Origin of the sequence: Thauera sp. (assembly GCF_047601425.1) — a bacterium.
Lineage (GTDB): Bacteria > Pseudomonadota > Gammaproteobacteria > Burkholderiales > Rhodocyclaceae > Thauera.
In genome coordinates, this window is sequence record NZ_JASGJL010000001.1 from 1,240,054 (window position 1) to 1,296,077 (window position 56,024).

A 56,024-nucleotide genomic window follows, 5' to 3' on the forward strand; every position below is an offset into this window, starting at 1 on the left:
CTTCAAGCCGTCGAGCGCGATCAGCACATCGCCTGCCGACAGCCCGGCCGCCTGTGCCGCACCGCCGTCATGGACGGTGGCGAGCCTGCATTCGCCATTGCCGGCCGCCAGCTTGATACCGAGCGACGGCGCCGCAGCCGTCGGCTCTGCCTGCCAGTCGATGCCGAAACCCCTCAGCAGCTTGGCCAGTGGCAGGTCGTCGGTGCCTTCGACCGTAGTCTTCAACCAGCGCGCCAGCTTTGGCCCCAATGTTTTGCCGCCGACTTCGCGCACAGCTTCGAAAATGCCTTCTTCCTCCACCCCCAAGCCGGTCTGGCCGTGGCGCTGCCACAGCAGGCGCATCACGTCGTCCAGGCTGATGCGACCGTCGCTGCCGGCGCGCAGTTGCAGGTCGAGCGCGAGCGCGATCAACGCGCCCTTGGTGTAATAGCTGACGATGGCGTTGGGCGCGTTCTCGTCCTGGCGGTAGTACTTGGTCCATGCATCGAAGGACGACTCCGCCACGCTCTGCTTGGTCCGCCCGTTGCCGCGCAGCACGGCGGAAACGGTCTTGCCGAGCAGGCCGAGATAGTCCTCGGGCGTGATCACGCCGCTGCGCACCAGCGCGAGGTCGTCGTAATACGAGGTGAAGCCTTCGAAGGCCCACAGCAGGCGGGTGTAGTTCTCCTGTGTGAGGTCGTAAGGTGTGAAGGCTGCCGGCTTGATGCGCTTGACGTTCCAGGTATGGAAATACTCGTGGCTGCACAGGCCGAGAAAGCTCTTGTAGCCGTCGGGCAGGCCTTCCATGCCCTTCCACGGCAGGTCGGCGCGGCTGCACAGCAGCGCGGTCGAAGCGCGATGCTCCAGCCCGCCATAACCGTCGCCCACCACCATGGTCAGGAAAGCGTAGTAATCCATCGGCGGCGGCGCGCCGAACAGCTTGATCTGCCATTCGCAGATCCGCTGCAGGTCCTTGCACAGGCGCTCGAGGTCGCAATCGTGACGGCCGGTCAGCACCACGTCGTGGGTGGTGCCGGCGGCCTCGAAATGGCCTAGGGCGAAGCTGCCCATCTCGACCGGGTGATCGATCAGCTCGTCGTAGTCTGCGGCGCGATACCAGCCGAAACCGTAGGGCCGCGCCGCACCGACGACGCCGTGTGCAAGCGGCAAGGCGGTGGCGACTTTCCAGTCGCGGTATTCGGCGCCATCCGGCCGCTCGATGTCGACCAGGCAAGGACGATCGGTGCGCCCTTCCACCGCCAGGAACACGCTGGTGCCGTTGAAGAAGCCGTGGGTGCCGTCCAGATGGGCGGCGCGTACCGACAGATCCCAAGCATAGACCTCGTAGTGCAGGCAAAGCACGCCGCCGTCCGCCAGGGGCGCGGCACGCCAGCTGTGCTTGTCGAGCTTGTCGACCGGCCAGGGTTCGCCATCCAGCTCGGCGCGCAGTGTGACGATGTTGCGCGCGAACTCGCGGATCATGTAGCTGCCCGGAATCCACGCCGGCAGGCGGAAGACCTGGCCGGCCGGATCGGGATCGCGGACGGTGCAGCTCACATGGAAAAGATGGGCGCCGGGATTGGCCGGGCGGATACGGTATTCGACGGCGGGCAAGGCGGAAGGCATCGTGTCGCGGGTCCGGTTGTCAGCGGGATTGGCACGGGGCTCGAACCTTCGTGCGGAAAGCCCTGTATTTACCATCCTGCATCGCCCACGTCGACCCGGGCTGCCGCCGCGCGCGCCTCGCCTCGCAGCCCTCCTGTCCGCTGCTCCGGCTCCGTCGCCGCTCAGCCGCCAGCCGGACGCCGCTTCAGCAGCAGGCCGCTTTCGAGATGATGGGTATAGGGAAACTGGTCGAACACCGCGGCGGCAGCGATCCCGTGCGTATCGTGCAGCGCGGCGACGTTGTCGCGCAGCGTGGCCGGGTTGCAGGACACGTACAGGATGCGCTCGAAGCCGCGGGCAAGCGCGACCGTGGCCGCGTCCAGGCCGCTGCGCGGCGGATCGACGAACAGCGTCGAGAAGCGGTAGCCGCCGAGGTCGATTTCCTTCATGCGGCGGTATTCCCGCCCGCCCGCCAGCGCGTCGCTGATCTCGTCGCTCGACATCCGCACCATGGCGACGTTGCCGATGCCGTTGGCGTCCAGGTTGTAATTGGCCGCGCGCACCGAGGACTTGCTGACCTCGGTCGCCAGCACCTTGCCGAAGGCCGGCGCCAGCGCCACGGTGAAGTTGCCGTTGCCGCAATACAGTTCCAGCAGGTCGCCGCCGGCATCCGCCACCTGGCGGGAGGCCCAGCCCAGCATCTGCCGGTTAACGCCGGCATTGGGCTGGGTGAAGCTACCTTCGATCTGCTGGTAGCGCAGCGTGCGGCCGTCGAGCTCGAAGGATTCCAGCAGCCAGTCGCGGCCGAGCACGATCTTCTGCTTGCGGCTGCGGCCGATGAGCTGCACGCCGAAGCGGTCCGCCAGCGCCTGCGCCGCTTCCACCCAGTCGTCGCCGAGCGGGCGGTGGTAGATCAGGCTCGCCATCAGCTCGCCGCTGTGGGTGGCGAGGAACTCCACCTGGAACAGCTTGCGCTTGAGCACTTCGCTGTCCTGCAAGGCATCGCGCAGGCGCGGCATCAGTTCGCGGATCGGCTGCGCCGCGGCGGGGAAATCCTCGATCAGCACGACTTTCTTGTCGTCGCCGGCGGTCTCGAACATCGCATAGTCGATGCGCCCGCCGTGGTGCCACAGGCGGAACTCCGCGCGCATGCGGTAGTTCAGCGGCGCCGAGCGGAAGACTTCCGGCTCGGGCAGGCCGAAATCGGCGAAATCCCGCTTGAAGGCGGCGAGCTTGGCGGCCAGTTGAGATTCGTACTGGGCGGGGTCGATGCGGTCGGACGGCATGGCAGGCAGGGCGGTGGTGAGGGCGGAAGCCGAAGGGCGCAAGAGTATACGACGGCGGGCGATGCCCGGCCATGAACGGGAAAGGCGGATGAGAAAAGCCCCCACGCTCATCCGCTGCGCGGACTCGCTGCCCCCCAAGGGGGGTTTTTCGTCCTGGGGCGGCCCAAGACGAAAAAAAGCCCCGGAACGGGTTCCGGGGCGCAAGTGCCGACGACCGAGGAGACGGGAGAAGCCATCAGCATGAAAAAAGACGGGGCTGCGACCGGACCCTTGAGCGGTCCCGGCGCTTTATTCACCGGTGCCATCGGCCGCGCCCGCCGCGCGCCCCGCGCATACGCACTTCTGCATCCGGCCCAGCACCTCGAGCACGAGATCGCTTTCCGGCATGACCCGGCACGCCAGCACCACGCCCGCCGCGAGGTCTTCGGCGCCGACGTGCTGGCAGCTCATCGCCCGGCAGCGGTAGCGCCCCGCGGTGATGCGGATCTTGCACACGCCGCAGCCGCCGCCCCGGCAGCCCAGCGGAATGCCGCGCCGGCCGAGCCGCGCCATGCCGTCGAGCACCGATTCGTCGCTGCCGCAGGCATAGTGCTCGCCGGTGCCGGCGATCTCGACGTCGTGCCTCACGCGCCCCGGCCCCGCCGCGCTCACGCCGCGCCGTCCGCCGCCCGCAGCGCCCGCGCGCGCACTTCGTCGGCGCGCAGCTCGCTCGCCGGGCGGCCGCCGATCGCCCAGTCCTCCGGATGCACGCGGGTGCAGCTGCCCCTGACCAGCGCCCGCTCCACGCCCAGGATGTCGACGAGCAGCGTGGTGAAGCCGGCGAGCAGGCGCTGGCGCTCTTCCAGCGGCCGGCCTTCGAGGACGATGAAGTCGAACACCGGCGCATGCGGCCCGCCATCGCCGACCAACTCGCCGGCGACCAGAACGTGCGCCGGCGCGTGCCGCGTGATGAAGGCCCGCACCCGCTCCAGCGGCGCGCGCAGCACCTCGCAGTAGAGCGCGCAGGCGGCCTTCAGCAGCGCCGCTTCCTGCTGCGGCGTCGCCCGTCCTTCGACCAGATGGAAATTGACGACCGGCATGTGAGTCTCCTTGTCAGGCAAGCCCTGGCCCCGGGGCTCAAGGCAGCCCGCGCCGCCTTCCGGCGTCGAGCATGAAGGTGCTGCCGGTCATCGCGTCGGCTTCGGGGTCGAGCAGCAGGGCCACCGCCCAGGCCACCTGCGCCGGCGTCGTGAACGCGCCGATCGAGGATTCGGCGCGCATCTGCGCCATCACGTCCTCGACCGTGATGCCGCGCAGCACGGCGCGGTCGGCGGCGACGCGGTGCAGGCGTTCGGTGTCGGCCGGCCCGGGCGCGATCAGGTGGGCGGTGACGCCGGCCGCGCCGTGGGCGAGGCTCAATTGCCGCATCAGGTTGCCCAGCGCCGCGTTGGCGATGCCCGCGGCGGCGGCGTAGGCGGTCGGCTCCAGCCCGTAATGCCCGCCGATCGCGACCAGCCGCGAACCGCGCACCAGCCGCAGCTCGACCGCGCGCACCAGCCGCAGCATGCCGCCCACCTTGATGTTGACCGCATCCACGACCGCCGCCGCCGGCGCCGAGGCGATGCCGCCGGCCACGGCGACGCCGGGGCCATGCACCACCATCCGCACCGGGCGGTCGACGCTGGCGGCGATCTGCGCGACGGCTTCGTCGGCGGCGATGTCGGCGACGCAGGCGCGCACCTGCGGATGGCGCACAAGCAGCGCGTCGAGCACGGCCGCGGTGCGCGACACTGCCACCACGCCCAGCCCGCGATCGCACAGGCGCGCGACGATGTGCTGGCCGAAGGCGCCGGTCGCGCCGACCACCACGGCGAGTTCGGACGGTTCGCCGGACATCAGGCCGCACCCTCCAGCCCGCGCGCCTTGGCCATGGTCATGGCGGTATCCATGATCATGTCCTCCTGGCCGCCGATCATCTTCTTGCGCCCGAGCTCGACGAGGATGTCGCGCGCGGAGACCCCGGTGCGCTTGGCCGCGCGCCTGGCGTGCAGCAGGAAGGTGGAATACACGCCGGCGAAGCCCAGCGTCAGCGATTCGCGGTCGACCCGCACGAGGTGGTCCATCATCGGCACGATGATGTCCTCGGCGACATCCATCAGCTTGAACAGATCCACGCCGGTGTCCATGCCCATGCGCTCGCAGACCGCGGCGAACACCTCCAGCGGGGTGTTGCCTGCACCCGCGCCCAGCCCGGCCACCGAGCCGTCGATGCGGGTGGCGCCGGCCTCGATCGCGGCGATCGAGTTGGCGATGCCCATGCCCAGGTTGTGGTGGCCGTGGAAGCCGATCGCGGTCGCCGGGTCGAGCGCCTCGCGCAGCGCGGCGACGCGCGCGCGCACGTCCTCCGGCAGCATGTAGCCGGCCGAGTCGGTGACATACACCGTGTGGGCGCCGTAGGACTCCATCAGCTTGCCCTGCTCGGCGATGCCGGCCGGGTCGTTGAGGTGGGCCATCATCAGGAAGCCGGTGGTATCCATGCCGAGCTTGCGCGCGAAGGCGATGTGCTGCGGCGAGGTGTCGGCCTCGGTGCAGTGCGTCGCCACATGCACGCTGCGCGCGCCGGCGTCGAAGGCCGCCTGCAGTTCCTTCATCGTCCCCAGGCCGGGAATCAGCAGCACCGAGACCTTGGCCTGCTTCATCCGCGACGCCACCGCGGCGATGTATTCCTCGTTGCTCGCCAGCGCGAAGCCGTGCTGCAGCGAGTTGCCGCCCAGGCCCGCGCCGTGCGTCACCTGAATGTAGGGGATGCCGGCATCGTCGAGCGCGCAGGCGACCTTCACCATCTGCTCGACGCCGATCTGTTCGCGCTTGGCATGCATGCCGTCGCGCAGGCACATGTCGTGCAGGACGACCTTGCGGCCCTTCAGGGATTGCGTTGCGCTCATCACGCCACCTCCGTCGCTTTCAGCTTGATCTTTCCGGCCAGGATTTCCTCGGCGAACATCTCGGCGGTGCGGGTCGCAGCCGCAGTCATGATGTCGAGGTTGCCGGCGTACCGGGGCAGGTAGTCGCCCAGGCCCGCGACCTCCATGAACACCGAAACCTTGTTGCCGTCGTAGATCGGGCCGTTGACGAGCTTGTAGCCCGGCACGTACTGCTGCACCTCGCCGATCATCCGCAGGATGGAGTCGGTGATGCGGGCCTCGTCCGGCGCTTCGTCGGTCAGGCAGTAGATCGTGTTGCGCATGATCAGCGGCGGCTCGGCGGGGTTGATGATGGCCAGCGCCTTGCCCTTCCTGGCGCCGCCGACGCGCTCGATGGCGCTGGACGTGGTGTAGGTGAATTCGTCCAGGTTGGCGCGCGTGCCCGGCCCCACCGATTTCGACGACAGGCTGGCGACGATCTCGGCGTAGCCCACGCCCTGCACGCGCGACACCGCGTTGACGATGGGAATCGTCGCCTGGCCAGCGCAGGAGATCATGTTGACGTTCATCTCGACCCGGTCGGCATGCTCGCGCAGGTTGACCGGCGGCACGCACAGCGGCCCGATGGCGGCCGGCGTCAGGTCGATCATCATCACCCCCAGTTCGTTGAGCTTGCGGCTGTTCTCCGCATGCACGTAGGCGCTGGTGGCGTCGAAGGCGATCTGGATGCCGTCCTCCAGCACGTGCGGCAGCAGGCCGTCCACGCCTTCGGCGGTGGTCTTGAGGCCCATTTCGCGGGCGCGCGCCAAGCCCTCGGAGGCGGGGTCGATGCCCACCATCCAGACCGGCTCGAGCACCGGGCTGCGCTTGATCTTGTAGATGAGATCGGTGCCGATGTTGCCGGAGCCGATCAGGGCGCATCGAATCTTCTTCATGGGTTCTGCTCCTGCAATGCCGCGCGCCGCTGGCGTTCCGCGCGCTCGGCCATGGTCAGTCCGGCGACGAAGAACTCCTCCGTGCCGTGTTCGGTGATGAGGATGCGCACCGTCTCCGGGCTGCATCCCAGGCTGCGCGACACCGCCTCGGTGACGGCGCCGGCCACCGCGCGCTTCTGCTCGTCGCTGCGGCCCTGCATCATGTGCATTTCGATGATTGGCATCTGTCGTCTCCGGCTTTCCGCCCCGTTCAATCGACGAAGCGCATCGACACGCTGCCCAGTTCCTGGAAGCGCGCGACCACGCTGTCGCCCGGCCGCACGGGGACGGCCTCGGTGATGCCGCCGCTCATGACGAAGCTGCCGGCGGGCAGGGTCTCGCCCAGCTCGGCAAGGATGTTCACCAGCATCGCGACCGCGTCCGCCGGATGGCCGAGCACTGCCGCCGAGGCGCCCATGCCGACGATCTCGCCGTTCTTCTCCAGCACCGCACCGAGCGTGCGCAGGTCCAGCTCGTCCACCAGGCGGGCGCGGCCGCCGCCGACGAAGCGCGCCGACGAGCCGTTGTCGGCGACCACGCTGGCGAGGTCGAACTTGAAGCCGGAAAAGCGCGAATCGATGATCTCCACCGTGGGCAGCACGTAATCCGTGGCCTCGAGCACGTCCTGGCGCGTGCAGCCGGGGCCGGCGAGCGCCTTCCTCATGACGAAGGCCACTTCGCACTCGACGCGCGGATGGACGAGGTCGGACGTCGATATCGCGGCATTCTCGGCGCGCGCCATGCGGTCGGTCAGGAAGCCGATCGAGGGCACGTTGACGCCCATCTGGCGCATCTTCGCCTGCGAGGTCAGCCCGGCCTTCCAGCCCACGTGCCGGTGCCCCTGGGCGACGAAGCGGCGGCGCAGCTCGGTCTGCACGGCGTAGCCGTCGCCGATGGTCATGCCCGGGTATTCGTCGGTCAGCTTGGGAATGGCGCGGGCGCGCAGTTGCGCGCCCTCAACGCGCTCGCACAGGCGCACGACATCCTCGCGCGACAAGGTGATGTTCATGCTCATGCCGCGCTTCTCCCGGAAAATTTCACCCTGCAGCTGCCGAGCCCGCCGACGGTGCACACCAGTTCGTCGCCGTCGGCGACCGGCACCAGCGCCGACTGCGACCCCGACAGGATCACCTCGCCGGCCTTGAACGGAATGCCCAGTTCGCCCAGCGTGTTGGCCAGCCAAGCCACCGCGTTGGCGGGCGAGCCCTGCACCGCCGCGCCGACACCGGTCGAATGCAGCTCGCCGTTCTTTTCGAGCACCATGCCGGCCAGCGTGATGTCCAGCCTGCGCGGGTCGCCACGGCTGGCGCCGAGCACGAACACGCCGCAGGAGGCGTTGTCCGCCACGGTGTCCTGGATGCGGATCTTCCAGTCGGTGATGCGCGAATCGACGATCTCGAAACACGGCACCACGTAGTCGGTGGCACGGATCACGTCCATCGCCGTGACGCCCGGCCCCTTCAGGTCCTCCTTCAGCACGAAGGCCAGCTCGGCCTCCGCCTTGGGCTGGATCAGCGTGCCGAGGTCGATGGCCTCGCCCTCCTCATGCACCATGCCCGAGGTGAGCTGGCCGAAATCCGGCTGGAACACGCCGAGGAAATCCTGTACCGGCTTGCTGGTGACGCCGATCTTCTTGCCGACGATCGTCTCGCCGGCGGCGAGGCGGCGCTCGATGTAGCGCGACTGGATGCGGTAGGCATCCTCCAGCGCGATGTCGGGCTCGCGTTCGACGAGAGGCGCCACCGTGCGGCGCGCGCGCCAGGCGTCGAAAAGCTCGTCGCCCAATTGCCTGATCCTGCTTTCGTCCATGATTCGGCCTCAGAGCTTGACGCAGATGTTGCGCGTCTCGGTGTAGAACTCCAGGGAATGCACCCCGCCCTCGCGCCCGATGCCGGACTGCTTCGAACCGCCGAAAGGCGTGCGCAGGTCGCGCAGGAACCAGCTGTTCACCCAGGTGATGCCCACCTCGACGCGCGCGGCGACTCGGTGCGCGCGCGCCAGGCTGGTGGTCCAGATCGTCGTGGACAGGCCATACACGGTGTCGTTGGCGAGGCCGACGACCTCGTCCTCGGAATCGAAGGGGCGGACATGGCAGCACGGCCCGAAGATTTCCTCGCGCACCACGGCGGCGTCGTCGGCCAGGCCGGTCCAGATCGTCGGCTGCACCCAGGCGCCGCCGGCGAGTTCTTCCGGCATCTCGGGCACGCCGCCGCCGGTGACCACGGTGGCGCCCTCCTCCACCGCCTTGCGGTAGTAGGACAGCACCTTGCGGCGGTGCTCCTGGCTGATCAGCGGCCCGTAGTCGGCATCGCGCGCCTCGGGGCGGCCGTACTTCACCGTCTCGGCCCTGGCCTTGAGCGCCTGCACGAAGCGCGCGAAGATCGGCCGCTCGACATAGACGCGCTCGGTGCCCAGGCAGACCTGGCCGGTGTTGAGGAAGGCGGCGCGGAAGATGCCCTCGACCGCGGCATCGAAATCGCAGTCGGCGAAGACGATGCCGGCGTTCTTGCCGCCCAGCTCGAAGGAGACGTCGCGCATGCCCTCGGAGGCGGCCTTCATGATCGCCGCGCCGGTGCGCGTCTCGCCGGTGAAGGTGATCGCATCGACGCCGGCGTGATGAGTCAGGAATTCGCCGGCCGAGTCCGGCCCGAAGCCGTGGACGACGTTGTAGACGCCCTTCGGCACGCCGACGGCGTTCATCACCTCGCCGAGCAGCGCCGCCGTCTGCGGCGACTCCTCCGACGGCTTGACCACCACGGTGTTGCCGCAGGCCAGCGCCGGCCCCACCTTCCAGGTCATCAGCATGAAGGGCGCGTTCCACGGACAGATGACCCCGACCACGCCCTTGGGCACGCGGATCGCGTAGTTCAGCGCGCCCTGCCCGTCCGGCGTCGCCATGCGGAAGGACTCGGACGCTACGTTCTTGACGACGTCGGCGAAGACCTTGAAATTGGCCGCGCCGCGCGGGATGAACACATGGCGCATGACGTGGCCCGGCTGCCCGGTATCGGCCATCTCGGCGGCGACGAAGTCCTCGAAGCGGCGGGTGATCTCGTTGGCGACGCCATGGAGCAGGTCGACGCGCTGCTCCGTCGTCAGCGCCCCCCACTCGCCCACCAGCGCCGCGCGGGCGGCGCCGACCGCGGCCTCGACCTCGCCGCGCCCCGCCTCGGCGACCGAGGCGATGACGCGGTCGTCGAGCGGCGAGCGCTTGTCGAAGCGGCGGCCCGAGGCCGACGCCAGATATTCGCCCGCGATGAAATTGTCTACAAGACGCATGCTCCCCCCAGGTATGGATGTGTCACTCGTGCCGGCGGCGATACGCCTTGCCCCGACCTTCGAAAACGAGTCTAAGAAAGAAGAGAAATACCGTCTAATACTTTGTTATCTAATTATCGATACCTTTAAAGTATCGATTTGGCGCAACGAAAAGGGAGGCGCGGACACGCGCCTCCCCGCGCGCAAACCGGCTCAGATCGCCTTGAACAAGGGGCTGCGCACCTGCTGCGCATCGGCCGCCGAGATGAACTTCTCGGTGTAGATGTCGCGCTCGAACAGGCGCCCCTGCATCAGCGTGGTGATGCAGGCGTCGATCATCAGCGGCGGCCCGCACAGGTAGGCCTTGTGGCCGCGGAAGTCGTTGTCGAAAGCCGCTTTCGCCGCCTCGTGCACGAAGCCGCGGAACCCCGTCCAGTCCGTTCCTTCCGGCTCGTGCGACAGGGCCGGCACGTAGCGGAAGTTGGCATGCCTGGCGGCCAGCGCGACGAACTCCTCGTGGTAGTAGAGTTCCTCGCGGTTGCGCTGCCCGTAGATGAGCGCAATCGGCTGCTCGAAACCCTCTTCGAGCAGGTCCAGGATCATGGCGCGCGGACTCGACAGACCCGATCCGCCCGCCATGAAGATCAGCGGAACGCGCGCCGACTTCTTGACGAAGAAGCGCCCGTAGGGGCCGGTGATGCGCACCCGCTCGCCGGCCTGCATGCGCTCGTGCACGTAGGCCGTGCCTTCGCCGCCGGGCACGATGCGGATGTTGAGTTCGACCTCACCCGCCCGCGACGGCGCGCTCGCGATCGAGAACGCGCGGCTGCCGATGCCGCCGGGCAGCGCTAGGTTGATGTACTGCCCGGCCTGGAAGCGGATGCCGGCGGGCTCGTCGAGCGCGATCCACACGCCCTTGATCGTCGGCGTCAGCGTTTCGATGCGGCTGACGACGCCGTCGAAATCGCGCACCGGCAGGTTCTCGGCGTCCGGGTCCTCCTCGATCTCGGCCTCGATCACGAGGTCGCTTTCGGCCCGCGCACAGCACGCCAGGCACTTGCCCTCGTCGCGCTCGAAATCCATCAGCGCAAAGCTCGAGGCCTCGCCGTGATCGACCTCGCCGTCGCTGACCTGCACCTTGCAGGTCGCGCACAGGCCGTGGCAGCAGGCGTGGGGCAGGTAGATGCCGGCGCGCAGGGCCGCATCGAGGATGGTCTGCCCCGCCTCGATCTCGATCGTCTGGCCCAGCGGCTCGATGGTCAGTTCGTAGCTCATCCCTGCCCCTTCATGCGGCGGCCAGCAGGGTGTTCAGCCCGGGCGTGCGGAAGCGGAGCTGGTCCTTGTGGCCGATGCCGTTGCCGGCGAGGCTCAGCGACGGGTCCGGGACGAAGGGCTGGTTGTCCTTCAGCCACTCGACCTCGTTCCAGTCCAGCGCGGCGGCGTCGGGGTCGGCCTGCAGCAGCGCCGCGAGCGGCCCCCGCAGCACCTCGCAGAACGGCGTGGCCGGCGGCAGGCACAGCATCAGCGGCGCGGCGAACAGCAGGTGGTGGTCCCAGCTCAGGTACACGATCTGCTTGCCGCCGTAGTTCTCCACGCGGTCGCGGGCGACGCCGATGTATTCCTTCAGTGAGGTGACAGCCATTGTCAAGTCTCCTTGTGTTGGTGGGCGCAGGTCACAGGTTCGAGGTCGCGAGCCCGCGCCATTCGTCGAAGTGGCGCTGGTCCCGCGAACCGTCGTAGTCGCCGTTGTCGGCGCCGTCGCGCAGGCTGACCCAGTCCATCCACGCGGCGACGTCGCCGCCCAGCTCGCTGAACAGCGCCGGCATCGGCAGCCAGGCCTGGATGTACTTCTCGGGCTCGCGCTCGAAGATGTCCTTGCAGCCGTCGGAGCAGAACTGGTACTTCTCGCCCTTGTAAACCGTCTCGCGGTGGCAGGTCAGGGTCGGGTCGCCGGGCTCGGTGAACACGCACGGCAGTTGGCAGCACTGGCACAGCCTGGCCAGGCCGTAGTTCTTGAACGGCGTGCCGGCGGCCTTGAGCTTCTTGATGTGCGCCCAGCGCGGGCGGTAGTAGCGGTCGAAGGTGTCCGGGTACTTCGCCGACAGCCAGGCCATGTCGTCGTCCGACGGAATCCAGCTGTGGAAGGCGGTGCCGAAGCTCCACTGGTAGAGGCCGAGCATGAACTGGTGCGACATGTGGTCGATGGCCTGCTCGGCGTCGTCCCAGCCCTTGGGCGGGCGGATGCCGTAGCGCGCCAGGTCGCGGAACAGCGCGCCGCCGTTCTCGACGCCGTAGATTTCCCAGGCCTCGCGCCACGACATCACGCGCTTGGGCAGCATGTAGTCCATCATCGTGCTGACCAGGCCGAGCACGCGGAAGCCGCGCCAGAACCACTTGTCGATCCAGCCCTGCACGATCGGCAGGTTGTCCGGGTCCTGCTCGAGCATGAACTTGATGCACTCCAGCCCCAGCGTCATGTGGCGCGCCTCGTCCGACTGCGCGGAGAAACCGAAGGTGACGGTCGCCATGTCGCCGTTGTAGGCCGCGCCCGACATGAAGGGCACGAACAGCAGGTTGGTCAGCACGTACTCGAACGAGAAGCCGATCGCGATCATGAACTCGAAGGGCCCGGCCGACATCGCGTCGTCGAAGAACGAGCGCGCGACCGAGGTGTACCAGATGCGGTCGCGCGCGTCCGCGAAGGCATGGAAGCCGTCGTAGTAGCGGTTGTAGTTCGACATCGCATGGATCTGCGTCTGGGCGTGGCGGATCTCGTCGATCGCCTGCATCTGGCAGGCGACCTGGGTGCCGACGCCCGGAAACTCGCGGCCGATGCGGGCGAAGCCCTTGTGCGCGGCGTATTCGCCCGGGCTGATGGCCTGCAGGAAGATCTTCAGCGCCGACAGGTAGCGCGCATCGGTCAGGTTGAGGTGGCCGTTGTTCTGCGCATGGGCGTCGATGATGGCGTAGAACTTGCGCTCCTTCTCCGCCTGGTACTTCCAGTAGGCGTCCATCGTCAGGCGGAAGGGGTCTTCCCATTTGTCCCAGTCGTGCACCTTGATGCCTTCGTAGCGGACGTAGGGGAAGACGGCCTCCCTGGGCTGGTAGCCCGTCTCCCAGCCCAGGTCGCGGGTCAGAATGCGGTAGCGCTCCTTCATGCCCAGCTTTTTCCGGGCGGCTTTCATATCCATGGTGTTTGCCTCGCTCATTCGTTCCAGCTCAGGGTCAGCGTGTCCTCGTCCTCGTCCACGTTGCCCGAAAGGGTGATCAGGTTGATCTGCAGCTCCTGCAGGTCGTAGGCGCGCCCGAGCTGCTCCTCGATGGTCTCGCGGCGCACCACGAGCCGCCCCGGCGCATCGATCTTGACCATCGCCGGCTGGCGGTTGACGACCGCCTGCGGGTTGTCGATCTCGATGGCGTCGATGATCGGGCGGGTTTCCTCATTGGCCTGCAAGGCGATGAATACGGTGGACATCGTGTTTCCTCAGAAAGAGATTCCGGTCTTGTGGATGCGGGCCTTGAACGCGGCGATGTGCGCGGCGACGGCCTCGTCGGCGTCCGCGCCGAGCACCAGCTCGACGACCGGCACCAGCGCGGCGGCGGCGCGGTCGCTCCAGTGCGCCATCCAGCCCTGCAGGACCTCGCGGTTGTGGTCGGACTCGGCGGCCGCGGTCTTGAGCACCGCATCCACCCACTTGCGCGTCTCGTCGAACCACTCGGCCATGAACTGGGTCAGCATCGCCACCGCGCTCGCCCCTCTGGCCGACAGTTCGTCATCGACGATGCGGCCGTAGACCAGCGGATACAGCAGGCCGTCGAGCGCGGCGTTCTGCGCCACGAACAGCTCGAACGGGTCGCGCACCACCATGCAGTCCTCGACGTAGCGCCGCAGCGGCTGCCAGGCCGGGCCGTCGAGCCAGGCGGCCTTGCCGGCGTCGAGCGCGTCCACATCGCCCAGCAGCATGCCCAGGCGGGACAGGTACTGGGCGATGCCGAGGTTGTCCATCGCGTGGTACATGCAGGGCTGGGTGAAGGAGGTGCCGAAGCCGTAACCGCAGACGAAGGTGTTGTTCTGGTTTGCGCCCCAGGCCGCGTGGCGCAGCGGCACCAGCAGGCGCAGCGTGGCCTCGCGCAATTCGGGGGCCAGCCTGTCGGCCAGGCCGCGCGACTCGACGAAGGCGAAGTTGGCCTCGGTCGTGTCCTGCTGGCGCGCGCGCGTCAGGGTGTAGGTGCTGTAGTAGAACTGGCGCGGGTCCTTCAGCGCGTACCAGTCCCGCATGACGATGCGGGTGATGCCGGCGTCGTAGAGCTGCTGCTCCGGGTCCCAGGTCGGCCGGTAGTGCAGGTTCTCGGCGGCCTGGATGTCGTAGCTGCCTTCCTGGTAGCGCGACGCCGGCTTGTCGCCGAAGCGGCGGACCAGGTGGTCGAAGGCGTTGCGCTGCGGCTGGATGCTGACGGTGCGAAGGTCGATCTGCATGTTTTCCCTCCTGCGCCGCCCCCCGGGGGGACAGCGCCTGCTGTTCATCGGAATCGGATATGGGTGGCGTCGGCGAGCCGCCAGTCGAAGTCGTCGGGCGTCTTGCCGCCCGCGCCGCCGTCCGGCGGCGGCAGGAATTCCACCGCGTTGGCGGCGCAGAACTCGCTGAAGGCGTCGCGGCCCAGGATCAGCTCGACGAAGAGTTCGGGGTCGCCGATGGCGAAGTCGAATTCGACGAAGCCGTTCGGCCGTTCGCCGGTGACGCGCACGAAGCGCCGGGCGGTGTCGAAGGCCGGCGCCGCACTGGTTTCGGTGACTGCCATGGCAGCCGCCTCAGGTCACGACGGTGAGGAAGGTTTCGTGCAGCTTGCGCTGGACGTAGTCCAGCCCGCCGCCCGCGCCCAGCGCCTCGAAGGTCCAGGTCAGCGGCTCGTGGTCGGGATAGGGCTGGCGGTCTTCCTTGAAGGTCTCGAAGCGGTTGCCGGAGGGGTCCCAGGCATAGATGGTGCGGCCGCGCGTGACGCCGTGGCGGGTCGGCCCGATGTCCACCGGCACCTTGTGCATGGACATGATGTCGCCGGCGCGCAGCACGTCTTCCCAGCTTTCCATCAGGAAGGAACAGTGGTGCAGCTTGCCCGGCTCGGGGTACTCGGCAAAGGCGATGTCGTGCGACTTGATCGAGCAGTTCAGGAAGATGATCAGGTTGGCGTTGCCCTCGGGGTTGAGCACCCGCTCGACCAGCGTGAACCCCAGCACCTCGGTGAAGATCTTCTGCACTTCGCCGATGTTCGGCCCGTACAGCAAGGCATGGTCGAGACGCAGCGGCGCCATGCCGCGCTTGTTCTCGGGCGCCCACGGCGTCGGGTTGACCAGCCCGCAACCGTTGCCGACGGCGCTCTTCTTCGCGTACAGCTCGAACCAGTGCCCGGACGGCACCTGGAAGCGCACCCGCTCGCCGGTCTCCAGCAGGTCGCCGGCGGGCAGGCGCGTGGTGTCCAGGCCATAGGCGCGCAGCTCGGCTTCGAAGCGGTCCAGCGTGGCCTCGTCGAGCACCTTGAAGCCGATGAAATCCAGCCCCGCGCAGTCGGCTTCGCGCAGCACCACGCTGTGGTGGTCGATCTCGTCGCGGCATTTGAGATAAACCCGCCCCCCGGCGTCGCGCCCGGTTTCGGTCAAGCCCATGATGTCGCGGTAATGGCGAACGGCATCGTCGAGATTCATCACCCTGAGCTGCACGTGCCCCGGTCGCAGGACTCCTGTCATGGCCATCTTCTTGTCTCCTTGTTCAACGGTGGGTGCGGGCAAGGCGCCTGACCGATCCGTCAAGCATCAAACCCATTTATCAAACCTTCACCATTCTTTATGCAGAGACCGTGCCATGATCGGCAAGCTCATGTATTCATTGACGTTTCCATGAATTCGGCAGGAACCCCGCGGCGCCCGGCCTGACGCTTTGGTCCGCCCGCGCCGCCAGCCTGACGAAAACGTCACGGTGCAGCGCAGCAATGCCGCGGAGCCGCGCCGCCGCCGGTCGTCCTCGGCGCCTCCAGGCCACGGCAAGGCTCCGCCGCCGCATTCACTGAGGAACGAATCTGATCGAAGCTGAAAACCGGGCCGCGAATCGGAGGAGCACTGCCATGGAGCCGGTGGTTCTGTTCTACAGCTACGCGCACGGGTGCCTTCGGCGACGCGGTCGGCCCCGGCGAATTGCTCGCCCTGGTCGGCCGCACCCTGCAATCGGCCTGATGCGGCCCGGCGGCTGGGCCGGCCTTCAGTCCGCGCGTGCTTCCCCGGCCTGCTTCAAGCGGTAGGCAAGCTGGCGCCGGGTGATGCCCAGCAGGCGGGCGGCATGGGTGAGATTGCCCTGGGAGCGCTGCACGGCCAGGTTCAGCAGCCGCTTCTCGTGCGCATCGAGATCGAAGCCTTCCTCGTTCAGCAGCGTTTCGCACAGGCGGTCGCGGGCGGCATCGACGGCGCGGCAGACGCCGCCTTCGTGATCGACCGCCGCGGCGGCGCCGACCGCCGGCGCCCCGCCCGCGAACAGATGGTCCACCTCGATCCGCCCTCCGGCCGGCGCCAGCAGCACGCCGCGCTCGACGAGGTTTTCCAGCTCGCGGATGTTCCCCGGCCATTGGTAGCTCATCAAGGCCTGCATCGCGCGGTCGGTCAGGCCTTCGAGCGTCTTGTTGTACTGCGGGGCGAACTTGTCGAGCATCGCCGCGACCAGCAGCGGCACATCCGATTTGCGCTCGCGCAGGGGCGGAATGGTCACCGGATAGGTGGCGAGGCGGTAGTACAGGTCGGAGCGGAAGCGCCCTTGCGCGATCGCCTGCTGGAGATTGACGTTGGTGGCGGCGACGACGCGGACATTGACCTTGCGCGTCTTCTCGTCCCCCAGGCGCTCGACCTCGCCCGTCTGCAGGACGCGCAGCAGCTTCACCTGCGCGGCCAGCGACAGCTCGCCCAGTTCGTCGAGGAACAGGGTGCCGCCGTCGGCGCGCTCGAAGCGGCCGGCGCGGGACTGCTGGGCGCCGGTGTACGCCCCTTTCTGGACGCCGAACAGCTCGGCCTCGATCAGGTCGTTCGGGATGGCGGCGCAGTTCACGGCGACGAAAGGCTGTTCGCGGCGGTCGCTGTTCTCGTGCAGCCAGCGCGCGAAGACTTCCTTGCCCACGCCCGTCTCGCCCAGCAGCAGCACGCTGATCGGGCTGTTGGCGGCCTTGCTGAGCAGGTCGAAGGCGGCGCGGAAGCCCGGCGAACGGCCGACCAGCTGGCCGAGCTCCTTGCGCTCGCGCAACTGGCCGCGCAGCTCGACCAGTTCGGCCTCCATTTCCTGCAGTTTCCAGTCGAGGTTCTCGGGCTTGAAATGCGCCAGGTAGGGGTCGTCCCCCCAGGCCTCGGCCGGCTTGCCGACGATGACGCACTTGCCGTCACCCTTGCACAGGCAGTGCGTCTCGCGGAACACGATCAGGCGCTTGAAGAAACCCGTGACGTAACCGGAAGCGTAGCCCACCAGGGTCCAGCACGCGGCCTCGTGGCCGCTGCCGAACTGCTGCAGGTGGGATTCCGCCTCCCACGAATTGTCCCATTCGACCTCGCCGAAGAAGCTGCCCACCTCCCAGTCGATGTCGGCCCGCGTGATCGTCGCCCTGACCAGGCCCTCGAAGGCATGCAGCTCGGGACCGATGCGGAAGACGTCGTAGTTGTCGCCGCTGCCGTACAGCGTGGAGGCGAGGTCGGCGTCCTGCTGGCCGGAGACGAAGCCCATGCGCAGCAGCAAGCCCTGCGCCCGCCGCATGCCGAGGGAATCGAACAGTTCCTTGCGCAGCGCGCCCATCGCCCGCGCGTGCAGGAGCAGCATCCGGTTCTCGTCGAGCCAGATCTGCCCCTGATCGATATTGAACCGCAGCCTCGAACGCAGGTTGAACTGTTCGATGAGTCGTTGCTCTGCCATGTCCTCGCTCCGCATCCGGCTCTGAGACGCACCTCGCCGCCCGCATCGCGAGGGGGCCCGGCGCCGGCCGGTCTGTTCCAAGTGGCCTCGGCCGGCCACACGAGGCGCCACGTTACGCGACTGGCGCACCAAAGTGTAGAGGCCGGCAAGGCGCGGGCCGGCCTGAAGCGGCCTGCGCGCGAACCGCCGTATCCGATGTCAATACGTGGGGCGGCCGGCGCGCAGGTTCATCAGGCGCGAGAACAGGCGGCGGAAGGCCTCGTCCTGCGCACCCGCCTTGCCGAGCTCGGCGTTCTCGCGGAAGGCCAGCGCAATCTCCGCCCAGTCCTCGTCCCGCAGATGGCGGGCGGCGAGCGGCAGCAGCAGCTTTTCCTCGGTGTTCAGGTGGCGCCACTGCGCTTCGACGAAGCGGTCGATGTCGTCGCCCAGGCGGGTTCGTGCCCCGGCATCACCGCCGGCTTCGCTCAGGCCGGCCACGGCCTGTTCGAGTTCGGCCAGGCGGCGGGCGCCCTCGGCGTGCTCACGCTCGAGGTCGGCGATCAGCGGCCCGGCCTCGGCGCTACGCTGCCCGAGCCTGGCGAACAGGTGGCGTTCTTCCTTGGGGTGGTGGAGCCGCTCGGGAAAGGCGCGCAGGTAGTGGAGCAGCGACGCGGTCAGCGTGTGGTCGGTCTCGGCGCCGGAACGCAGGCGCGCCGCCTGTTCCCGCAGCCCGGCGCAGATCGCGGCGATGGCGCGGTGCTCGTCCTTGATGATGTTGACCGCCGCCGCGGCCGGCGTGCCGCGCACGTTGGCCTCGACCGTCGCCACCAGCACCGGCAGCGTGGCATGGGCCAGCACCTTCTGCGTCTGCGAGCCGATGATCAGCGCGCGCACGCCGCGCCGGCCGTGCGAGGCCATGTAGATCAGGTCGCAGCCGCGCTCGGCCGCCACGTCCAGGATCAGCTCGTAGGGCCGCGCGCCGGTGCGCGCCACGCCGTCGCAGTCGACTCCGGCGGCGCCGGCCGCGGCGACGGCCTTGGCCAGGATCGCGTTGGCCTCGCCCATCGCCAGCTCGGCGAAGGCCTGCGGCGACAAGGTCCGCGCCAGCGCGCCCTCGCCGCTGGCGCCGTAGTCCTCGCGCATGGTGAAGAAGGTGATCTTCGCCCTCAGCGCCGCGGCGAAGGCGACGGCCCGGGTGACGAGGCCCGTGCCCAGTTCGGAGCCGTCGAGCGGCACCAGCAGATGTCGATACATGTCCCGTCTCCTTCGGATCAGACCGCGATCGCTTGCTTCGGCCGCAGCAGGAAGTGCCCCAGCGCCGGCAGCAGGATCAGCGCCCCCAGCATGTTCCACACGAACATGAAGGCGAGCAGGATGCCCATGTCGGCCTGGAACTTGATCGGCGACCAGGCCCAGGTCGCCACGGCGAGGCCGAGCGTGATGCCGGTCAGCACGACGACCTTGCCGGTGAAGATCAGCGCGCGGTAATAGGCCTCGGACAGGCTCATGCCTTCCTTGAGCCGGGCCAGCGTCACCGTCATCACGTACAGCGCGTAGTCGACGCCAATGCCGACGCCGAGCGCGATCACCGGCAGCGTCGCCACCTTGACGCCGATGTTGAGCCACACCATCAGCGCCTCGCACAGCACCGAGGTGATCATCAGCGGCACCACCGCGCACACCACGGCCCGCCACGAGCGGAAGGTGATGAAGGCCAGCACGATCACCGCCGCATAGACCAGGAACAGCATCTGCACGTTGGCCTTGCGCACGACGATGTTGGTCGCCGCCTCGATGCCGGCGTTGCCGGCCGCGTTCAGGAAGCGCAGCTCGTCCGTGCCGTGGCGCGCAGCGAAGCCCTCGACCACGTCCACCACGCTGGCCAGGGTGTCGGCCTTGTGGTCCTTCAGGTAGGCATAGACCGTCAGCAGGTCGCAGTTCTGGTTGAACATCTCGCGCGGCGCGCGGGTGATGATGGCGTTGAGCATGTCCTGCGAGCGCGGGATCTCGAACCACTTGAGGCTGCCCTCGTTCATGCCGGCGTTGGCGACCTTGGCCAGGCCGGCGAGCGAGCTGGTGGCCTCCACGCCGGGCAGTTGCTGCAGCGCGCGCTCCAGCGCATCGACCGCCATCAGCGTGCCGTACTGGCCGCAGGCGTACTGCGGCGTCCTCACCATGACGATGTAGACGTCGCTGCTCGCAGCGTAGTTGGCGGTCATGAAGGCGTTGTCGCGGTTGTAGCGCGAGTCCGGGCGCAGCTCGGGGGCGCCAGGGTCGGTGTCGCCGATCTTGAGCTGGAAGCTGACCGCCAGGCCGAACGCGCCCATCGCCAGGCCGCAGGCCACGGCGACGGTGGCCCATTTGCGCCGGGTGAACAGGTCGAGGAAGGCCCAGAACGGGTGCTTGGCATGGCCGCCGTCGCCGGCCTCCGTCAGCTCGGCCGCCAGGCTGCGCTGGGCGGCGACCGGGCTGACGCCGGTGTAGGACAGCAGGATCGGCAGCAGCACGAGGTTGGTGAAGATCAGCACCGCGACGCCGATGCTAGCGGTGACCGCCAGGTCCTGGATGACCTGGATGTCGATCACCATCAGCACCGCGAACCCCACCGCGTCGGCCAGCAAGGCGGTGAGCCCGGCCAGGAACAGGCGGCGGAAGGTGTAGCGCGCCGCCACCAGGCGGTGGGTTCCGCGGCCGATGTCCTGCATGATGCCGTTCATCTTCTGCGCGCCGTGGCTCATGCCGATGGCGAAGACCAGGAAGGGCACCAGCACCGAATAAGGGTCGAGCTCGTAGCCCAGGGTCGGCAGCAGGCCCAGCAGCCAGACCACCGCGACCACCGAACACGCCACCACCAGCAGCGTGCTGCGCAGGCAGCGGGTGTACCAGAACAGCACCGCGGTGCAGATGGCGATCGCCACCGCGAAGAACACCATCACCTGGCGCAGGCCGTCGATCAGGTCGCCGACGACCTTGGCGAAGCCGGTGACGTGGATCTTCACCGTGTCCGACTCGTACTTGCCGCGCAACTGCTCGATGCGCTGCGACAGCGCGTGGTAGTCGATGCGCTCCCCGGTTTCGGCGACGACGTCCTGCAGCGGCACGAGGAGGATGCTGGAACGGTAGTTGGCGGCGACGAGCTGGCCGATCTCGCCGGAGCGCTCGACGTTGATGCGGACCTGCTCCAGGCTTTCCGGCGAACCGTCGTAGTCGTCCGGGATGACCGGGCCGCCGTCCAGGCCGTCCTCGGTGACCCCGGTCCAGCGCACCGCCGGCGCCCACAGCGACTTCATGTAGGGGCGGTCCACCCCCGGCATCAGGAACAGCTCGTCACTGAGCCTGCGCACGGTGTCGAGATAGGCCGCGCTGAAGATGTCGCCCTCGGTGGTCTCGACCGCGATTCTCAGGCTGTTGCCCATGCCGGCGAGCTGGCTGCGGTTTTCCAGGAAGTTGACGATGTAGGGATGGCTCGTCGGAATCATCTTCTCGAACGCCGCGTTGAGCCGCAGGCCGAACGCCTGCCAGGCCAGCACCACGGTCACCAGCAGGCAGACGGCGACGACGGCCAGGCGGTTGTCGAAGAGCAGGCGCTCGGGCAGCGAGCCCGAACGCGCATCGAATTCCGCGATGTCCGCGATCACGGCCTCGGCCGGAAGAGTATGTGCGACAGCCATTATCTGGATTCCACAGCAAGTCGAGCCGGTTCGACACGGCTCAGTCCGCGCGCGCCGGACAGCACGAGCGTCCCGTCGCCGCCCTGGGCGATGCCGGTGAGGCCGGCCGGGAAACTGCCCGCCACGGGCGTGAAGCTGCGTGCGCCATCGACGCTGCGCAGCAGGCGCCCGCTTTCATCGGCGAGCACGATGGAGCGGTCCGCCAGCACGCTGCCGCTGGTCAGCGTCACCGCCTGCCCCAGCTCGATCTGCCGCCAGCTGGCGCCACCGTCCGCGCTGCGCCAGACGTTGCCGCGCAGGCCGTAGGCCAGCAGCGTGTCGCGATCGAGCGCCAGCGCGCCGAACCAGGTTCCGGGGTAAGGGGTCTCGATCGCGCTGAAGCGCTGCCCGCCATCGAGCGACCTGAACAGCGCCCCCTGCTCGCCGGCGATGAGCACGTCGGCGCCGCTGGCACGGACCGTGTACAGGTGCTTGCCGCGCGGGTTGGGGATGCGTCCCGTCAAGGAATGCCAGCTCCGCCCGCCATCGCCGGTCGCCAGCGCGAGTCCGTAGGCCCCGACGGCGAAGCCGCGCTGCCCGTCCAGGAAGTGGACGCCGAGGAAAGGCTTGTCCGGCCCCTCCTCGACGAGGCGCTGGGCGTCGCGCAGCGCGCGGGCGGCGGCGTCGCCCGTATCTGCGTCCGCGCGGGCCCGGGCATCCTCGAAGATGATGCGCGCGACCTCGCGCCCATCGAGCCGACGCTGCCAGGTCTCGCCCCCGTCCGTGGTCTGCAGCACCACGCCGCCGTGGCCGACGGCCCAGCCGTCGGTGGAGGTGACGAAGTGGACGTCGGTGAGCGCGACGCTGACCGGCACCGCCCCGGCCTGGCGCCAGGTGCGCCCGGCGTCGTCCGACAGCAGCACGAGGCCGCGCACGCCGACGCCGACGAAGCGGCTGCCCGCCGCCGCCACGCCCAACTGCGGCGACTGCTGCGCGCGGACGTCGGCGCTGGCCGGCGCCTCGAGAAGGTCGGGCACGGCCTGCGTTTCGGCGGCCAGGACCATTGCCGCAGCCAGGACTGCAGGCAGAACGACGGCCGCGCGCGCAATGCCGCGCCGGCCTGGAACCCTGATGGACATGATTCGGAACCCGTGTCCTCACCGCGCCCCGGCCCGCCTGGTAGCGGGCGGCGGCGGCGAGCAATCTGAAAAACTGGGGAAGCGGCCGCCTCGCCGGCCGGCCCCGCGCGCATTCCGCGGCGGCGGCCGGCGGGCGCCGCGCAGGTCAGCGTGCCGCGTCGGCCGCCACCGCGTCGCCGGTGAAGTAGGTCTCCGCCTTGCGCTCGACGACCTTGAAGTCCTCGTCGTTGAGCGCCTGAATGACGCTCATCGTGCCCGCCTGCAGGTTGAAGACGGTGGCGGTTTTCATCAACGTGGCCGGAATCTTCGGCACCACGAAGGGCGTCACCTGGGTCGTGCGCCACAGCTTGCCCTCGGCGTCGTAGCCGTCGATCAGCGCGATCAGCCAGGTGTCCTCGTCGAGGTAGTAGCGACGCTTGGGCACCGCATGGCGCTTGCCGGCGGCGACGTTCGCCTCGACCACCCACACGCGGTGGCGCTCCCAACGCACCTGATCGGGGTTGAGGTGGTGGCGCGACAGCGCCTCTTCCAGCTTGGCGCCGACCAGCCCGTTGTTGTTGTACGGGATCAGCATCTCCTGCTTGCCCACCAGCTTCCACTCGAAGCGGTCGAGCTGGCCGAAGAAGCCCTGCACCTCGTCGAAGTAGTTGGCCCCGGAGGCGACGAAATCGGGCGTGTCGTAGGACACCGTCGGCGCCCGCCGCACGCGGCGCTGGCCGACGAGGTACTGCCAGGCCTGGCGCGCGTTCTTCTGGTCGATGCCGTCGCGGATCACCAGCGACTCGCCCGCCTTGAACGGCGGCTCCAGCGTGTTGAAGCGGAACATCGCGTATTCGCCGGACCATTTCTCGATGGTCGCGTCCTCGTAGTACGGCGGGTACTGGAAGGCGATCTCGTTGCGCGTGGCCAGCGTGTGCGAGCCGTCGGCGTTGCCGACGATGTTCTTGAAGCGGTATTCGATCGACGGCGCCTCGACGCGCAGCAGGAAGTTCCACATCACCTCGACGCCTTCCTTAGGGATCGGGAAGGGAATACCGCCGATGCAGCCTTCGAGCGAATAGCCGCCGTCCCTGGTGCTGCAGCGCGTCGCGTTCAGCGCGGTGTTGTCATAGACGCGCTGCGGCGCCGCCGCGGTGCGGTGCGTGGGGTAGACGTCCAGCCGGAAGCTGTCCGGGTACTTCTGCAGCAGCGCCTTCGTCCCTTCCGACAGCACGGCGTCGTGCTGCCCCATGTTCTGGGCCGTGACCTGGTACAGCGGCTTCTCGGCGGCAAAGATCTCGCCCGGGATGTCGCCCACCTTCCGGCCCTGCAGCGGCTTGGTGATGCCACCGTCCCAGGCCGGGATGCTGCCGTCGGCGTTGCCCGCCTTCTCGGCGCCCAGCGGGGTCAGCGCGCTCTTCAGCCTGGCGGCCTCGTCGGCCGTGACCGCCGCGCCGGCGGCCTGCGCCATCAGCATGGCGGCCGTCGCGGCCAGCGGCAGAATCTTGTGCTTCATCATTGTCGTCTCCTGAAATTCTCGTGTCCGGGGGTCAGAACGTGCGCTGGATCGATAGCGAGACGAAATCCCGGTCGCGGTGGAAGTTGTCGTACGAAAGCTCGGGCACCGCGGTGTCGTAGCTGATCACGGAGCCGCCCGCACCGAAGTAGCGCGTGTAGTTCAGGCCCGCCTGCCAGGTCCGCTGGTAGTCGGCCTTGACGCCGATGCTGAAGTTGCCGCCGCCTTCGGACGGGAACAGCACGCCATTCACCGAGGAGCGGCCGCTGAGGCCGTAGCTGAGGCCGATCAGCACCTGCAGGTCGAGCCCCGGCGCCACCTGGAAATACTCGGGCGTGAACACGAACTGGATCGCGCTCGCGCTGCGCGTGGCGAGGCGGTCCAGCTGGTGGGCGTTGTCGGTGATCTTCAGCCGCCGGTTGTAGGCGAACTCGCCGATGAAGGTCGCACCGTCCCACAGCGCGCTGCCGCCCAGCACGCTGATGGCCGACAGGTTGAGGTGCATCGTCCGGCCCTTGGGGAAGGCTGCGTCGTCGCCGCCGTCGGCCGTGGTGTCGCCCGGCAGGATCATCGTGATGCCGCTGCCCACCAGCGGCATGTTGTCGCGGAAGGACAGTTCGCCGGCGACGTTGGTCTCGCCCAGCAGGGTGCTGAAGCTGGCGCCCACGGTGCGGATGTCCTCCGCATAGACCATGATGTAGTCGCCGATGCTGCCGGGCTGGACGTTGACGCCCGGGCGCACGTAGAACTGGGGCATCTTGTCGTGGAACTGCGCGGCATAGAAGCCGTATTCCGAATCCCCGGCCTTGAAGCGGAGCTGCACCCCGCCCTGGCCGGAATCCTTCGCCTCGATGTCCTTGCCCCGGAAGACCTCCTGCCCCGGCCCGAGGATGAGGCGCTCGCCGCCCTCATCGACGAAGTCGGCAAAGCTGAAATAGCTGCCCGCCGCCGGCAGGCGCGACTTGCGCCATTCGGCCTGGTAATAGGCGCCGAACGTCACCTCGGGGTTGATCTGCAGCGTCACCGACACCTGCCCGACCGGGCGCGCGACCTCCTTGAACTGCGAGTTGGGCACCGACAGCGCGCGCGCCAGGTCGAGCGGCGTCTGCGCCCCGGCGATGCCGTTCGAGCCGAAGAACAGGCTCTCGCCGTAAAGCTGGGTGAGGCGCCCCGCCTTGAGGTTGAGGTTCATGCCGGCCGGCTCGAAGCTGCCATAGACGAAGGCATCCAGGAACTCGGCCTTGCGTCCGTGCAGCTTCTTCGTCGCCCGGGTGAATTCGTTGTAGCGCGCCGAGCGCTGGTTCAGCAGCGCGCCGCCGAGGGCGCCCGGATTGTCGTTCGACTCGTTGTAGACCTGGTCGTACCAAGCCGCCCCGCTGATGCGGAAGCCGTACTTGCGCATGTAGCGGAAATCGAGCTCGGACAGCAGGTCGAGCCGGTTCGAGACCAGCCCCCGGCCGAAATTCTGGTCGCCGTCATTGGTGTTCGCCTGCGGCCCGATGGAGTCGTCCGCCACGCCGCGGTCGATGCCGCTCACGCGCCAGCTCGCGCTGTACTTGACGGTGTTGTCCCAGCTCATCCTGATGTCCGGATTGCCGGTATCGATCTGAAACGCGAGCGCGGCGCCGGAGGCCGCAAGCCCCGCGAAGGCGCCGGCAACGGCACGACAGACGGATTTGATGCGAAAACGGGTGCGGCCGTGCGGGTGTGCCCTCTTGTCCATGCCTTCCTCCTCCAATCGTTATCTGGATCCCGGATCCGTATCCGACCTACCGGGATGGCACGAACCTTATAGAGCAGTCGAAATGCCGTCCAATACCGACTTATGGACCGATTAATACCTTTAAAGTATGATCATCCCGGATCGATACCGGAGAAAGCGCATGGACCTGCGCCACCTGAGATATTTCATCGCCGTCGCCGAGGAACAGAACATCGGCCGCGCCGCCACCCGGCTCCACATCTCGCAGCCGCCGCTCACCCGGCAGATCCAGCAGCTCGAAGAAGAACTGGGCGTCCGCCTGCTGAACCGCACGCCGCGCGGCGTCGAGCTGACCCAGGCCGGGGCGCTGTTCCTCGACGAAGCGCGCAACATCCGCGCCGTCGTCGAGCAGGCCACCGAGCGCACCCAGCGCGCGGGGCAAGGCAAGCTCGGGCGGCTGGACGTCGGCATCTTCGGCACCGCGATCCTCGACGCGATCCCCAAGCTGCTGCTGGCCTTCCGCCGCTCCTACCCGGAGGTGAAGATCGTCCTCCACACCATGAACAAGGGCGAACAGATCGAAGCCCTGCGCCAGCGCCGCATCACGGTCGGCTTCAACCGCATGCTGGCGCCGCTGCCCGACATCACCACCCGGCTGGTGGCCAACGAGAGGCTGCTGCTGGCCATGAGCCACACCAGCCCGCTGGCCGCGCAAGAATCGGTGCCATTCCCGGCGCTGCGCGATCACCCGCTCGTGCTCTTCCCTACCGGCGCGCGCCCGAACTTCATCGACAAGGTGATGACGCTGTGCCACGAAGCGGGCTTCGAACCCATCGTTTCGCAGGAAGTGAGCGACGCCATCACCGGCGTGGCACTGGCCGCCGGCGGCTTCGGGGTCTGCCTGGTACCGGAATCGACCACCTCGCTGGCCCTGCCCGGGGTGATCTACAAACCCCTCACCGGCCTGCCCGACCATGCCCAGGTCGATCTGAGCTGCATCTACCGCAGCGACGATCAATCCCCGATTCTCGAAGCCTTTCTCGGCACTATCGAGCAAATGCGTTCCACTCTTCAGTCAGGAGCGGCCTTGACGGAATGAGCCTGGCAATCAGCATGCGGGAGCACAAAACGAAAACCCCAGCCGGGACGGGCTGGGGTTTGGATTCTGGTGGGCGGTACTGGGATCGAACCAGTGACCCCTGCCGTGTGAAGGCAGTGCTCTACCGCTGAGCTAACCGCCCGATCCGGCGAAAGATTCGCGCGATCGGTCTGCGAAAGGAGGCGCTTGAGGCCTGGTGGGCGGTACTGGGATCGAACCAGTGACCCCTGCCGTGTGAAGGCAGTGCTCTACCGCTGAGCTAACCGCCCTTCCGCAAAGAGGGCGCATTGTAGAAGCCGCGCCCGGGCCCGTCAAGCCGGCTTTTTGCTGTCAGTTGAACATCCAGTTCGACAGCAAAGGCGAGCCCGGCCACAGCCGCGAATCCGCTTGCCACCAGTACGGCAGCAGCAGCGATATCCTTGGCGGCACCGACTTCGGGGTGCTGCTCGGGATGCAGGTGGTCGATCAGGGTTTCGAGTGCCGTATTGAGCAATTCAGCCATCAGTACAAAGCCCACCGCGAGCCCCAGGATCGCCCACCACACCGGCGCGGGCCGCGTGGCGAGCAGCACGGCCAGCATCCCGGCCGCGGCAGCCAGATGCGTACGGAAACTGCGTTCGGCGCGGAGCGTGCGCTTCAACCCCAGCAGCGCAAAATGCAATCGCCGGGAAAAGTGCTGGCCTTTCATCCGCGTTTTCCCCAAACCAGTTCGGCCACCATCCACCAGCCCAGAGCCCAGGCTCCGCCAGCCAGCCATCCCGCCAGCACGTCGGTCGGCCAATGGACGCCGAGATAGACTCGGCTCAAGCCCACGATGCCCGACAGCAAGAGTGCGGCCCCCACGATATAGCACTTCTGGACCCGCGTATCGGCGAGACGGATGAGCAGGATGGCGAGCGTCAGGTACACGGTGGCCGACATCATCGAGTGGCCACTCGGAAAGCTCGCACTCGTGACGAAATCACCATGCGGGATCACGTCCGGCCGCGGCCGCGAAAAAACCTCCTTGAGCAGCGTGCTGAGCAGTATCCCACCCAGCGCCGAAGCCAGCACGAACAGCGCCATGCTTCCTCGCCGGGACAACAGCAGGAACAGCACGGCCAGACACACCACCAGACTGAGCCCCAAGGTGCTGCCCAGCGCGGTGGCGTCGCGCATCATGGACTGTAGCCACATCGGCCCACCGCCATCGGGCTGCGGATGCAAGGCCAGCATGATGGTGCGATCCACGTCGAGGGTATCGCCCGCCGCCACTTCATGCGCAACCACGACGAAACCCCCGACCGCCAAGGCCAGCAGCACGACCGCGAGCGTACGGGGTTCCAGCCATGTGCGCAGAAATCTCATCTCCTCCCCTCCCGCCGATGCTGCGTTCGCCCCTGATACGGCAGCAGTCTGCCGCGCCGCCGCTAAAATGGTCAATCGATCAATGACAAGCGCGAGAGCAGCACTCTGCGTCGCTTCCGACCTGCCACGATTCCATGCACGACCTGAACGCCGACTTCATCCGCTGCGCCCGTCTCATTGCCGAAGCCGATGGGCTTCTCGTCACGGCCGGCGCCGGCCTCGGCGTCGATTCCGGCCTGCCGGATTTCCGCGGCAACGAAGGCATGTGGCGAGCCTACCCGGCACTCGGCAAAGCCCGCATGCAGTTCCAGGAGATCGCAAACCCGGCCGCCTTTCACGACCAGCCCCGGCTGGCCTGGGGTTTCTACGGCCACCGGCTGGCCTTGTACCGGCAGACCCAGCCCGGTGCCGCGTTCGACATGCTGCGGGAGATTGCACGGCACCTGCCACACGGCACTTTCGTCTTCACCAGCAACGTGGACGGGCAGTTTCAGAAGGCTGGTTTCGACCCGGATCGCATCGTCGAATGCCACGGCTCGATTCATCACCTGCAATGCCTGGAGCCTTGCAGCAGCGCGATCTGGCCTGCCGGGGATTTTGCCCCCGAGGTCGATGCCGACGCCTGCGAACTGCTCAATACTTTCCCCTCGTGCCCCCGCTGCGGCGCGCTGGCGCGCCCCAACATCCTGATGTTCGGCGACTGGGGCTGGATCGAAGACCGTTCGGCGGCGCAGCAGGCGCGGCTGGATGCCTGGCGGCACACGGTCGAACGCCTGATCGTGATCGAGATCGGCGCCGGCACTGCCATCCCGTCCGTCCGCCTGTTCGGCGAAAGACAGGGCGCGCCGCTCATCCGCATCAATCTGCGCGAAGCGGGCATGACGTCAGGGACGAAGGTGTGCCTGCCGCTGAGGGGCAGCGAGGCCATGAACGGCATCGTGAATGCCTTGCGCGAAGAAGGGTTTCCTGATGCCTGAAAAATTCACGCCTGTGGGGCACTGGCCCAACGGCGGTTTTGCCTTGCTCGGCGACGGAAAAGCGAAAGCCCGGGCACGCCGGGCTTTCGAATTGCTGACTGGCAGCGTGTCCGGTGGGTGCTGACGGGGTCGAATTTGTTATCCAACATACTGATTAAAAAAATATTTTTCAGTTCAAACTTTTGCATACCCCCACTTATACCCCACACTCCTCACGGCTAGCGTTTGCCCGAGTCCGGCACGCCGTTGAACTGCCGATGGCGGGCGAGTGTGTCAGCATTATTGCAGGGTGACATTGTAGGCGAAAGGCACGCCACAGCCGCCCTAGTCGAGAGGCCTGTAACACCCCCCGTCCCCTCTGCGCCGCACCCTACACCTATACGCCATATCGACTATCTCATTTCACGCTAGACGCTTTTTCGTTTAAGCTGAATCAAGATTAGTCGTTATCACGTATATAGAGTCCAGCATGAAGCCGCAACCGCGTATCCGCAACCCCGAGACGCTCGCCCTGCTGGGCAAGCAGTTGCGTCGTGCCCGCGAGGCAGCTGGCTTGGTCCAAAGCAATGTGAAGCACATGCGTCAGGGCACCGTATCGAAGATCGAAAATGGCCGCGAAGTCACGCTGGACACCTTTCTCACCTACGCTGCCTCGCTTGGACTGGAGGTCGCGCTGGTCCCGCTCGGGCAAGCCGCCCTGCTCCAGCCGACGATGCCTTCCGACGAACGGACCTCGACCGCCCCTGAACCGGCACCGATGGATCTGCTGACCGAATTCGATCATCTGAAGGACCCGCAATGAGTACCGTGCACTCACTGGAAGTGCGCTTGGGCGATCTGCGGGTCGGCTACCTGACGCACTACCCGGACGAAAAAACGATCTTCGTCGTCAGCGAGGATTTTATCGACCTCGGCCCCTCGCGTCCCATCCTCACGCTGTCTATGGCCCGCCCGGGCGAAGAGGCACAGACGCGGGCGCTGCTTCGCGATGAGCGCCACAAGTCCGCGTCGGTCAAGGCACCACCCTTCTTCTCGAACCTGCTGCCCGAGGGCGGCTTGCGTGCCCGCATCGCCGAGCGACTGAAGGTCCACGAGGATCGGGAATTCCTGTTGTTGACCGCGCTCGGGCACGACCTTCCCGGTGCCGTGGTTCTGGTGCCCACCGACACGCCTGACCATCTCCGCATGAAACACGGCCTGCCGGTCTCGCCGGCGGCCGACGAGCTGGCTGAACTGAAGTTCTCGCTCGGCGGCATGCAGATGAAGTTCTCGATGCTACGCCAGGGCGAGCGCTACACACTCAACACCGGCGGCAGCCTGGGCAACTACATCATAAAGCCGCCTTCCCGGGACTTCGAAGCCTTGCCACAGGTCGAGGCAGCAACAATGGAAACCGCCCGTGCCGTCGGCATCGACGTTCCAGAAGTGATGCTGCTGCTGCCGGAGCAGATCGACGGCCTGCCCGGTATGTCCGGCTACGGCCGCGGCGAACCGTTCTACGCGATCCGGCGCTTCGATCGCCCCGATGGCGGCCGCACGCACGTCGAAGACTTCGCCCAGGTCTTCAACCTGCGTCCTACCCAAAAGTATGGGCGGGTCAACTACGACATGATCGCGCTCACGCTGCTGCGCTACGCGGGTGGCCTGCCGGACCTGAAGGAAATGACCCGCCGTCTCGTGCTCAACGTCCTCTTGGGAAACGGCGACGCCCACATCAAGAACTGGTCCCTCATCTACGGCGATCCGACGCATCCGCGCCTGGCTCCGGCCTACGACCTAGTGTCCACGGTAGCCTACACTACCCATGACACATCGACCGCTCTCAACATGGCGGGCATCAAACGCTTCGACACGATCAGCCTGGACACCTTTGCCGCCCTGTTCGCCCGGATCGGGCTGCACGACCAAGTGCGTGACGACTTGCTGGAAGAAGTCCGCATCACGGCTCACCGTGTGCAGACCGCATGGCAAACCAACTTTGCCGCGGCCGGCGTGCCCGAGCACCTGACCCGTAAGGTCGAGGCACATATCCTGGCCAGCCGACTGAAGCAAGCATGAGCAAACTCACCCCATGAAAACTGCTCCAGCGTCTTGCCGATCGCTCAGGTGTGGCGCCCGTCGATGGACAGCTGCCCTCCTCACCCCTACTAGAAGAGACGACTCCCGCTAGTCTAGGTCTATGGCATGCAGGGCAGCCCATCCGCTCAGCGGCCGGCTTTCGGCCTGACCTGCCGGTGGCTTGATATGGGTAAAGACAGGCCGCAATGTGGCGGTCACCTGCCGTTCGGCCATCAGACGACGGCGAACGGCAGCTTCTCCATCCTGTGAACTGGAGCTACCGACCCGTTGCCGACATTGACAGCTATTATTCAGTCTTCGAGCTTTGCGCCAAGCCGGTAGTTCTCCGCTTGACAAATGGCCCTTCGAATTATTTTACGAGCTAATTTTTCAACTCTCTTTCCCGCACTCGTGATCGCCGTATCCCAATTCGGATGGTTATAGTTTCCAAGGCGGCTTGGCAATCCAAGATACTCCAAGTAAGAGCTGGTCTCAGTCCTCGCGTCGCCGGCGTGAGCCACCAAATGACGCAGTAGCTTCGCTTCGGTTCGTGGATGAGGCGAATGGGAACCGCCAGAGAAAGGCGGGTAAGCCTCTTTATCTCTGGTGTTCGGATATGACAATTCAATAATCTGGAAATGAAGCAGAACCCTAAGCGCAGAATCTTGTGCCTCAGTAGCCAGCGCCCAAAGCCGTAACTGCAGTGCCAGTGCGCCTGTCCAGGTAAGCGGGCGCACTTCCTTGGGCAGTGGTCCATGGACACGCCAACAGAGCGAAAGAGTCGCTGTTACCGTGCGCCGACACATCTCTGCCCGAAATTTCACGCATGTCAAGAACTGAATGCGATCAACCTCACGATCGATCAGAACCTGGGTAGAAGGATCCTCGTCTTCTGTTGACTCTACGGTGACATATATGCCATCAGGCTTTTTTAAGACACACATTGACGCTGGCAGCGAATTCTTCAGACGCTCAAAATTGAGATCGATGGGCTCTCTCTCTGGGACGAGACGAAAGGTTGTAGCCATGTGGTGTAATCTACCGTAGAGTTAATAGGCGCAGAACACGCGCATTGAACACTCGGAGCCAAATCTTTCATTTTCTCATTCATCACTGGCCGGACTCGACCCAACGCGGACATCGACGCTGATAGGAAGCCGTCGGCTAGCCGTCTGAATTCACCGGCCTGTGCAGCCTTTTGCTCAAGTCCGTTGAAATGATGGGCTTCGGCACCGTCATCTATGCAGGAAAGGCAAGAATTGCCTGAAACGAGGAATATCGAGTCCCGTTAATGCTAAAAACATCTCTCTCTGAAGTGAACTGCAGGCTTGCGTCATGGAGGTCAGCGACAAATTTTGCGAAGTACAAACCGAAGCCACTCCCCTTCTCTTCGGTCTTCTTCGCTTCCAATGCACGAAAGCCTTTGGTAACGATTTTAGCTAGCTCATCCTTTTCGATGACTGGTCCCATTGAGCTAATCTTGACATCAATGGACTTCTGATACTCCTCCACCGTAATCACGATTTCAGAATTACTTGGGGCGTACTTAACAGCGTTTTCAAGCAGCAAGAAAGGAAGAATATCGAAAACGGGATAGAATTCAGACTTCTTGCGCGACTGCCCATTCATAGATATACGGACACTCTTGTGACGCGCACGAGGAGATAGCATCTTTCTCGCCTTATCAAACTTTCCGTAAACACTTCCCGTTATTTTCCTCTCTGAAGAAAATGCCTCGGGATTGGTTTCAAAGTCAATTAAATCCAATCGAGCGCTAACCATCTGGGCGGTTTGAAGTATCGCTAGTGCTTGTTGCCTCGCATTATCGGCGTTCTGAGTGTTGAGCGATAACGCCGAACCTTCATTCTCTATCTGAAGGAGGCGAGTCAGCATCTCAGAGTTCGCCTTGATGACCCGATTGAACTCGCGCACTTCGTGCATCGTGTCTTTCAATACCTGCTTGAGGTCAGAAAAGTCTATGTCGTTCATCTTTATATTCGCACCCTGAATCAATCTACTATCCGGCTACGGTAGAGGAAAGAAGCCCGGTTAGCACGTCAGAGAAAAGCGAGCCAGCGAAGCTAAGCAGTCTTTGGGTTGTTTCATCAGCTAAGCCAGCACCAGTAATCTTCGTCGTTAACTTATTTCTGTCCCTTGTCGTTACTGCTTCGATAAAGGCTTGCTCAAGCAGAAGTGCTGCCCACAGTTCAAGCCTTGCCTCCTCCAACAAAAATCGGCGCATTCTGAGCCATCGCTGCTTTGGCTCTGCCATTACTGAAATAGCCTCATCAAGAACCTTCACCCACGCCTCTGTGTCCGCGTCCTTCTTAAGGCTGGTGTCAGCTACACGAAAATACTCATTGTATGTGGCATCAAAACGGAAGCCAGTGAAGGCAATAATATATTTTTCCGGAAAGGCCTTCCGAATTTCTCGGAAGAGATGGGCGCCCTCATGTCTTGATTTGAAGGTAGCTCCGACACCTTTAATGTCGCAAACTATCACTGGATACCCTGACACGAGATCGATTGCGGATATGTCTCTCATTTCATGAATTGAGAACCCGTGTGACGCCAGAACGTCTTTGAGAATGAAAGGCTGGTCATCGACCACGAGAACTTTCAGTCTCGATCGCGCAGAGGAGATGGCGATTTGTGTAGGCGCCAATTGGCCGAGAGGCTTTGGGCTTCCAATAGGAAAGAACATTTTAAAAATACTTCCTTTAATTTACCGGGCTGGAGAAAGTCCATCGAGACACCGAGCGTTCTTGTAGGGCGACCACCCGTCTGCGCAGCCTCGATCATCAAATCTTAGGGGGCAATTATCACAACTGTTTAGACCCTCAAAGCGGTTCAGGCATACTCAAAAGCTAGCGGTGCAACGAGCGTTCTGAATAATTATTTAGCATACACTGTTGCGCTAGTGGATGTCCGTTAGCAGCGCCAGCACTCAAAGGCAACTCTTGGCCGACAGCCGCAGTTGCCAGGATGGTAACCCAACGACTGCTTCGGCCGAGCACCTGCCCGTGGCGTGTCGCCACGAACAGCCGCTGTACTTTGTTTCCTGTCTTTCCGGCGACGATAGTTTGAACGTTGGCAGCGGGTCGATTCTGGCTGGTCACATCGCTGGACTGGATGGTCAAAAATAGGCTAACTGGTCATATATGGGCGTAATACGCAGCGCCTGCGCAGGTTCCCGCGAAACCACATCCGCGGCACAGGCGCGGCGCGCCAGACCATCGTGGCTGGGCATGTCCATTCACGATGGCTTCCCAGCGCACGGTCAGCTCGTCGACCTCATCGTCGGTGAGCAAGGCCACACGATGCGAGGTTCTGTGACCGGGTCGGCTCTGCATCACCACGTATCCGTGCCTGACGACCTGTTCGCCCGTCTGCCGCATGATGGCCGCGCGCTGGGCGGACAGTTCGATCACGTCGGAGAGATACGGGCGATCCAGCCGGCGGGTTTTCAGTTCGACCAGGATGATGACCTCTCTGCGGTCTCGATAGGCACGGCCAACCTTGGCGGTGAGCATCACCCGGCCGGGCGCCTTGAAGAGCTGCTCCGCATAAGCCAGCGTGGCACGCCGCAGTTCCCGGGGCATCCAGGCATTCTCAGGCTGCCAGCGAAGGCGATACGCCTACGCCAGCAGGACAACCGCGAGGATCACCGCGGCGGTCCATTCAAGCACGACGCCCTCCTTCGCGGCCGGCAATGCGATTCGCCCCCCACACGAAGGGGCGGAGCATCAGACGCACCGCCCCGATCAGCACGGGACGTCCTGCCAGCACACGGCACACACCCGGCGCGGTGCGGTAGTACGCCAGGATCAGGCCCCGGCCGATCGGCCAGGCGCGCAACACCAGATCGCGAAAGCGCCTCAGCACCATGACTTCCGAGCCTTCGCCGTACATCAGGGTCGCAATGAAGCACGGGCCTCTGGCGCCTGGATCCGACTCGGTCTCGCGCAGGAACCGGTAATGCTCGGCATCACCGCGTTGCTGCGCCGATCGTCGCTGGCCATGGAGGTGCTCGAACCGAACCAGTTGTTCGCACACCCCCATCTGCGCCAGTTGGGATGCGCTGACGGTGCACCCGGACCGGCGGCGCCCCCTGCACGCCTCGCTCACCGCCCAGCCCCAAGTCTGTCGCGCATCGCCCGCCAACGGCAGTATTCCCGGTCCATCATGAAATCGATCCGGGCCGCGACGCGCTGTCGGCGGGTTTCGGGAAACCTATACGTCGTCAGGGAGGAACACCGCCGATACGACCAGCGCATGCAGCCACCCCACCGCCAGCACGGTCAGGCGTCCCGGCGTGCGCCGACCAGGGGCCATGCGCTCACTCGATGATGGGCGCCGGCTCGCGATCCTCGAACGCGGACTGCACGGCCTCGACAACGCGCAAGGCCAGGGCCTCGTCACAGAGCACTGCATACTCCTTCACGAGCTTGCCCGAGACTCGCCATCCGTTCTCCTTGATCGACCGGATCATGCGCACGGCGTCCGGATCCGGCATCTCCAGCACGTCCTTGATGCGCCGCTGCGCGAGCTCGAACCGCAGCAGGACGCGAGCCTCGTCCGCCATCTCGTGCCGGATCGTGTGGGCGACGAGTTGGGCAGTATAGATCGCGTGCTCGGTGAGGTCCGGGTAGCGCCAGGCATGGTTGGCGTCGTCGTAGGCATCGAACACGAAGTTCGACCGCACGCCGTCTTCGTACGTGAGCATCTCCCCGAATCGGTGCGCGGTGTCGTATCGCCGCATGAAGGGGCGCGAGAACACCTCCAGCACCCGGTCGTAGCCGTGGCCGAACTCGCGCACGCCGGTGATGGTCGCCGACACGGGCAGGACCACACCGGCCGGAATGGCCTTGTCGCGCTGCAGCGTGTCGTTGATGAGGAAGCGGTGGATGCGTCCGTTGCCATCGCTCATCGGGTGGATGTAAACGAAACCGAATGCGATGACGGCCGCCCGCGCCAGCGCCTCCCGTCCGCGAGTCGCCTGCTCGAACGCCTTCAGGCCGTCCAGCACCGAAAAGTGGGGACCGATGTAGTGGACGATGTCGTCGCGAAGGCTTGCCTGACCGACGAAGACCGGCGATCGGCGCGTGCCGAGCCGAAGCGCCGTCTCGCCGAGGATGCCCTTCTGCAGCACGGTGAGACTGCCGATGCCGAGCGGCACTTCGAGCTTGCCGCAGTGCTCGGCCATGACGTGGGCAAACCGCTTGATGCGGTCGGTCTTGTCTGCCTCGTGCTCGATCAGGAAGCTCGCCCGTGACTCCTTGAGCGTGAGCCACGCCGCGGCGCGCATCAGCACGTCCTCGCCGAACTGGCGATCCAGTTCCACGATCGCACCGAACGGGTCGAACTGCAACGCCTGGCCGAGGGTCGGGGTGCGGCGGATGAGGGGGCAGAACGCAGGCGTACCCGGCAGGTTGTTGTTGATCCGCCAGCGCCGCTCCCGGACGGCCTCGGTGCGCGTCAGGTAGGCATCGGCGGACACCGCGTCAACATAGGTCCCGCCGCTCAGGTCCGGAACGTCCAGCCGGCGCCCGGTGAGCCACTCGTAGAAGAAGGCCGCACGGCGCGCATACTGGCCGAACGGTTCCGCCCTGCACCACTGTTCGAGCGGCTCCGGACCGCAGGCGGCAAACAGCCGCGCAAAGAATTCGAGGTGGATCTCCTCATACTTCAGGCCGAACTCGAAATGCCCCGCAAAGGTATCGGCCGGCCTGTAGACTCCCGGATACTGGTTCTGGATGCGCTCCGGCGACTCCCGCACCGAACGGGTGGTGCCGATGGTGGACTCCACGCGCAGGGGCTGTACCAGGACGATGCCGAACTGGGCCTCCAAGGCCTTGAAACCGATCCCCACGTTACAGAAATCCCCTTATGGTCATCAAAAAACGATGATGACCGGCCACGAAAAGAGAAAAATGATGACTGAAATGGTTACACAAACCCAATGAATAGCGAAGAAAAACGATGACGAAAAAGCCAGTCTTTCGAAAAATGATTAAAAAAACCTTGCGTCAAAGCGCCGCGGAGCTCCGATCCGCCCGGCCAGTGACGATGCCATAGCGAAAAACCTGGCCAGCGATCTGCTTGGCGCGGTGGGCGGAGTCGATCGCGCCTCGCACCTTGATACGCCTGAGCGTGCTCAACAGCTCCGGCGCCATGATCTCCGCGATTGGTCGAGCGCCCGATCCTCTCGCTTTGCGTGCATCGGCAAGCGCTACGTCAGGATAGCCTGCCGGGGCAAGCGTCTTGCGCTTGCCGTCGTAACGGTAGTCCAAACGCCAGAGTTTTCCACCTGTGGGCCGGATCAACAGATACAATCCGCGCTCGTCCGCGAGCTTGTAGGCCTGCGTCGTTCAGAGGCATCTCAGCACCCCATAAAGCGGTATACCGTCAAAGATAGCGCCGCTTTTGACGGTATGAGGTGCCACGGCCCGATCCTGCCTGACATAATGAAAAACCCGCAAAGCCTTTAGCGATGCGGGTTTCTGGTACTTCTTGCCACCGTGTGACAGTTGTTCTTGGTGGGTGCTGACGGGGTCGAACCGCCGACATTCGCCTTGTAAGAGTTTCGTATGACGTTAAAAATCAACAGCTTGAAAAAACTTCCGCCCGGATAAGGCACCCCACTACGGTAGGGCGACGTTCGGGGGAGCGCCCTGAATGATATTTCACTTCCCCGCTGTGGCTTCCGGGGCTGCGGTAGCCCCGACTGCGGCTCGAGCCAGCGCAAGCCCTGCATTGCACCGGGCTACAGCTTTATGCGCGCCGTTGCTCGTAATCCCAACTCGGTGCGCAGCATCGGCGGCGGCAAGGCCTTCGACGAGCACCAATCGGGCCACCTCCATCGAGTCGCCGCGCAGTCGTAGGAGCTGGCCAAGGGCCGCGAACTGTGGCTCGGTTAATGTTGTGCTCATAATCACACAATCAGCGCGGCTTTAACGACGCTACGCAGGAATGCCTGGGCGGTCTGCCCTGCTTCGGCGGCACGTGCTTTAACCATACGATGCTCGGTCTCTGTCAATTTGACCACGACCGCTGCATCAAGATCGACATTGTCGCCGTCAGACGGAATTGCAGCTTCAGCTATTGCGGCAGCGACTTCGCCAACAGTTGCGGATGCGCGGCCGATGCGTATCACGTCTGCACTTGAGTCATAGCGAACCCGACTTGCCGCTGATCCCGGTCGAGCACGAGCTATCTTCCGTACGCGGGCGTTTTCCAAAACTGCCTTTTGTTCAGTCGGGCTTCGGATCTTGTCTCCGTCAAACGCAAGCCGCGCTTGTGACGCGGTGAGCGTATATGCCGGGAGGTCTTCGGTAGTGTATTGCCCGTGGGAATCGACGGTCAGCACAGTAACCGGCCTCCCTTTCGCCAAGGCCTGCTGCTCTTCAATGGGCAAGCCAGCGAGACTACGAAGCACGGTGGGCATGCCAGCAAAGCGTACTACAGCCTCCGCATCCAGCCGACCGGAGGCAATCTGCGGAAGATAGACGGCCATTCCGGTGCGCAGATCGCTCAGGTCTTCACCACGCTTTTCCAGCTCTCCCCAAACCGAGGCCAGGTACGCGAGGTGGCGAGCGCTCATGGTGAGCGATAGGGCCAGTTCAGCCCGTAGTTCCTGCGTGCTGAGGTTGTTTAGCTCGTAAGGGGACAGCATCCCCTTGGGTTGCACCTTCACAATTTCATTCGTCATTATTTACACCCATGGAAGCTTCGATGCATTCAATGCCGGCCAGACGCATCGCATCGATGCGGTCGTGCCCCCCGACAAGGCTCCAGAATCGCCGCACGATCTCCCGCATTGCCAGCAGTTCGGCGTGGCTCAGCGCTCTGATTCTCTCAACCAGCAATGGCATGTCGTTCCCCCACTTTCCATCGTTCTCATGGCCATCGATCTCGGCCCATGCATATTTCAGCGCAGCGTCGTCATCAAGACGTCCATCGCTGAAAATGTCCAAAACGGCGGACCACTGGGTCAGGGTTAGTTTGGGCGCCAACGCAGCGACCATTTCCAGCCAGTCGGCGGCAATCTGATTGACCCGGCCGCTACGCTGTTGCTCAAATCCCACAAAGGCGGCGGTTAATGGCGGCCCTGCGTAGATCGTGTATTTTTCTGCCATGGCTGCTCCTACGTTTTTGGATTCCTGTGATCCAGCCTGCGCCCGGCGCGCAAGCTCATCGCCGATTGCCTGCATCCGCTCTAGCGCGCGCATGGCCCGTGCCGTGTAATAGATACGCACCTTCTCTTCCCTCGAGAGGGACGCATACCAGGCGCGACTACGGGCGCGTTCAGCCGCCCGCTGTTCGGGTGTCATCGCATCACGCTGCGCCTGACGCCTGGCTTTGTACTCAGCGGCGCGGATGGGGTCGGCTTTGATCGCCGCCCTCAGCCGTACATTTGCTTGTCGTTGAGCGGCGCGAATCTGAGCATCGAAGGCGGAATCCGACGCCCGCCGCTCGTGCAGGCGAGCCAGATACTCTTCACGCACTGCGCGCCATCGATCGGTATCTCGCTCAAGGTAGTACCGTTCGCGCTCTCGCTGTCGGTGGAATTCCAGGCTGCAGCGCTCGCTGCATGTCAGCGCACGCGGGCCCGCATCGAGCGGAATTTGATTGCCACAGACGCGGCACATGCGGTGCTTCCGCGCCTTACGACGGACCTCTTTCCGCACAGCCTCGTAAGCACTGTAGTCACGCTGCGCCGAACGGCGCCGATCCCGCTCTTCCCGGCATTCATCGCTGCAATACCGGGAGCGCGGATTGGCGCCCGGGGGCATGGCGCCCCCGCAGATTTTGCAGACGCGCGTCATGATTATGAGTTGATCCAGGATGCCTTTGCGGGCTTCCATGCCAACAGCACGCCGGATTCCGACTCTACGGTCAGCACCGTGCCTTGGAAAAGCTGGCTTCGGCTGGCAGCACGCTTCGCGCCAGTCAGATCCTTCGCCTCGACGATTTCCCCTTTACGGGTGCTGTTGAGGTCTTGCTTTTCAGTGATGATGAACTTGGCCATTTCTTTGCTCCTACACGCCCGGTATAGCATCGAGTGCTACCGTGGCTGGGGCCGGAATCTGCCGACTCAGATGGAACACGGTGCTGCATTCCATAAGCCTTATTATGGACGTTTAAACATCCACTGTCAATCATTTTATGCGACTTTTTGCAGATCCAGCCGCCACCACCCCGCCCAATCGCCGGACTCGATCTGCTCTGCACCCGGCATGCGGTGCCCGTCCAGGCGGTCCATGTACGCGACGCGATACCCCTGCTCGCCCAGCAGACGGACGATGAGGCGCAGGTGGCGCCGCGTGAGCCGGCCGTTGAAACCGGCGAGCTTGCAGACGTCTGCACTCATGCGCGTGACGTCGCCGATGGCAATGTACGGCGGACGATTGTCACGGGGCACATGATCGATCGCCCTCAGGGTGCCGCCGCGGTCTTCGTATGTGATAGCCACATAGCCGTCGTCGATCTGCTTGGAGGTCATGTCAATCCATTAAATGAAGCACCTGGCCGTCGGCCCGTCGATAATCTCGCCCGTTACCGGGTGGGCGCAGGCCCACCCCAGGTCAGCAGCGGTGACGCCTGATTTGTGCACCAGCTTGTACTGTTGCGGCGATGCGAGCATGAGCAAGTGAAGCTGACCATCGTCGAGATCGCGCACCCCAAGGCCCCAGCAGCGAGAGCCAAACCGAAGGGGCAGCACCTCAAATAGATTGTGAGTGGTGGGGAGGAAAATATCTGACACGTAACGGTCGATCATGCTGTCGCCCGTTACATTACGCAGCAGCCCGGTGCTCGCGACGGTTGAAACTCTGTTGAGTCCGCCGTCGAACACGCCTACCGCAAAACCCGTTGGCGCAATTTGCACATTGGGGAAATCGGGGATAACCGAACCATAATTCACCGCCCCGGAAACGCTGCCGACAGCGTAATTTACGGCGGTGGCGGAATACCCCTCACCCGGCAGAGTCGAGGATTCGTACGATTCCGTGACGCTATACAGAATGCTGACGCCATCCGCGCAACTGAGCGTGATATCGCCCGAAATTTCGACGGAGGTGATCGCTGTGTACCTTGTACTGCTGGCGCCCTCGAACAGGTGCAGGGACAAGTTGTGCGACGTCGTGACCTGGCCCGTGAAAACGACATCGACAAGCTGCAAATCGTCGTCGTTGTCGTAGTACGCCCCGACTAGCCTTCGGCCCTCGACGTTGTACGTTATAACCCCCGGCGGCATTGTCATGATGAGCCCCATCGACCATCCCGGCACAAACGGAGTGCCCGGCGGGAGGGTACGCGCAAAAACATCGCTGGTCGTGTCGCCGGGCAGGGCAACGGCTGGCGTTGTTGCGATACCGCCGCTTCCGTCGCCATGCCATAGCAAAACATCGAGGCTCTGCGGCGTGCTGCTGGTCCCTGAAATCAACGGTCGGACAGTTGCTTCCACATTCGGCGGCACGCCCTGCAGCTCGATCTCAGCCCCCCGGCTACCGATCGACGCCGAGGTGTGCTGTACGGGGTCAACCAACCCGTTGCTGACGAGATGCTCGAAGGCAATCGCCCCGTTTGTGCCGTATGACTCGGTGTAGTCGTATTGATGACTGAGCACGACTACACGATGCCCGCGGCTCGAAATCGCCTCGATGCATGCCCGGTACGGCCGGCCGTGCATCGAGGTATGAAACTCCCGGGCGCGGGTGATGACGTCGAGGCTCAGGCTGGATGGCACATCGATAGTCTGCACAACCTCGCCGACAGCCTGCCCGTGCTCGATGTGGCCGAATTTGCGGAATGTCAGCCGAAAAAACCGGGCGCCGTCGATGATGTTCCGAATCCGGACGAGCCAGCGGGCGCCGTCCTCGTCAACGTAAATCCATGCAGACTCCGGCGAGTTCGAGGGGAGCCTGCGCGCCAGCCGAGCCCCGTACATCCGCCGATTGGCACCCGAGATGATCCCGTAATCAAGCCAAGTTCGCCCGGCGGCGGTGTCGGCGGCGGCCTCTTCCGGCGAGACGGGCGGCAGCGGCGGCGTGCCGGGGACGCGCACGACGAATGAGTCTGTGCCGAATGGCGGCTCGCTGGGGCACGGGATCACGACACCGTCGGGCGTCGTGATGTTGCCAGTCTCCGCATCGTAGAGACCGTGCGAAGTGTCGCCGAATTTGACGACGCGGGAGAGCGGGTAGCGGGTGGGGCTGCAGCGGTTCATGGTTCGCCCTCGCCTGCGCCTGGGTCGGCGAAAATCATTTTCCCGTCGACCAGCGTGATCGATTCGATCGGCTCTTCGATGAAAGTCAGAATTCCGTTGACGCTGCGCAGCGGCCTCCCGGCGTGGTATGTGCGCAGGCTGGCATCGCGCTCTTCGAGCGTCACCCCTGTGCTGCCGCCGGATGCCGGCTGGCCGGTGCCAATGCCGCCCGGGCGCGCACCGACGGCGGGCTTGGGGATGAAATTCTTCCAGCCCGGCTCTTTTTTGAGCAGGCGGTCGATGGCGCGCTGCAGCTCGGACGAGGATGCGCGAGCCATGATCAGCTCTCGACGACGGGATTCGTCGCGAGGGACAGATCAGCATGCAGGCCGATCGGCAGGCCGCCTTGCACGGTGCGGACGTAGATCGCGAGCGCATTGGCGGCGCCGCTGGCGAGCGCGAGGCCGACATCGACACTCGCACCGCCGACAGCGGAATCGAGGCCGGCCGCGCTGAGCGCGAGCTTGACCTGCGAGGCGGCGGCGCCGGTGGCCGGGGTGGCGTCGATCGGCGCGATGGTGATCGCCGAGGCGCCCGGCGACGAGGACGCCTGCAGCGTCTTGCCGGACACCGGCGAACCGAAGTAGATGACGCGATCGACGGGGCCAAGCGTGGCGGCGATCGTGACGCCCTCGGTCTGAGGGCTGGTGAGCGCGGGGTCGTTGAAAAATCCCCAGGTAATGGTCATGGCAGGATCTCCAGCAGGTCGGTCGGTATCGCGACGGCGATCTCGGTGGCGGCGGTCAGCTCGCGCGGATCGCGGTCTTCGGCGGCCAGGTCGGGGGCCTGGATGCGCAACTGGTGGGGGTAGTACTCGACCCCCGACATCGAGCCCTCGTCGTTCGTCGAAAAGCCGATCATGGTTTCGTCGTCGAATGTCGCCGCGCCGGCGTTGCCGCCGACGAAGGTGTCGATGCGGCAGGACCAGGCCGACAGCGGCGGCCGGTAGCCGTCGGCCGGCTCGGCTGGCAGCGTCCATGCAGGCTGCGGGGCCGGGACGTTGCCGGGCATGCCGACGGCTAGCGTGATGTCCGAGACGGCGCGGCCGGAGCCGGTGTCGAGCACATGCTCGATTTCGACGATGGGCCCGAGTGCGCGCAGGCGCTCGGTTTCGAGCCGGATCGCAGTATCCAGCCAGAGGTCCGGCCGGCACGGCAGCGAGAAATGGACGCGGCCGGAGCGGCTGGCGGACCACAGCCGGACCCAGGCGCGATCGAGCAGTGCGCGCAGCAGCTCGTCGCGGTCGGCGAGGGTGGCACCGTCGGGCTGCCAAGCCACCGCGGCATCGCCGACGCCGAGTTGATCGGGCAGGTGCGGTGCGACGGTCGGGTCGCGCCCCCAGTCGGGCTGATCGAACTCCGCGTCCAGGCTGGCGCCGATCTCTTCCTCGACCGGCGGGCCGAGCTGGGCCTCGAGCTCGGGCCAGACGACCGTGACGGTGTAGTCGTGCGTGATGCTCTGCTGCCAGCGTGCGACGTAGCGGGCCGAGAAGCCGAGCGCCAGCGCGGGGGCGACGTCTGGCCGAATGATGTAGTACGCCCCATCCATCCCCGACTCATATTTCGGAATCGAGCTGTAGGAGGGCCTCGACGTTTGATACGTACCCGCACTAGGGTGCTCGATATCGAGGCGCGCGAGATCGAAGCCAGGCAGGCTCCCCGCCGCGCCCTCGACCATCGGCGTTGTCATCCAGAGCCGCGGCCCCTGCAGCATGTCGCCTGTGAGGTTGTGATACCACGGCAGGAAAAACGCCAGGGACTGCCGGTATTGCGCCTGCACGCCCCGATAGCGCAGCAGCGGGTAGCGGTACTGCAGCCGGCAGACGATGCGGGTGCGGAGCTGGTCGCGGCTGGGCAGATCGACCGACAGGCTGCCGTCGATCGTGTCCGCGGTACGGACGGTGAGCGTGCGCGCCGGGCTGCGCCACGGCAGCACGCGCGGCTGCTGGCGCACGTCCAGCGCCCAGGACGCGCCGACCGACTGGATGCGCTCGCCGAGGTAATCGAAGCTGTCCTTGGGATCGCCGAGGGCCGGATGCCAACGACCGCCGACCAGGCCGTCGATGATCGTGCGGGACGTTGCTGACCAGATTTCCTGCGCCTGGTCGGTGCAACGGCAGGAGATGGCACCGGTGGCGAGATCGACGGACGGCACATCGACTACGCCGGAAAACAGCAGTTGGATGCTACCGCCCTGCTCTGCGAATGCGATGCTGACCCGCTGCCCGACCAGCGCCAGCGGCGCCAGCGCGGCGACGGGCAGCCAGGCGATCTCGGCGACGCGGGCGGCGTCTGCGGCAACGGACACGCTCACCGGGCCGACCAGGCGCGCGGACACGTCGTCGGCACCGACCGTGACGAGCGCCGACCATCGGCCCGACGGCGCGGCTGCCCAGGCCGCGGCCCCGTCCAGGCCGCCGACGACATCGGCCGGCAGGACACGCACGGGCCATGCTGCGCTGGTGACGGCAGGCGCCGCGACGGTGATGGGCCATGTGGTGACGACCTGCTCGACGGGGACGGGCTGCACCGCCACCAGCCAGGGCGTGACGACGATCGGCGCGGCCTCGACGATGATGGGCCAGGCCGTTGTGACGAACTCGTCTTCCGGCTCCGGCGCACCACCCGATGCCGCGCTGGCGCCGATCGCGGCCAGGCCGATGGGCGACAGGCCGATGCTCATGAGTTGTAGCTGACGACCGCGCCGATGCGGCCGACCCACCGGAAATTATCGAACGATCCCGAGCTGACTGTGACTTCGATCGTGTCACCCGCGCTGGGGCCGGTTTTGATCGTGATCGACGCCTCGCCGCCGGTGGTGTCTCGCGTCACGGCGACAACGGGCGCACCGTCGAGCGCGACACCCGAGCCGTAGCGGACCACCGCTGAAACCTTGGCAGCATAGACATCGGTGTCGCTGGCGCCGATGACATCGATCTCCAGCAACGCGACACCGGCCGTGCCGGGCAGCCGCAGCCGCGAGGAGTTGGAATCCTGCAGCGTATCTGTCCATCCGTTGCCCGAGTACGTCTGCCCGACCCATGACAGCCGCGCAAAGTCGTATCCACCCTGGGCAACGACGGCGGATTTTTCCGTGCGGGCGCCGGGAAAGGCGAAACTCATTTCGCCTTGCGCCCGTGCGCCGGGGCATGCCACTGAAGACGATCCGACGGCCTGGGCGTTGTCGCCCAGCGCCACGCTGCCCTGCCCGGTCGCTTTCGCGAGACGCCCGAGGGCGACCGCATAAGCAGCAGCCTCGGCCCCGGACCCGAAGGCGACACCGCCATTGTTCGCGGTGGCGCCCCGACCAGCGGCGATGCCGCCGCTGATGACGGAGGGAGGAACAGAATCGAACTCCAGGCCGACGAGCACCCCGCATGCTGCCGAGACGACGCACGCGACATGCTTCGTGCCGGCGGTGAAATTGATCTTTGCGCCGCCGCTGCTGCTTGACTGCACGATGTTGCGGGCCAGCGTCCAGGTCGCGCCCGACTTTGTCAGCGTGCCGACGCCGATCTCCCACGCAGTGCCGGCCTCGTTGGCGACGCGGTAGGTCATGCGATCGCCGGTGGCGAAGCCGGCAGCGTCGAGCGATTGACGGCCGGCCAGGGCGGCGCCGAGCGTCAGGTTGCCAGTGCCGGTGGATGTGGTGGAGACCTCGACCAGGTCGCGGGCGATGTGGGGCATTCAGATTTCCTCGCAGGTGAGTTCCCACGTCGCTGCTGCGCCGGCGGCGTCGTAGCTCACTTGCACGCCGGTGATGGCATGCACAGTTAGCAGCGGATACCACAGCACCTGGTAGCCCGCCGCGCCGGGGATCGGCGTCAGCGTTGCGGTGTTGCCGGAAACGGCGACAGGCGTCGGCTTCAGCAGGCCATCGGACAGGACGGCCCAGCCGTAGGGCGGCGCGTCGGTGCGGCGCTCGGCGGGGATGTTGATGATGTTGCTGGCGGACTGGATCGAGCGCGCGGCGACGCAGCCGAGCGTGACTGGCTGCATCCAGTCGATAGCGTCCAGGCCGGGCGGGGCGACGCCCTGGGCGGACAGCGTCGTGCGCGTCTTGCGCCAGGACTGCTGCGGCACCGCGGCGCCGGCACCCAGGCGCAGCAGGGTGAAGCCGCCGAAATCCTCGTAGGTCTGCTGGATCTCGGTGTTGACGGCAAATGGCAACGTCTGGCCGTTGATGCTCAGCTCAACGCTCACCGGCGCCTCCCGACCTGCAGAGCAGCCTTGGTGAACATGCTCACGATCTTTTCTTCGATGCGCGCGTCGGTATATACCGGCACCTGCGAACCGTCCGGCAGCACCAACGGCCGGCCGGTGAGCGGCGGAAGTGTGGCTGGGCTGGGCGTTTCGACGCTGGGAATGGCGACGCGGGCCGCGAGCGGCATGCCGCCAAGTTCGCCGCCGTAGGCGAAGCGGGGCATTTCGCCGCGGTTGATGCGACGCATGTTCTCGTCACCCCACACGCGGACGGCCGGGCGCTGGATGACCCACTCACCGGGGGTGCCGCGATAGACGACGTGGTCGCTGCGATCGCCGCGGTTGGTGCCTGGCAGCGGGCCGCCGTAGGCGCGTGCGGGGGTATCACCGAGCAGGCGGCTGGTGGCGGCATCCGGGGTGACGGGGTCCACGATTACCGTGGGGATCACGATGGGGTTGGCGGCCAGCTTGGCTTCGAGGGCCGCGCGGAGCTGATCGGCGCTGGCTTCAGCGCCCGCCTGGTCGAAGCCGATCTCAAGCATCTTGAGATACTCGGCGTCGGCTACCGTCTGGGTGATCAGTTTCAGGAGCTCTTCGGCATGGGCCTGCTGTTTCTTGATGTTGGCGTCGGCTTCGCCTTCGAGGCCGGCGGCGGCCTCGTCCTGTACCTGTGCGATCTGTTTGGCGAGGTACTGCAGCACGTAGGCGCTTTCCTGGCCGGACTGATCGAGCTGCTGGACGATTTGCTTAGCGCGTTCGGCCTGCTTGATCGCGCCTTCAAGATCGCCGCGACCGAGGGCCCCCCTGGCTTGGGTGATCTGGTACTGGGCATCCAGGCCGGTTTTCTGCTTGCTGCCGCCCTGCCCCAGGCCTTCGGCGAATTCCTTGTTCGATTGCTTGAGCTGGGCGCGCCGCTTCTCGGCGGCTTCGCGGGCGCGCTGGGCGGTCTCGATGGCCTTGTTCGTTTCACGATAAGCCAATACCTGGGAATTCAGTTGAACCTGCAGACGCCCGGTTTCTTCCGCCTTGATTTGGGTGAGCTTGTTGGCATGTTCCCTGGCTGCGGCGAGCCTGTCTTCTTCTGCCTTGGCGATGCGGCGGCCGGCCTCCTCAATGTTTTCTGCGTCTTCGGTGAGCTTCTCGGCCAGGTCTCCGGTGCCTTGCGCAGCATGTTCGGCAGCATCGCCGGTCTTGGTGAACGCGGGGATCAACAGCGCCGCCGCGCCGAGCAGGAGACCGATCGGCCCGCCCAGCAGGCTCAGTCCTCGGCCGAGGATGCTGACAGCACCAGCGGCCCGCGTCATGGATGCTGCGGATGCAGTCGCTGCTGCAGCGGTGGCGGTCAGTTCCTTGCGTGCAACTGCAGCCGGCGCGCTGATGGCCATGGCCTTGCGGAGGGACTGCCAGGCAGCGGCATAGCTCTTGAGGGCGAAGAGCACGACCGGCCCGGCAACCGCGACCGACCCGAGCGCTGCGACGGTGGTCTGGATGCCATCCGGCAGGCGGTTGAAGGCGCCGATGATAGCGGTGATGCCCTCGAGCAGCGGCGTGAGCGAGGTAACGGCGAGGCCGACAGCAAGCTGTGTGTCCTCCAACGCAGAATTGAAGAGCCTGATGGAATGCTCAGGCGTGTCGGTCATAGTCTTGAATGCCGCCTCGGTGCTGCCGGCCTTGTTGGCCATTTGATCGAGGATGTCGGCGAACTGCCCAGCCTGGCCGCCCGTCAGCGCGAGGGCGGCGCTGAGGGCTTCGGTGCTGCCGAGCAGGATGGCGAGTTGGTCGGCGTTGCCGCCGGTGGCCTTCCGCATCTGCTCCAGGAAGCCGGCGAAGCCCTGCGCCTTGAGCGCGGCGAGGTTGTAGTTGAGGCCCAGTTCTTCGGCCAGCGTGGCCGCCTGCTTGCTGGGCTTGACCACGGCGGTGAGGATGGCCCGCACCTGGGTGATGGCCTCGGACGTTTCCACCCCGGCCAGGGTGAGCGTGGAGATGGCGGCCATCAGGTCGTCGAGGCTGGTGCCGGTTTGCGCGGCCAGCGGCGCCACCTTGCCGATGCCGGCGGCCAGTTCGTCAATGCCGGATTTGCCGGCCAGGGCGGCGACGAAGAAGGCATCGGACACGTTGGTGGCCGTACCGGCGGCCTCGCCGTAGGCGTTCAGGGTGCTGGTAAGGCCGTCTGCCGCCACGGCCACGTCGGTAATGCCGCCGATAGCCAGCTTGTTGGCAACCGTCAGCGTATCGACGGCGCGCCCCGTGTCGGTGATGCCGGCGGAGACGATGTCGTACAGTGCCTCGGCATTGCTGTTGAGGCCTGTGCCGAACTGCTGGTTGAGCTCGCGGATTTTAGCGCCGAGGCCGGGGATGTCGCTGGGGTTATCGACGTTGGTGCGGATTTTCGCCATGGCAGTGGAGAAGTCCACCGCCAGCTTTGTGGCCGGGCCGAATGTGCCCTGCAAGCCCTTGATCGCCACGGTGCCGGCCGTGAAATTCGCGGCGGCGTTGGCGAAGGCTTCGGAGGCGGATTCGCCCTGCTTGGCGAGTTCGCCCAGATCGGCGCCCGTGGTCTGGGCTTCGCGGCCCATGTCGCCGAGTACCTGGGTGGCGATCTGGCCGCGCTGCTCCATCTCGACCAGTTCTTCGCGCAGGCGGCGTTCGGCTTCGGCCAGACTCTTGGTATCGACGCCGGCCGCCTTCAGGTCGCCCCGCATGCGTTGCAGCGCGACCTGCTTGGCCTGCAGTGCAGCCTGCGCCTGCTGGACCTCCTTCCGTGCGCGGGAGAACTCCGACGTGAGGGCGCGGCTGGGGTTCTCGGTGTTTGTGAATTCACGCCCGAGCGCCTGAGCTTTGGCCTGGGCCTGCTCCAGCGCAGTGGCGGCTTCGCCGGTTTCGCGCTTGAGCTTGGCGAAGGCCTCGACCAGCCCTTGGGTGGATTCGATCTTGCGCAGTTCTTCGGCTAGCGCCCGGAACTTGGGCGCAAGCTCGCCGCCGGCTTCGGATAGCCGGTCGATTTCGTCCGCCAGCGATCGAACGTTGCCGTCGCCGGAGGTTTCGGTGTTGATGCGGAGGGTGACGTCCTGGTTTGCCTTCATGCGTTCACTTCGATTTTCCGCTGGCGACCTTGCAGGCGGTCATGAAGACCCGCCACGGGTAGGCCCAGACGCCCGCGCCGTGGCCGATCTGGGCGAGGCTCACGACGGCGCGTTCGAGCTCGGTGAGCTGTCGCTCGGGCGGCCGGCCTCGATGAGCCGTCCGAGCGCCTCGAAAAAATCCGCGTTGAGCGCCCGGACCTTGGCCCACACTTCGCGGATTTGCGAGGGCGTGAGGTGCTCGATGTCGGCCGGCTCGAGGCTGGTGAATACCGGCAGGTCGGCGGCGTCCAGGCCCTCGTGCAGCACCGCCAGCAGCGCGTCGCGGTCGCCACCAGCGACCACGGAGGCAAGCCACGCGCGAAACTCGCCGACGGTGAGCTCGCGCACGATGACGGACCGCAGCGTGTCGCCGTCGCCGATTGGCAGTACCTCGCGCAGGCCGATGCGGGTCTGCTCGGTCATACGCGCTTCTCGAGGAACATTCGCCCGAACTGGCCGAGGTTGCTGTCGGGCTTTTTGGTGGGATCGGCCAGGGCGCCGCCCTCGATTGGGAATTCGCCGGTTTCTTCCTGGATGAAGCCGAAGCCCGTCGTCGGCGACCAGCGAACGCGGTACCAGTCGCCCACCATGCGGGGGTTGCCTTCGGCAGCGGTGTTGACGCCGAGGAAGCGCACCCAATACTCGCGCTCGGCGGCCGACAGGAGCTTGATGGCCTTCACCGCAGCCGGGGTATAGCTGGCCGTGAAAGGGCCGACGAAGGGGCCGTTTTCGGTCAGATCGACGATTTCGATGGTGCCGCCCTTGGCGTCGAGGATGTAGTTGACGTCCTGTTCGAGCGTCTTCGGCGACCCGCTGGTGGAATCCTTGATCGTGACGGCGGAAACGTCGAAGGCGCCGAGCATCAGGAAGGCGCCGAGCGGCGGTAGCTCGGCGCTGTGGGTGATAGGCTCATCGACGATCGGGGTGACGGCCTGGGTGATGACCTCGCCACGTGTGAGCAGCGCAGCGACGTCCTCGTCCATCTGCACGAGCGTGGCCGACAGGTTGCACTTCATTTCCTTGGTTCGGCGAACCGCGAGGGCGCGCATGCCGGTGTAGTTTTCCTTGCGCTCGTAGACGTCCTCTTCCATCATCATTTCGAAGGATGGGGCATCGCCCTGCCAGATCATCGGCCCCGGCATGCCGTTGATGTTGCGGGGGGCGACGAGGAATCGGCCTTGTCCGGAGATGTATTCCAACATGCTGCTGCTCCTGTCTGATGTGTCGGATCAGTCTGGAGCAATGGCAACATGGGCGCCATTACATGGATGTCCTCTTGGGATCAGTGCTGGATAGCGGAAACGACCCCGTTCTCAAAATAAATGAATCGGTAACCGCCATCGCCGCCCATCACCCATTGCACTACCTCTCTCTGTGCCGTGGTCGTGGTATTGATTGAGCGCGGACTGGGCGTGTATGTGCAGGTTCTGACGAAGCGTTCGGTCATTCCAAGACGCAGTTCTACTGTCTCAGCGCTTCCGCACGCTCGCTGCCGCAGTTCGGCCATGCGCGCTCGGTATGCCTGATCCCTTTCGGCTCCCGCTTCTCGGGCGGCGTCCTGAACTTCCCAACGTGCATTCCGCTCGTCTTCTAATTTTTTTGCCCGCGCCGCGCGCTCTTGCGGAGATTCCTTTGAGGGCTGCTCTTTCTGAACGGGCCTTTGAGTCTGCTGGCGTTCCTGCCAACTTCGCCCAGCCGCGGGGGCGACATCGATGGTTTCTGCCTCCTCGCCACAAGGCTTGTCCGAGAAAACTGTTTTCCCGCCCTCGGAACACTTATAGACGTGGGCGTTACACGTCGATGCAAACAGCATCAATAAAAAGAATGCGATCCGGTTCATGGCGAGCCCCAAAAATATCCATTTTAGACGCTCATGGGTTCGCGAGGTTTTCCTGGAAGATCACCTCGATCGCCACGCCAGCCGCGACGATGTCGCTGCCGAATGACCGGGCATCGATGATGCGGCCGGTATAGGCGATGCGGGTGACCAGGCCGCCCAGGGTAAGATCGTCGGAGAAGATGGCGCGCTTGATGTCGGCGATCAGCAGCCGCGCGACGCGGTTAGGGTTGTCGGGGTCGCAGCGGGCAACTGCGTCGAACTGGAAAGGCTGGGTGTTGAGTGCCCAGACTCCGGCGGGCAGCCTGCCATCACGGCCCTTGGTTTCGCCGACGGTGTCTTCGGGCTCGATCATGACGACCGCGGGCAGCGACTCGGGGTCCAGTTGCTGCTTGCCCTCATAGACGTGCTTGCCGAGATCGGTGGCATAGCCGTTGCCGCGGGTGATGGTCATGAGCCGGGCACGCAGGGCCTCGGCGATCTTGTCGGCTTTGCTCATCTCCGGCTTCCGGTGAGTTCGTATTTCAGTTGGGAATTGATGGCGGCGGCCAGCTTGGTCTGGATGTCGCCGGTATTGGTGCTGGCCCAGCGGCGGAAGAGCTGGTCCGGGCTGGGGCCATACTTGTGCTCGATGGCACCCTTGGCACGGCCGACACGGATGAAGATGCCCATGCCGTTGCCGCCGTCGGCATTGCCGGCACGCAATGGCAACAGAAAGGCGCCGCGCATGGCCTCGCGGCTTCCTGCCCGCTTGACCTTGACTGAGACCCCGGCAGATTTTCGGCCCCAGGGTATGCCACGGCTGGGATCGCCGACGCTGCGATACATGTGCTTGACCGGCGCCGTGAGCTGGCGCGCTGCGAAGCGGGCAAGGCGGACGTGTCTCACGCGCACACGGATTTCCGCCTCTGGTTTGCTCTGTCGAGCCTTGCGCAATGACATCTGCTGGCCGATGTAGCTGGCCGGCAGGTTGATTTCGGCGGCGATACCGCGGCGGGCGGCCGTCATGGTAGTGCTGGCGACGGCATTGACGGCACGGTATTCCGCGCGGGCCAGCGCGGCCGGGATGTCGCGCACGCGGCTGGCGGATTGTTTGAGCGCCTCGACGCCGACGATGTTGATTTTCATCAGGCGGGCCGATCACGCAGGATCCATTCCTGCACGCGGGCATCGCCGCGCAGCATGGCGTCGAGCTCCCAGCAGCGGCCGCCGATGATGTCGAGCGGGTCGCCCTTGCGAGGCTGAACGCTGGCGCGCAGCGTGGCGGTGGTGACGAGCACGGGCACCTCGCCGTAACCGCCGACGGTCTCGACGTTTTCGGTAATGATGGCCTCGACGCACTCGCCCTCGCGCAAAACCGCCTGCTCGCCGAAATGGGCGAACAGGCGGTCATGCATGCGGGCGAATGCGGCCGAGGCCCGGGCCATCAGGTGCGCTTGAGGTGGATGATGGCCCGCGGCCGGGTGCAGATGGCGAGCGGGTTGGATTGCACCTGAATGTCGACGCCAGTGTTCATGCGCATGGCTTCGGTCTTCAGGTAGAAGGGCAGGCCCGGGGTGTTCACCGTTTCCATGTAGTCGGCCGGCGAATAGTTCGACCAGGAACATGTCCGGCACGCCTTCGGGCACCAGGATGGCTTCGTCGCTGGCGACGAAGGGCACGCCCGCGACGCTGCCGCGGTAGTTTTCCCAGGTGACGCCGCCGAACGTCAGGCCGGCGCGCACGTCGGTGCGCAGGACTTCGCCGTCGCGCCAGCGCTCGTACGAGGTCTTGAGCTCGGGGTGGGCGACGAAGTCGTCGAAGAACTGGTCACCGCAGAAGGCGCGGAAGCCGCTGACGTAGGAGGCGCCGAGCACGTCTTCGCTCTTGCGCTTGGCCTGCACCACCATCTTCAGCAGGTCGGTGGTGTCGACATCGAGGTTCATGTCGTGATCGATTTTTGCGACCTGGAACTTGTCATACAGGTCTTCGAGGACCGTTGTTCCGTCAGCATCGAGAATCAGCCCCTTCAGCGCCCCCATGCGATGAAATTCGATGGTGGTTTCGATATCGCGGCGATGCCGGCCGCCGATGCGCAGCACCTTGCCCTGCACGGTTTCGACTTCGGACTGCTGGCCGAAGGCGCGGGCGTTCTGGACCTCATCGGCCATCATGGCGTCGTCGCGCTTCAGGTGCTTGCTGCGGAATGCAACGGCGCGGCGGGCTCCACGCGGCCGGGTTTCACCGGGAGCGCCGCGCTGGCCGGCCTTGACCAGACGCAGGGTGTCGCCGTCGAGTTCGAACCAGGCGTCGGTGGTTTCGATGGGCTCGTTGCGGAACAGGCCGAGCTCGAGCAGACGAGTCGGCTGGAACGGCGCCTCGCTGATCGCGGCAGAGAGGGTGGTGACGCTGAAGGCGTCGTCGTTGAATACGTCCATGGTAGCCATGTGGGCTATCTCCTGTGATCAGCGGAAAATGATTTGCGCGGCGGCAAGGTCGATCTTGCCGGCGGCGTCGATGCCGGTGAGCTCGGCTTCCTTCACTTCGGCGTGGCGGAAGATGCCGACGCCGGGCGCGTCGCCATCGGTGGCGTCGACGCCGTCGTAGAGGACGGCGACGGCGGTGCCGAGGCCGGTGGTGGTGTCGGCGTTGCTGTACTTGCCGAACTTGCCGGCGTCGTCACCGGAGGTGATCTGGCCGAGCACCTGGCCTGCGTGCAGTACGCCCTGGCCTTCGGCGATGGTGATGAGTTCGCGGCTGATGGTGCCGTTGGCTTCGGCCAGCAGGAACTGCCCGGCGCGGGATTTTTCGGTGAGCATGTGTGGATCTCCTGGGGTTAGCGGACGTTGCTGTTGAGGGCCGCGTAGATGCTGTCGACCGACACGGCAGGCTTGGCCTGGGCCTGCGGGGCCTTGGCATCGGGGGTTGCACGCGGGTGCGTGTCGGTGTGGCGCGCATCAGCCTCGGCGGCCTGGGCGTCGATGAGTGCCTTGCGAACTTCGGGCAGCGACTTGCGGCCGCGGATGTAGCCGGCGGCCGCGTCGGCCACGCCAGCGAAGGCGCAGAGGTCGCGCACTTCGCGAGCTTCGGCGATGGCGATCTTGGCCTGGGCGGTAGTGGTGATGCTGCCGTCGAGCAGCCAGGCGGAAACGTAGTCACCCAGGCCTTCGGCGACGGCCAGGGCATTGACCTGGGCGGCAAAGCTGGCCGTTGCGGCGGCAGGCGGGCTCGGTTCGGGCTCCGGGGACGGATCGACGGGCGCGGGGTCGGGCTGCGGATCAGCAGCAGGTGCCGCGGCCTGCGCTTCGGCGCGGGCGAGGACGTCGGCCGGGATTTCGAGCGCCTGGGCAATGGCCTCCAGCGGGCTGGCAGCAAGCGCGGATGTTGCGTCGGGTTGCTCTCGGATTTCGATCACCGAGTCTGCCCAGCCCGCGGCGACGGCCTCGCGGGCTGTCATCCAGGTGTCGCCGGCGATGGCTTCGGCCAGTTCTTCGGGTGTCTTGCCGGTGCGGGCGGCGTAGGTCTCGATGATGCTGGCGTTGAGGACGCGCTCGGCCTCGGCGTCTTCGACCTCTTCGCCGTCTTCAGTGGTGATGGAAACGCCATGCACCATCATGCTGGCATTGGCGTAGATGCGGATTTCATCGGCGGCCATGGCGATGATAGTGCCGGCGCTGGCGGCAACGCCTTCGATGATGGCAACCACGCGAGCCGGATGGCGCTTGAGCGCGCCGTACATGGCGAGCGCTTCGCTGAGCTTGCCGCCGAACGACGTGATGCGGACGACGATCTCGTTGACCGAGTCGGCCGCCCACTTCAGTTCGTAATCGAGGCTTTCGATGGTGCGGCCTTCCATCCAGTCGCCGATGACGCCGTTGATTCGAATGGTGGCGCTGCGACCGTCGTCAGCAAGGTTCCAGGCGAACCAGGGTTTCTTTTTCATGGCTGGTTTCCGTTGATAATGGGGGAATCGTGCGCGGGATTGAATTTCGGCGCCATTACACGGATGTCCGGTTACGCGCAGGCGGCGGTCAGGGGCGGCACCACACAGAACGACACCGCCTTCCGCCGCCCACCCGCACTGGTGACGGTGTTGGTGACGACCCCCTGGCTGCCACTGATGAATGCCGAGGCGACCGCACCGTCATGCACCGCGAAGCGGTCGACGGTGATGTCGCCATCGGCCTCCCACGCGCTGCTGACGATGGGGTCGCCCTTGAGCAACGCGGAGTA

The 56,024-nt window shown here is 65.6% G+C and carries 58 protein-coding genes, 2 tRNA genes and 2 pseudogenes (2 of these 62 only partly in view); 4 read left to right on the plus strand and 58 right to left on the minus strand.

The window, feature by feature from the left end:
- The 24 genes from QM748_RS05985 to QM748_RS06100 form a co-directional block, all read right to left on the minus strand.
- On the minus strand, positions 1–1,605 hold the 5' portion of the coding sequence (locus QM748_RS05985; protein ID WP_415246120.1) for a M61 family metallopeptidase. It extends 210 nt beyond the left edge of the window; the window shows 1,605 of its 1,815 coding nt (coding positions 1–1,605); the start codon lies at positions 1,603–1,605; the stop codon falls past the left edge of the window.
- 161 nt (positions 1,606–1,766) lie between these two features.
- Complete coding sequence (gene trmA, locus QM748_RS05990) at positions 1,767–2,870, minus strand: tRNA (uridine(54)-C5)-methyltransferase TrmA (RefSeq protein WP_415246121.1); 1,104 nt, start codon at positions 2,868–2,870, stop codon at positions 1,767–1,769.
- A gap of 288 nt (positions 2,871–3,158) precedes the next feature.
- Entirely contained in the window at positions 3,159–3,497 is a 339-nt protein-coding gene (locus tag QM748_RS05995; RefSeq protein ID WP_415246122.1) for a 2Fe-2S iron-sulfur cluster-binding protein, read from the minus strand.
- A 20-nt stretch (positions 3,498–3,517) separates the two neighbouring features.
- The gene (locus QM748_RS06000; RefSeq protein WP_415246123.1) at positions 3,518–3,949 is read right to left on the minus strand and encodes a tautomerase family protein; all 432 of its coding nucleotides are present in this window, start codon (positions 3,947–3,949) and stop codon (positions 3,518–3,520) included.
- 37 nt (positions 3,950–3,986) lie between these two features.
- Positions 3,987–4,745: an SDR family oxidoreductase gene (locus QM748_RS06005; protein ID WP_415246124.1), complete on the minus strand. Its 759-nt coding sequence runs from the start codon at positions 4,743–4,745 to the stop codon at positions 3,987–3,989.
- Positions 4,745–5,794 (minus strand): 4-hydroxy-2-oxovalerate aldolase, encoded by a 1,050-nt coding sequence (dmpG, locus tag QM748_RS06010; protein ID WP_415246125.1) that lies wholly within the window; start codon positions 5,792–5,794, stop codon positions 4,745–4,747. Before dmpG ends, QM748_RS06005 begins: the two co-directional genes overlap by 1 nt.
- Complete coding sequence (locus QM748_RS06015) at positions 5,794–6,708, minus strand: acetaldehyde dehydrogenase (acetylating) (protein ID WP_263459411.1); 915 nt, start codon at positions 6,706–6,708, stop codon at positions 5,794–5,796. The genes dmpG and QM748_RS06015 overlap by 1 nt, the downstream gene beginning before the upstream one ends.
- Positions 6,705–6,962 (minus strand): tautomerase family protein, encoded by a 258-nt coding sequence (locus tag QM748_RS06020; protein ID WP_415246126.1) that lies wholly within the window; start codon positions 6,960–6,962, stop codon positions 6,705–6,707. The genes QM748_RS06015 and QM748_RS06020 overlap by 4 nt, the downstream gene beginning before the upstream one ends.
- Positions 6,959–7,762 carry a 2-oxo-3-hexenedioate decarboxylase gene (gene dmpH / locus QM748_RS06025; protein WP_415246127.1) on the minus strand — a complete coding sequence of 268 codons (804 nt, stop codon included), beginning with the start codon at positions 7,760–7,762 and terminating at the stop codon, positions 6,959–6,961. Before dmpH ends, QM748_RS06020 begins: the two co-directional genes overlap by 4 nt.
- Positions 7,759–8,556: a 2-oxopent-4-enoate hydratase gene (dmpE, locus tag QM748_RS06030; RefSeq protein WP_415246128.1), complete on the minus strand. Its 798-nt coding sequence runs from the start codon at positions 8,554–8,556 to the stop codon at positions 7,759–7,761. The genes dmpH and dmpE overlap by 4 nt, the downstream gene beginning before the upstream one ends.
- 9 nt (positions 8,557–8,565) lie before the next feature.
- On the minus strand, positions 8,566–10,026 hold the full coding sequence (locus QM748_RS06035; RefSeq protein ID WP_415246129.1) for a 2-hydroxymuconic semialdehyde dehydrogenase: 1,461 nt from the start codon (positions 10,024–10,026) through the stop codon (positions 8,566–8,568).
- 192 nt (positions 10,027–10,218) lie between these two features.
- Complete coding sequence (locus tag QM748_RS06040) at positions 10,219–11,280, minus strand: NADH:ubiquinone reductase (Na(+)-transporting) subunit F (protein ID WP_415246130.1); 1,062 nt, start codon at positions 11,278–11,280, stop codon at positions 10,219–10,221.
- Between the two features lie 10 nt (positions 11,281–11,290).
- Positions 11,291–11,647: a phenol hydroxylase subunit P4 gene (locus tag QM748_RS06045; protein WP_415246131.1), complete on the minus strand. Its 357-nt coding sequence runs from the start codon at positions 11,645–11,647 to the stop codon at positions 11,291–11,293.
- A gap of 31 nt (positions 11,648–11,678) precedes the next feature.
- The gene (locus tag QM748_RS06050; protein WP_415246132.1) at positions 11,679–13,196 is read right to left on the minus strand and encodes a YHS domain-containing protein; all 1,518 of its coding nucleotides are present in this window, start codon (positions 13,194–13,196) and stop codon (positions 11,679–11,681) included.
- A gap of 14 nt (positions 13,197–13,210) precedes the next feature.
- Positions 13,211–13,480, minus strand: coding sequence for an MmoB/DmpM family protein (locus QM748_RS06055; RefSeq protein WP_004334009.1), 270 nt, complete (start codon positions 13,478–13,480; stop codon positions 13,211–13,213).
- 9 nt (positions 13,481–13,489) lie between these two features.
- A complete protein-coding gene (locus QM748_RS06060; protein ID WP_415246133.1) occupies positions 13,490–14,482 on the minus strand; it encodes an aromatic/alkene monooxygenase hydroxylase subunit beta in 993 nt (330 codons plus the stop codon).
- Between the two features lie 44 nt (positions 14,483–14,526).
- Positions 14,527–14,805, minus strand: coding sequence for a phenol hydroxylase subunit (locus QM748_RS06065; RefSeq protein WP_415246134.1), 279 nt, complete (start codon positions 14,803–14,805; stop codon positions 14,527–14,529).
- Positions 14,806–14,815: 10 nt separating this feature from the next.
- Entirely contained in the window at positions 14,816–15,751 is a 936-nt protein-coding gene (locus tag QM748_RS06070) for a catechol 2,3-dioxygenase (protein WP_415246135.1), read from the minus strand.
- Positions 15,752–16,253: 502 nt separating this feature from the next.
- Complete coding sequence (locus QM748_RS06075) at positions 16,254–17,936, minus strand: sigma 54-interacting transcriptional regulator (RefSeq protein ID WP_415246136.1); 1,683 nt, start codon at positions 17,934–17,936, stop codon at positions 16,254–16,256.
- Positions 17,937–18,134: 198 nt separating this feature from the next.
- A complete protein-coding gene (locus QM748_RS06080; protein ID WP_415246137.1) occupies positions 18,135–19,169 on the minus strand; it encodes a universal stress protein in 1,035 nt (344 codons plus the stop codon).
- Positions 19,170–19,186: 17 nt separating this feature from the next.
- Positions 19,187–21,586 carry an efflux RND transporter permease subunit gene (locus QM748_RS06085; RefSeq protein ID WP_415246138.1) on the minus strand — a complete coding sequence of 800 codons (2,400 nt, stop codon included), beginning with the start codon at positions 21,584–21,586 and terminating at the stop codon, positions 19,187–19,189.
- A complete protein-coding gene (locus QM748_RS06090) occupies positions 21,586–22,704 on the minus strand; it encodes a WD40/YVTN/BNR-like repeat-containing protein (RefSeq protein WP_415246139.1) in 1,119 nt (372 codons plus the stop codon). The genes QM748_RS06085 and QM748_RS06090 overlap by 1 nt, the downstream gene beginning before the upstream one ends.
- 145 nt (positions 22,705–22,849) lie before the next feature.
- Positions 22,850–24,202, minus strand: a complete 1,353-nt coding sequence (locus tag QM748_RS06095; RefSeq protein ID WP_415246140.1) for a DUF1329 domain-containing protein — start codon at positions 24,200–24,202, stop codon at positions 22,850–22,852.
- A gap of 31 nt (positions 24,203–24,233) precedes the next feature.
- Entirely contained in the window at positions 24,234–25,922 is a 1,689-nt protein-coding gene (locus QM748_RS06100) for a DUF1302 domain-containing protein (protein WP_415246141.1), read from the minus strand.
- 160 nt (positions 25,923–26,082) lie between these two features.
- Between QM748_RS06100 and QM748_RS06105 the strand changes: the two genes are divergently transcribed.
- The gene (locus QM748_RS06105; protein ID WP_415246142.1) at positions 26,083–27,000 is read left to right on the plus strand and encodes a LysR substrate-binding domain-containing protein; all 918 of its coding nucleotides are present in this window, start codon (positions 26,083–26,085) and stop codon (positions 26,998–27,000) included.
- Between the two features lie 67 nt (positions 27,001–27,067).
- Here QM748_RS06105 and QM748_RS06110 read toward each other — a convergent pair.
- The 4 genes from QM748_RS06110 to QM748_RS06125 all read right to left on the minus strand — a co-directional run bounded on the left by QM748_RS06110 (position 27,068) and on the right by QM748_RS06125 (position 28,347).
- Positions 27,068–27,142, minus strand: a tRNA-Val gene (locus QM748_RS06110).
- Between the two features lie 52 nt (positions 27,143–27,194).
- Positions 27,195–27,269, minus strand: a tRNA-Val gene (locus tag QM748_RS06115).
- Positions 27,260–27,688 (minus strand): diacylglycerol kinase, encoded by a 429-nt coding sequence (locus QM748_RS06120; protein ID WP_415246143.1) that lies wholly within the window; start codon positions 27,686–27,688, stop codon positions 27,260–27,262. Before QM748_RS06120 ends, QM748_RS06115 begins: the two co-directional genes overlap by 10 nt.
- Entirely contained in the window at positions 27,685–28,347 is a 663-nt protein-coding gene (locus tag QM748_RS06125; RefSeq protein ID WP_415246144.1) for a phosphatase PAP2 family protein, read from the minus strand. Before QM748_RS06125 ends, QM748_RS06120 begins: the two co-directional genes overlap by 4 nt.
- 134 nt (positions 28,348–28,481) lie before the next feature.
- Here QM748_RS06125 and QM748_RS06130 point away from each other — a divergent pair, with 134 nt between their 5' ends.
- From QM748_RS06130 to QM748_RS06140, 3 genes are all read left to right on the plus strand, one after another.
- Positions 28,482–29,324, plus strand: coding sequence for an SIR2 family NAD-dependent protein deacylase (locus QM748_RS06130; protein ID WP_415246145.1), 843 nt, complete (start codon positions 28,482–28,484; stop codon positions 29,322–29,324).
- A gap of 469 nt (positions 29,325–29,793) precedes the next feature.
- The gene (locus QM748_RS06135; protein ID WP_415246146.1) at positions 29,794–30,126 is read left to right on the plus strand and encodes a helix-turn-helix domain-containing protein; all 333 of its coding nucleotides are present in this window, start codon (positions 29,794–29,796) and stop codon (positions 30,124–30,126) included.
- Positions 30,123–31,382, plus strand: a complete 1,260-nt coding sequence (locus QM748_RS06140; protein WP_415246147.1) for a type II toxin-antitoxin system HipA family toxin — start codon at positions 30,123–30,125, stop codon at positions 31,380–31,382. Before QM748_RS06135 ends, QM748_RS06140 begins: the two co-directional genes overlap by 4 nt.
- Before the next feature lie 311 nt (positions 31,383–31,693).
- Here the strand turns inward: QM748_RS06140 and QM748_RS06145 are convergent, their stop codons facing one another.
- From QM748_RS06145 to QM748_RS06290, 30 genes and pseudogenes are all read right to left on the minus strand, one after another.
- Complete coding sequence (locus tag QM748_RS06145; protein WP_415246148.1) at positions 31,694–32,410, minus strand: hypothetical protein; 717 nt, start codon at positions 32,408–32,410, stop codon at positions 31,694–31,696.
- 211 nt (positions 32,411–32,621) lie between these two features.
- Positions 32,622–33,371: a sensor histidine kinase gene (locus QM748_RS06150; protein ID WP_415246149.1), complete on the minus strand. Its 750-nt coding sequence runs from the start codon at positions 33,369–33,371 to the stop codon at positions 32,622–32,624.
- A gap of 28 nt (positions 33,372–33,399) precedes the next feature.
- The gene (locus QM748_RS06155; RefSeq protein WP_415246150.1) at positions 33,400–33,993 is read right to left on the minus strand and encodes a hypothetical protein; all 594 of its coding nucleotides are present in this window, start codon (positions 33,991–33,993) and stop codon (positions 33,400–33,402) included.
- Positions 33,994–34,537: 544 nt separating this feature from the next.
- The gene (locus tag QM748_RS06160) at positions 34,538–34,984 is read right to left on the minus strand and encodes a hypothetical protein (protein WP_415246151.1); all 447 of its coding nucleotides are present in this window, start codon (positions 34,982–34,984) and stop codon (positions 34,538–34,540) included.
- Between the two features lie 79 nt (positions 34,985–35,063).
- Positions 35,064–35,438, minus strand: a complete 375-nt coding sequence (locus QM748_RS06165) for a CFI-box-CTERM domain-containing protein (protein WP_415246152.1) — start codon at positions 35,436–35,438, stop codon at positions 35,064–35,066.
- Between the two features lie 283 nt (positions 35,439–35,721).
- Positions 35,722–37,254, minus strand: coding sequence for a Fic family protein (locus QM748_RS06170; protein ID WP_415246153.1), 1,533 nt, complete (start codon positions 37,252–37,254; stop codon positions 35,722–35,724).
- 157 nt (positions 37,255–37,411) lie between these two features.
- Entirely contained in the window at positions 37,412–37,570 is a 159-nt protein-coding gene (locus tag QM748_RS06175; RefSeq protein ID WP_415248027.1) for a phage integrase central domain-containing protein, read from the minus strand.
- Between the two features lie 27 nt (positions 37,571–37,597).
- Positions 37,598–37,726: pseudogene (locus QM748_RS06180) on the minus strand (Arm DNA-binding domain-containing protein); the annotation flags it as partial.
- Between the two features lie 342 nt (positions 37,727–38,068).
- Positions 38,069–38,314: a TrfB-related DNA-binding protein gene (locus QM748_RS06185; RefSeq protein ID WP_415246154.1), complete on the minus strand. Its 246-nt coding sequence runs from the start codon at positions 38,312–38,314 to the stop codon at positions 38,069–38,071.
- 2 nt (positions 38,315–38,316) lie between these two features.
- Positions 38,317–39,093, minus strand: a complete 777-nt coding sequence (locus QM748_RS06190) for a hypothetical protein (protein WP_415246155.1) — start codon at positions 39,091–39,093, stop codon at positions 38,317–38,319.
- Entirely contained in the window at positions 39,083–40,249 is a 1,167-nt protein-coding gene (locus QM748_RS06195; RefSeq protein ID WP_415246156.1) for a DUF2116 family Zn-ribbon domain-containing protein, read from the minus strand. Before QM748_RS06195 ends, QM748_RS06190 begins: the two co-directional genes overlap by 11 nt.
- Positions 40,213–40,413 (minus strand): hypothetical protein, encoded by a 201-nt coding sequence (locus QM748_RS06200; protein ID WP_415246157.1) that lies wholly within the window; start codon positions 40,411–40,413, stop codon positions 40,213–40,215. The genes QM748_RS06195 and QM748_RS06200 overlap by 37 nt, the downstream gene beginning before the upstream one ends.
- Positions 40,414–40,548: 135 nt before the next feature.
- Positions 40,549–40,887: a hypothetical protein gene (locus QM748_RS06205; protein ID WP_415246158.1), complete on the minus strand. Its 339-nt coding sequence runs from the start codon at positions 40,885–40,887 to the stop codon at positions 40,549–40,551.
- A gap of 9 nt (positions 40,888–40,896) precedes the next feature.
- On the minus strand, positions 40,897–42,612 hold the full coding sequence (locus QM748_RS06210) for a hypothetical protein (protein ID WP_415246159.1): 1,716 nt from the start codon (positions 42,610–42,612) through the stop codon (positions 40,897–40,899).
- Positions 42,609–42,929: a hypothetical protein gene (locus QM748_RS06215; protein WP_415246160.1), complete on the minus strand. Its 321-nt coding sequence runs from the start codon at positions 42,927–42,929 to the stop codon at positions 42,609–42,611. The genes QM748_RS06210 and QM748_RS06215 overlap by 4 nt, the downstream gene beginning before the upstream one ends.
- 2 nt (positions 42,930–42,931) lie before the next feature.
- Positions 42,932–43,339 carry a hypothetical protein gene (locus tag QM748_RS06220; RefSeq protein ID WP_415246161.1) on the minus strand — a complete coding sequence of 136 codons (408 nt, stop codon included), beginning with the start codon at positions 43,337–43,339 and terminating at the stop codon, positions 42,932–42,934.
- The gene (locus QM748_RS06225; RefSeq protein ID WP_415246162.1) at positions 43,336–45,333 is read right to left on the minus strand and encodes a hypothetical protein; all 1,998 of its coding nucleotides are present in this window, start codon (positions 45,331–45,333) and stop codon (positions 43,336–43,338) included. Before QM748_RS06225 ends, QM748_RS06220 begins: the two co-directional genes overlap by 4 nt.
- A complete protein-coding gene (locus QM748_RS06230) occupies positions 45,330–46,337 on the minus strand; it encodes a hypothetical protein (protein WP_415246163.1) in 1,008 nt (335 codons plus the stop codon). Before QM748_RS06230 ends, QM748_RS06225 begins: the two co-directional genes overlap by 4 nt.
- The gene (locus QM748_RS06235; protein WP_415246164.1) at positions 46,338–46,853 is read right to left on the minus strand and encodes a hypothetical protein; all 516 of its coding nucleotides are present in this window, start codon (positions 46,851–46,853) and stop codon (positions 46,338–46,340) included.
- Positions 46,850–49,936, minus strand: coding sequence for a phage tail tape measure protein (locus tag QM748_RS06240; RefSeq protein ID WP_415246165.1), 3,087 nt, complete (start codon positions 49,934–49,936; stop codon positions 46,850–46,852). The genes QM748_RS06235 and QM748_RS06240 overlap by 4 nt, the downstream gene beginning before the upstream one ends.
- Positions 49,937–50,035: 99 nt before the next feature.
- Positions 50,036–50,398 carry a hypothetical protein gene (locus tag QM748_RS06245; protein WP_415246166.1) on the minus strand — a complete coding sequence of 121 codons (363 nt, stop codon included), beginning with the start codon at positions 50,396–50,398 and terminating at the stop codon, positions 50,036–50,038.
- On the minus strand, positions 50,395–51,177 hold the full coding sequence (locus QM748_RS06250) for a hypothetical protein (protein ID WP_415246167.1): 783 nt from the start codon (positions 51,175–51,177) through the stop codon (positions 50,395–50,397). Before QM748_RS06250 ends, QM748_RS06245 begins: the two co-directional genes overlap by 4 nt.
- 80 nt (positions 51,178–51,257) lie before the next feature.
- Positions 51,258–51,815, minus strand: coding sequence for a DUF4124 domain-containing protein (locus QM748_RS06255; protein ID WP_415246168.1), 558 nt, complete (start codon positions 51,813–51,815; stop codon positions 51,258–51,260).
- A gap of 31 nt (positions 51,816–51,846) precedes the next feature.
- Positions 51,847–52,311, minus strand: a complete 465-nt coding sequence (locus tag QM748_RS06260) for a hypothetical protein (RefSeq protein ID WP_415246169.1) — start codon at positions 52,309–52,311, stop codon at positions 51,847–51,849.
- Positions 52,308–52,940: a phage tail protein gene (locus QM748_RS06265; protein WP_415246170.1), complete on the minus strand. Its 633-nt coding sequence runs from the start codon at positions 52,938–52,940 to the stop codon at positions 52,308–52,310. Before QM748_RS06265 ends, QM748_RS06260 begins: the two co-directional genes overlap by 4 nt.
- A 298-nt stretch (positions 52,941–53,238) precedes the next feature.
- Positions 53,239–53,385 (minus strand): major capsid protein, encoded by a 147-nt coding sequence (locus tag QM748_RS06270; RefSeq protein ID WP_415248028.1) that lies wholly within the window; start codon positions 53,383–53,385, stop codon positions 53,239–53,241.
- Between the two features lie 37 nt (positions 53,386–53,422).
- Positions 53,423–54,238: pseudogene (locus QM748_RS06275) on the minus strand (major capsid protein); the annotation flags it as partial.
- An 18-nt stretch (positions 54,239–54,256) separates the two neighbouring features.
- Positions 54,257–54,610: a head decoration protein gene (locus QM748_RS06280; protein ID WP_415246171.1), complete on the minus strand. Its 354-nt coding sequence runs from the start codon at positions 54,608–54,610 to the stop codon at positions 54,257–54,259.
- Between the two features lie 17 nt (positions 54,611–54,627).
- Positions 54,628–55,734, minus strand: coding sequence for a head maturation protease, ClpP-related (locus QM748_RS06285; protein ID WP_415246172.1), 1,107 nt, complete (start codon positions 55,732–55,734; stop codon positions 54,628–54,630).
- Between the two features lie 71 nt (positions 55,735–55,805).
- Positions 55,806–56,024: the 3' portion of a hypothetical protein gene (locus tag QM748_RS06290; protein WP_415246173.1), read on the minus strand. The gene runs 87 nt beyond the window's last position; only the last 219 of its 306 coding nucleotides appear in the window; the start codon falls outside the window, past its right edge — the gene reads right to left on this strand; its stop codon occupies positions 55,806–55,808.

Coding starts and splice junctions, on each gene's coding strand:
- trmA (WP_415246121.1), bottom strand. CDS start 2,870: ATGCCGTCCGACCGCATCGACCCCGCCCAGTACGAATCTCAACTGGCC.
- QM748_RS06000 (WP_415246123.1), bottom strand. CDS start 3,949: ATGCCGGTCGTCAATTTCCATCTGGTCGAAGGACGGGCGACGCCGCAG.
- QM748_RS06005 (WP_415246124.1), bottom strand. CDS start 4,745: ATGTCCGGCGAACCGTCCGAACTCGCCGTGGTGGTCGGCGCGACCGGC.
- dmpG (WP_415246125.1), bottom strand. CDS start 5,794: ATGAGCGCAACGCAATCCCTGAAGGGCCGCAAGGTCGTCCTGCACGAC.
- QM748_RS06015 (WP_263459411.1), bottom strand. CDS start 6,708: ATGAAGAAGATTCGATGCGCCCTGATCGGCTCCGGCAACATCGGCACC.
- dmpH (WP_415246127.1), bottom strand. CDS start 7,762: ATGAGCATGAACATCACCTTGTCGCGCGAGGATGTCGTGCGCCTGTGC.
- dmpE (WP_415246128.1), bottom strand. CDS start 8,556: ATGGACGAAAGCAGGATCAGGCAATTGGGCGACGAGCTTTTCGACGCC.
- QM748_RS06035 (WP_415246129.1), bottom strand. CDS start 10,026: ATGCGTCTTGTAGACAATTTCATCGCGGGCGAATATCTGGCGTCGGCC.
- QM748_RS06040 (WP_415246130.1), bottom strand. CDS start 11,280: ATGAGCTACGAACTGACCATCGAGCCGCTGGGCCAGACGATCGAGATC.
- QM748_RS06045 (WP_415246131.1), bottom strand. CDS start 11,647: ATGGCTGTCACCTCACTGAAGGAATACATCGGCGTCGCCCGCGACCGC.
- QM748_RS06050 (WP_415246132.1), bottom strand. CDS start 13,196: ATGGATATGAAAGCCGCCCGGAAAAAGCTGGGCATGAAGGAGCGCTAC.
- QM748_RS06055 (WP_004334009.1), bottom strand. CDS start 13,480: ATGTCCACCGTATTCATCGCCTTGCAGGCCAATGAGGAAACCCGCCCG.
- QM748_RS06060 (WP_415246133.1), bottom strand. CDS start 14,482: ATGCAGATCGACCTTCGCACCGTCAGCATCCAGCCGCAGCGCAACGCC.
- QM748_RS06065 (WP_415246134.1), bottom strand. CDS start 14,805: ATGGCAGTCACCGAAACCAGTGCGGCGCCGGCCTTCGACACCGCCCGG.
- QM748_RS06070 (WP_415246135.1), bottom strand. CDS start 15,751: ATGGCCATGACAGGAGTCCTGCGACCGGGGCACGTGCAGCTCAGGGTG.
- QM748_RS06075 (WP_415246136.1), bottom strand. CDS start 17,936: ATGGCAGAGCAACGACTCATCGAACAGTTCAACCTGCGTTCGAGGCTG.
- QM748_RS06080 (WP_415246137.1), bottom strand. CDS start 19,169: ATGTATCGACATCTGCTGGTGCCGCTCGACGGCTCCGAACTGGGCACG.
- QM748_RS06085 (WP_415246138.1), bottom strand. CDS start 21,586: ATGGCTGTCGCACATACTCTTCCGGCCGAGGCCGTGATCGCGGACATC.
- QM748_RS06090 (WP_415246139.1), bottom strand. CDS start 22,704: ATGTCCATCAGGGTTCCAGGCCGGCGCGGCATTGCGCGCGCGGCCGTC.
- QM748_RS06095 (WP_415246140.1), bottom strand. CDS start 24,202: ATGATGAAGCACAAGATTCTGCCGCTGGCCGCGACGGCCGCCATGCTG.
- QM748_RS06100 (WP_415246141.1), bottom strand. CDS start 25,922: ATGGACAAGAGGGCACACCCGCACGGCCGCACCCGTTTTCGCATCAAA.
- QM748_RS06105 (WP_415246142.1), top strand. CDS start 26,083: ATGGACCTGCGCCACCTGAGATATTTCATCGCCGTCGCCGAGGAACAG.
- QM748_RS06120 (WP_415246143.1), bottom strand. CDS start 27,688: ATGAAAGGCCAGCACTTTTCCCGGCGATTGCATTTTGCGCTGCTGGGG.
- QM748_RS06125 (WP_415246144.1), bottom strand. CDS start 28,347: ATGAGATTTCTGCGCACATGGCTGGAACCCCGTACGCTCGCGGTCGTG.
- QM748_RS06130 (WP_415246145.1), top strand. CDS start 28,482: ATGCACGACCTGAACGCCGACTTCATCCGCTGCGCCCGTCTCATTGCC.
- QM748_RS06135 (WP_415246146.1), top strand. CDS start 29,794: ATGAAGCCGCAACCGCGTATCCGCAACCCCGAGACGCTCGCCCTGCTG.
- QM748_RS06140 (WP_415246147.1), top strand. CDS start 30,123: ATGAGTACCGTGCACTCACTGGAAGTGCGCTTGGGCGATCTGCGGGTC.
- QM748_RS06145 (WP_415246148.1), bottom strand. CDS start 32,410: ATGGCTACAACCTTTCGTCTCGTCCCAGAGAGAGAGCCCATCGATCTC.
- QM748_RS06150 (WP_415246149.1), bottom strand. CDS start 33,371: ATGAACGACATAGACTTTTCTGACCTCAAGCAGGTATTGAAAGACACG.
- QM748_RS06160 (WP_415246151.1), bottom strand. CDS start 34,984: ATGCCCCGGGAACTGCGGCGTGCCACGCTGGCTTATGCGGAGCAGCTC.
- QM748_RS06185 (WP_415246154.1), bottom strand. CDS start 38,314: ATGAGCACAACATTAACCGAGCCACAGTTCGCGGCCCTTGGCCAGCTC.
- QM748_RS06190 (WP_415246155.1), bottom strand. CDS start 39,093: ATGACGAATGAAATTGTGAAGGTGCAACCCAAGGGGATGCTGTCCCCT.
- QM748_RS06195 (WP_415246156.1), bottom strand. CDS start 40,249: ATGGAAGCCCGCAAAGGCATCCTGGATCAACTCATAATCATGACGCGC.
- QM748_RS06200 (WP_415246157.1), bottom strand. CDS start 40,413: ATGGCCAAGTTCATCATCACTGAAAAGCAAGACCTCAACAGCACCCGT.
- QM748_RS06205 (WP_415246158.1), bottom strand. CDS start 40,887: ATGACCTCCAAGCAGATCGACGACGGCTATGTGGCTATCACATACGAA.
- QM748_RS06210 (WP_415246159.1), bottom strand. CDS start 42,612: ATGAACCGCTGCAGCCCCACCCGCTACCCGCTCTCCCGCGTCGTCAAA.
- QM748_RS06215 (WP_415246160.1), bottom strand. CDS start 42,929: ATGGCTCGCGCATCCTCGTCCGAGCTGCAGCGCGCCATCGACCGCCTG.
- QM748_RS06220 (WP_415246161.1), bottom strand. CDS start 43,339: ATGACCATTACCTGGGGATTTTTCAACGACCCCGCGCTCACCAGCCCT.
- QM748_RS06225 (WP_415246162.1), bottom strand. CDS start 45,333: ATGAGCATCGGCCTGTCGCCCATCGGCCTGGCCGCGATCGGCGCCAGC.
- QM748_RS06230 (WP_415246163.1), bottom strand. CDS start 46,337: ATGCCCCACATCGCCCGCGACCTGGTCGAGGTCTCCACCACATCCACC.
- QM748_RS06240 (WP_415246165.1), bottom strand. CDS start 49,936: ATGAAGGCAAACCAGGACGTCACCCTCCGCATCAACACCGAAACCTCC.
- QM748_RS06245 (WP_415246166.1), bottom strand. CDS start 50,398: ATGACCGAGCAGACCCGCATCGGCCTGCGCGAGGTACTGCCAATCGGC.
- QM748_RS06250 (WP_415246167.1), bottom strand. CDS start 51,177: ATGTTGGAATACATCTCCGGACAAGGCCGATTCCTCGTCGCCCCCCGC.
- QM748_RS06255 (WP_415246168.1), bottom strand. CDS start 51,815: ATGAACCGGATCGCATTCTTTTTATTGATGCTGTTTGCATCGACGTGT.
- QM748_RS06260 (WP_415246169.1), bottom strand. CDS start 52,311: ATGAGCAAAGCCGACAAGATCGCCGAGGCCCTGCGTGCCCGGCTCATG.
- QM748_RS06265 (WP_415246170.1), bottom strand. CDS start 52,940: ATGAAAATCAACATCGTCGGCGTCGAGGCGCTCAAACAATCCGCCAGC.
- QM748_RS06270 (WP_415248028.1), bottom strand. CDS start 53,385: ATGGAAACGGTGAACACCCCGGGCCTGCCCTTCTACCTGAAGACCGAA.
- QM748_RS06280 (WP_415246171.1), bottom strand. CDS start 54,610: ATGCTCACCGAAAAATCCCGCGCCGGGCAGTTCCTGCTGGCCGAAGCC.
- QM748_RS06285 (WP_415246172.1), bottom strand. CDS start 55,734: ATGAAAAAGAAACCCTGGTTCGCCTGGAACCTTGCTGACGACGGTCGC.